Raw genomic sequence first — 57053 nt, 5'->3', positions numbered from 1 at the left:
CCTCGCCGCCGCCGCGGGGGTTCCAGAACTCGCTGACGCGGGCGTATTTCTCGTTGAGGTCCTCGAAGGTCTCCTCGACCTTTTCCAGCATGGCCGCGGTCGCGGTGAACTGGCGGTCGAAGTTCGGGGACCAGGCGCGGCGGTCGGCGTTCTTGAAGCGGATGTCGTGCTCGATCTCGCTCCAGGCGTGCGCGAACACCGTGCGGATCTGCACCTCGAAGAAGTAGGCGCCGTTCGGGTTCGGGTCGGCATCCGGGAGCTGGGACTGGTACTCGCGGACCACGTCGTTGTGCTGGGTGCGCAGAACCAAGTGGCGGCTTGAGTAGCCGTACTCGCCGGATTCGATGGAGCCCGTGTCCTTCTCCCGGTCCCCACGGCAGTCGAAGAGCGAGCGAGCCTTCTTGATGAGGTTGGCGGCCTCGCGGATCTCGTGCGGCAGAGTCACGATGACGCGGACGGCCACGAGGTCGTTGAGGTTGCGGATCGGGTCGGGGAAGACGAGCGTCTCCGGCTCGTCCTCCCCGGTGGCCGAGAGCACCCGGGACGCCTTCTCCTCGAAGCTCTCCACAGACTTGGTACGGGAGGTGACGAACAGGGGCTTGAGCTCGGAGTCCGCGAAGACGCCGCGGATCTGCTCCGTCACGTTCGCGGTCACGGCCTCCAGCCACGGGCGCAGCCGGACGTACTCCTCGACCGAGGCCTCGACCGCCCGCTTCAGCTCGGGCGACGACGTGTGCTCGTGCGAGGTGCGGCTGGGCGACGGTCGGGCGGGCATGACACTCCTAGGCATGGCTGAGACTCGGACACCACGGTACCGGCCGCGCCTGTCGCGTTCCTGAACGGGCCTCTGCGTCCTCTTACAGTGTCCACCCCTCGTTGTTAGGTTAGAGCCAAGAGAAACCCAGCGTGAGGAGCTGTCATGTTCGATCCGTATGAGCGCCTTCCCCAGGTCCCGTCCTTCACCCTGACCAGCGAGTCCTTCCAGGACGGCCAGGAGCTCAAGAGCCCGCAGGTCTCGGGGATCATGGGGCTGGACGGCCAGGATCGCTCCCCGCAGCTCTCCTGGGATGACGTGCCGGAGGGCACCAAGAGCTTCGCCGTGACGGTCCTGGACCCGGATGCGCCCACGGCCTCCGGCTTTTGGCATTGGGCCGCGTGCAACCTTCCGGCGGACCTCCGCTCCCTCGAGGAGGGCGCGGAGCTCCCGTCCTCTGCCACGGTCCTCAAGAACGACGGCGGAACGCGGGGCTACATCGGCGCCGCGCCGCCCGCTGGCCACGGCCCGCACAACTACTTCGTGGTGGTCCACGCCCTGGACGTGGAGAAGCTGGACGTGCCGGAGGACGCCTCGCCGGCGTTCATGGCCTTCAACATGTTCGGCCACACGCTCGGCCGCGCCCGCCTCATCGGGACGTACACCGTCCCGGCCGAGAGCGAGTGACCGGCCTGGGGCCGGAGGCCACGGGCATCCGGCTCATCGCCTCGGACCTGGACGGCACCATCCTCAGCCACCGGTTCGAGATGAGCGAGCGGACCGTCGAGGCCTTCGGGGCTGCGCGGGCCGCGGGGTACGAGGTCGTGTTCGTGACCGGCCGGCCGCCGTGGTTCTTCGGGCCGTTGCGCACCTACATGGGGTCGGCGGGGCACACCATCGGCCGCGTCATCGGCGCCAACGGCGCCGTGGTCTATGACCTGGAGGCGGAGGAGGTCCTCGCCTCGGAGCTGCTCCCGGTGGCAGACGCGCTGGAGACGGTCGAGGGCATTCGCCGGCTGGTGCCCCATGCGGCCTTCGGTGTGGACACGCTCGCGGGACCCGTCGCGGAGCCCGCCTTCACCGTGTCCAGTCCCGTGCAGTTCGAGCACGTGGAGGACATCGCCGAGATGCTGCGCTCCCGGGGCGAGGAGATCGGCGGGGGAGTCCTCAAGCTGTACGCGCGGGACCCGGAGAGCACGGATGCGGACGCCTTCCTGGACGCGGCGCAGGCCGGCGTCTCCCCGGCGGCGTACGCCACCCACTCGGTGGCGGGGGTCGCGCTGTTCGAGGTGAGCCGTGCCGGCGTGACCAAGGCGCACACCCTGGAGGAGTTCGCCCACGCGCTCGGCATCGCTCCGCAGGAGGTCCTCGCGTTCGGGGACATGCCGAACGACCTGGAGATGCTCGCCTGGGCCGGCCACGGCTATGCCATGGCCTCCGGGCACCCGCGCGTCCGGGAGCAGGCCGAGCGGATCGCGCCTCCGTTCGAGGAGGACGGGGTGGCCCAGGTCATCGAGTCCCTCCTGGAGACGGGCCGCCTTCCGGAGGGGCGGCCGTGAGCCGGAAGCGCGGGCCGCGGACGCGCTGGGCCCGGGAGCAGCAGTCGCAGAGGCCCACGCCGCGCGGGGCGTCTCCGGCCGGGCAGCCAGGCGGTCGGTCCGGAGCGCGGCCCGGCAGCGCCCCGTATCTGGCCAACCGCGCTGGCGGAGAGCTCGCGGGATGGCCGCTCGCCTTCTCCCACCGCGGGGATGCGGCCCACGGGGATGAGAACACGCTGCCCGCCTTCCAGCGGGCCGTCGAGGCGGGGTACGCCTACTTGGAGTTGGACATCCGGACGAGCCGGGACGGCCACGCCGTGGTGTTCCATGACGAGACTCTGGACGCCCTCACGGACGGCAGCGGCCCCGTCTCAGACCACACGCTGGAGGAGCTGAGGGCCGTGAGCATCGGCGGCGAGCCCATGGCCGCGCTCGATGACCTCTTCCACACGGCTGTGCTCCACTGGCCGCACGCCCGCTTCAACATCGACGTCAAGGACGCCGCCGGCGCCGTGCCGCTGGCCCGGGCCGTCCACCGGTACGGGCTCGCCTCGCGCGTCCTCGTGGCCTCCTTCGAGGACGCCCACCGCATCGCCTGCGTGGACGAGCTCGAACGGCTGACGAGCCGGAGGGACATCGCCCAGTCGCCGGGCATGAGGCTCATGGCGGAGTTCCGGGTGCTGAGCGCCCTCGGGCTCGGACGCCTTATGGCCAGGCGGCTTCGCGGGATCACGGCCTTCCAGGTGCCCGTGCGCTATCGCGGCGTTCCGGTGGTCACGCGGGGGTTCGTGAGGCAGGCGCACGCGCTCGGCATCCAGGTTCACGTCTGGACCATCGACGAGCCGGCGGAGATGCGCCGCCTGCTGGCCCTCGGGGTGGACGGGCTCATGACGGATCGTCCTGACGTCCTCGCCGAGGTCATGCGGGAGAACGAGACGTGGCCGCAAGGTCGCGGAGCCGGCTGACCTCAGAGCAGCGCGCGGATCCGCTCCCACCGGGAGGGCACGGTCCCGACGGCACGCAGGCAGTCCAGCGCGCGAGCCCCCGCCTGGCGGACGTCCGGGTCCTCCGGGTCAGCCTGAGGAGAGGCGGAGAGGCGGAGCAGGGCCGAGTATTCGGCGAGCGGGGCCACGCGCAGGGCGGCCTCGACGGTCGGGAGGGAGCCGCGCACGTCTCCCGTGCGGGAGACGCGGGAGATCCAGTCGGAGAGGGCGGCGGCCAGCGGCTCGTCCGCCTCGTCCGGCAGCCAGGCGCAGGCCTCCAGCACGGTCCGGACCAGGGAGAAGGGATGGGTCAGGGAGGCGTCGGCCAAGCGGGTCACCACCACGTCCCGCTCACCGTTCCGCTCGCCGCCTCGCTTGCCGTTCCGCTCACCGTTCCGCTCGCCTTCCCGAGCTCCATCCCGCCAGGCGAGGTCCCCGGCGGCCGGGCCCTGCGTCGCCAGGACTACAGGGTCCAGCATGAGCGGCAGGTCGGAGGCCATGAGGGTCCGGGCCGAGTCGCCCACCACGGGCCGCAGCCGCTGGGACAGCTCCTCCGCCTCCTCCTCAGACAGGTGGAGCGGGTGGCCCTCCGGGCGCTCCGCATGCGAGGCCAGCTGGTTCTCCGTGAATGCCGGGAACCAGGCCGGGTCCATCGCCGGCGTCCCGGACATCTGCAGGTCCGTCCGGTGTGCGGCGAGACCGCGCTGCGCCTCGGCCCACGCCGGCAGGAAGGCCGTCACGGCCTGGAGCAGGTCCTTCACCGCCGGCTCGTCCGCCCGGACCGCGGCCCGGCGTCCCCGGCGCTGCGGCGGGGAGGCGAGGGGAACGGCGTCGTCGTGCACCATGAAGCGGCCGGCCGCCCGGTCCACTGCGAGAGCGCGCAGCGCCACCGGGCCCGCGTGGCGGGTGAGGGTCGCGAGGAGGGCGCCCTCGAACTGGTGAGAGGGCACGGTCTCCACGACCCGGACGCGCCCGAGCCCCGTGTCCACGGCGGCCTCGATGCGCCAGGGGGTGCGCCGCAGCACCGAGAACTCGCCCGTGATGCGGGACCCGGCGGCCTCGAGAGCCTCGGAGGTCCAGGCGGAGAGGCGCTCCCACCAGAGGTCGGACTCCCGCTCGATGGGGGAGCTGCTGGCCGTGCGGCCGAGGGGGTCCATGGCCATCAGCCCAGCTCCGAGTGCTCGACCGGCCGCTCCTCGGTCTCGAAGACGTCGATGGTGCCGCGGAGCCGGGCGATCGCCGTGAGGCCGTGGTAGCCCACGAGCACCGCGGCGGTGCCGAGCGCAATGCCCTCGAACGTCACGGACCCGAGCGTCCACGTGAGGTTTCCGATGCCCACGATGAGGGCCACGGCCGCGACCATGAGGTTGATCGGGTTGGCGAAGGAGACGCGGTTGGCCACCCAGATGCGCACGCCGAGCAGGCCGATCATCCCGTACAGCACCGTGCCCGCGCCGCCGAGGACGCCTGGCGGAACCGTGGCGATCGCCGCGCCGAACTTCGGGAAGAGGCTGAGCAGGACGGCCACGATGCCGGCCACCCAGTACGCGGCCGTCGAGTAGACCTTCGAAGCGGCCATGACGCCGATGTTCTCCGCGTACGTGGTGGTGCCGGAGCCGCCGGAGAAGCCCGCGAGGACCGTGGCGAGGCCGTCCGCCATGAGCGCTCGGCCGGCGTAGGGATCGAGGTCCTGCTGGGCCATCGCGGCCACCGACTTCACGTGGCCCACGTTCTCCGCGATGAGGACGAACACCACCGGGAGGAACGCCACGATGAGCGAGGGGACGAACACGGGCGAGTGGAACTGCGGGAGGCCGAACCAGCCGGCCTTCTCGATGGCGGTGAAGTCCACCTCGCCGCGGAGGACGGCGGCGATGTAGCCGACGATGACGCCGAGGAGGATCGAGAGCCGCCCGAGCAGCCCCTTGAAGAGCACGATCGAGAGAAGGATGGCCGCCACGGTCACGAGCGCCGTGACGTGGGACTTCTGGAAGTTCGCGGTGGCGGCGGGGGCGAGGTTGAGGCCGATGAGCGCGACGATCGCGCCGGTCACCACCGGCGGCATGAGCCGGGAGATCCATGCCGAGCCCGCGAACTGCACGACGACGCCCACGAGCCCCAGCACCAGGCCCGCCGTGACGACGCCGCCGAGCGCCGCGCCCATCCCGCCGTGCGGCGAGGCCATCGCGGCCGTGATCGGGGCGATGAACGCGAAGCTCGAGCCCAGGTAGCTCGGCACGCGGTTGCGCGTGACGAGGAGGAAGAGGAGGGTGCCGAGCCCCGAGAACATGAGGGTGGTCGAGGGCGGGAACCCGGTGAGGGCGGGGACGAGGAAGGTCGAGCCGAACATCGCGATGACGTGCTGCGCGCCGATGCCGGCGGTGCGGCCCCAGGAGAGCCTCTCGAGCGGGGCGACGAATCGGCCGGGAAGCGGTGCGCCGCCGTCGCCGTGGACGGTCCAGGGAAGAGCCATGCTCCCCATCTTAGGAGCCGGGGCGCGCCGCCCGTAGGCTGGCGGAGTGGCAGATCGGAAGACATCAGTGCGGGCCTCGGCCCTGGCGCGGCTGCTGGTCAGCGCGGCGGCGGGCGTCGTCGTCGGCTTCGGCGTGGGGCTGACCGGGCTCGGAGAGTCCGTGTTCGGGGACGGCTCGGCCGTCGTCGCGCTCTCGGCCGGATGGGCGGCGGGGGCGTTCGCCTACGTGGGGCAGTGCATCGCGCACCTCTGGCCCATGGACGGACGGCAGACGCGGGAGTGGTCCACGCGGGAGGACCCCTCGTCCGGGTCGGCGCACCTCATCGTGACCGCGGCCGCCCTCGTAGCGCTCGTGGCGGTGGCGGCGCTCCTGGGGCACTCGGGCGGCGCGCACGGCCCGGGAGTGCTGCGGCTCGGCTTCCTCGCGGTGGCCGCGGTCGTGGGCTCGTGGTTCGTCATCCACACCGTCTACACGCTGCGGTACGCGGAGGAGTACTACCGGGAGAAGGCCGCGGCCGCGGCGGACGCTCCCGCGCCCATCGACTTCGAGGGCTCAGCGCTGCCGCAGTACACGGACTTCGCGTACTTCTCCTTCAACCTGGGCCTGACGTTCCAGGTCTCGGACACGACGGTCGGCTCGCCGGCGCTGCGGAAGATGATCCTGGTCCACTGCCTGCTCTCCTACCTCTACGCGACGGCGATCACCGCCACCGTCATCAACCTCGTGGTGGGGCTGGCCTCCTAGCCGCCGCGGAGGAGAGCGCCGCGTCCCAGTCCCGGCGCAGCGCCGCGCTCGCGGCGCCCGGGTCCTCGGCCGCGCAGATCGCGGAGACCACCGCCATGCCCTGGGCTCCGGCCTCGAGGACGGCCGCGGCGTCTCCCGCTGCGAGCCCTCCGATGGCGACGGCGTCCAGGCCCAGCCCGGCCGCCCGGGCCGCCGCACGGGCGAGGCCCTCGAAGCCGATGGGGGCAGGGGCGTCCGCCTTGCTCGTCGTCGCCCTCACCGCCCCGATGCCCACCGCGTCCACGGTGCCCTTCGGCAGCCGCGCGATCGCCTCGAAGTGCTCGGGCGCCTCGGCGCTCAGGCCGATGACCGCGTCCGGCCCGAGGAGCTCGCGGACCTCGAGCGGGGAGCCGTCGGTCTGGCCGATGTGCACCCCGTCCAGCGGGACTCCGGCGCGGCGGAGGCGGCGGGCGGCTGCCGTGAAGTCGTTGAGAAGCAGGAGCGCGCGGCCCTCGGTGGCCGGGGCGAGGGCCCGGACGAGCTCCTCGGCCTCGTCTTCCGGAAGCCCCTTGGCCCGCAGCTGGACCGTCCGGACGCCGTGGGAGACCGCGGCGTCCGCGATCTCGGGGAGGGAGAGGCGGTGCACGCCGCGCTCGCGGGCGGATCGGGCGACGGCGACGTCGGCCACCAGGTACACAGACGGATCGTTGTCCACAGACGGTGCGCTCACACGCCAGACAGTAGTGTCCGGCCGATAGGATGACAACGGGGTGTCGCGGCACCCGCAGGGGGTCTGCTCGAGCATCACCGGCCTCCGGGGACCAGTGAAGGAGTGCGCATGGGCGTGAGCACCGGGCAGAGAGCGGACGCGGTGCGCCTGCGCCGAACTCCCGGAGCGCCGCACTCCGGTGCGTGGGTCTGGGTCCTGAGCGCCGTGCTCGTGGCCGGGGCGCTCACGGCGAGCCGCCTCCACGGCCAGGACCTCATGGTCTACCGGGCGGGGGCCCGCGCGTTCGTGGAGAACCCCTCCGGCCTCTACGCTCCCGTCCTCCCGCTCGACGACGGGCACTTCCTCCCCTTCACCTACCCGCCGTTCGCGGCGCTCGTCATGCTGCCGCTGGCGTTCCTGCCGCAGTGGGCCGCAACCGTGGTCAACGTGGGCGCGAGCCTGGGGCTGCTGTGGCTCGTGTGCCGGGACTTCGCTCCGCGCCTGGCCGCGGTCCTGCCCGAGCCTGTGCGGCCGTGGTGCACGGCGCCGCTGCTCCTCGGGGTGCTCTGCTGGATGTCCCCGTTCCGGGACTCGTTCGGCTTCGGCCAGATCAACATCATCGTGTTCGGGCTCGTCTATCTGGCCTGCACCCGGCTGGGCCTCGGGTTTCTTGCGGGCGTGGTCCTGGGGCTGCTCGGCGGAGTGAAGCTGACGCCGCTGGCCCTCGGGCTGGTGCCGCTCGCGTGGGGGCGCTGGAAGACGGTCCTGGGCATGTTCACCGGGTTCGCCGGCTCTCTGTTCCTCTCGGCGGCCGTGGCGCCGGGGCTCTCGAAGCAGTACTGGTTTGAGGTGATCCGGGACCCCTCCCGTGTGGGCGGGATCGGGTACTTCGACAACGTCTCGTTCGAGGGCGTGATCGCCCGGCTCGGGACGGACATGAAGGGCGTGTGGTTCCTCGGCGTCCTCGTCGTCGTGGCCCTGACCCTCATGGCGCTCATGGGCCTGCGCGGGAGGATCGACCTCCCGGCCCAGCTGGGGCTCGGCGCCACGGCGATGCTCCTCATCTCGCCCATCTCGTGGACGCACCACGCCACCTGGCTGCCGGTCATGGTCTACGGGTGGCTGTGCGTGGGAAAGGTGACCGGCCGGCTGAGGTGGGCTTTTGCGGCGGTTTCCGGAATCATTGTCATTGTGATGGGCGTCGGATTCCGGGGCATCGGATGGGACACTGTCCCGTACGACCTGTTCTCCGTACACCCCTGGGCCAGGATCGTGGCCTGCATTCCGGCGGCGCTGATGCTGCTCGGCACCTGCTGCGCCTTCGCGGCCGTGCTCACGATGAGGGGCCGGCCCGGGCTGTTCGAGGTGCCGCGCACGCTCCTCCGCCGCTCCCGCAGGCCTGACCCCGTTCCCAGTTCCGAGATTTCAGAGTAGAAGAGGACTCACCATGAGCGAGAACAACACGTCCGGCTCCGAGCCCGACCACTCGTCCCCGGACTTCGGATGGTCCGCAGCTGACGAGGCCCGCTCCTCTGCGGCCGGGTCCTCTGCAGCGGGGTCCTCGAACGCCGGGTCTTCTGCGGCAGGGTCCTCTGCAGCGGGGAACACTGCAGCCGGGAACACTGCCTTCGGGGCGTCCTCCGGCCAGGGCCAGTCCTCCTTCGGTGGGCACTCCTCCGATCACGGCCAGTACGGGGACCACCGCTCCGGACAGCCCGGTTACGGCCAGCCCGGGTACGGACAGAGCAGCTACGGCCAGTCGCCTTACGGCCAGGGACAGTACAGCCAGTCCTCGTACGGCCAGGGGCAGCCGTCCTACGGCCAGACGCAGCCGGGTCAGCCAGGAGCCCAGCCGGGCACCCAGCCGGGCCGAACGCAGTACACCCCGTACGGAACCAGCGGCGTCAATCAGAGCGGGATGCACTACGCGCCGTCGCCCTACGTGGTCGCCGAGCAGCCGCGGCGCGGCCTCAGCATCGCCTCGCTCGTCATCGGCATCGCCTCGTTCGTCGGCTTCATGGTCCTGTTCCTGCCGCAGATCATCGGCGTCGTGCTGGGCCACATCGCCCTCAGCCGAGAGCCGGAGGGGCGTGGCATGGCCATCGCGGGCCTCGTCCTCAACTACCTGAGCCTGCTGATCATGATCCTGTTCATCGTCTTCGTGGTGGTTGTGGGCGCGACCATGGATCCGAGCGAGTTCTCCTCGCCGTCGCCGTCGTTCTCCACGAACGCGTAAGCGGCGCAGACGCGAAAGCGGCGGCGGTCCGACTCTAGAGTCGGACCGCCGCCGCTTTTCTGCCTCTTCCCCCTCTTTCCGCTTCCCCGGGCCTTCTCCCCTCATCGTCTGTTGCGAGTTGGAGGAATGGCCGCCCTCATTCCTCCAACTCGCAACAAACGAGCTGGGGGGGGTGGGGGGTAGGCCGCGCCGCGGAGGGCGAGCGTCAGAGGACGCCCTTCATGCGCTTCGAGACGGCCTTGGAGCCGACGAAGAGCAGGACGCCGCCGAGGATGCTCGTGAGGCCCACGGTGATGAAGTAGGGGGCCTCGTTGTGCTGGTCGTAGTACTTGGAGACCGTGCCCGCGAGCGTGGTGCCGATCGAGGACGCGAGGAAGTTCAGCGCGACCATCTGCGTGGGGTACTTGAGCGGCGCCAGCTTCGTGGCCAGGGAGAGGCCGATCGGCGAGAGCATGAGCTCCGCCATGGTGAAGAGGAACAGCACGAGCACCAGCACGAGCACCGGCGTCAGCGAGGCGCCGTTGGCGAACGGCAGGAACACGAGGTACGCGGCGCCCACGATGACGAGGGAGAGGGAGAACTTCTTCGGCGTGCCCGGCGCGCGGTTGCCGAGCTTGGTCCAGATGACCGAGAGGACGCCGGCGAAGATGATGACGAACACCGAGTTGATGGACTGCACCCACGAGGCCGGGAACTCCCACGAGCCGATGTGCCGGTCCAGCCGCTGATCCGAGTACACCGCGATGAACGTGAACTGCTGCTGGAAGAGGGACCAGAACAGGGTGGCCGCGAGGAAGAGCGGGATGAACGCCTTGACGCGGGACCGCTCGGTGTCCGAGAGGTCCCGGTCGCGGAGCATGACGGCGAAGTACGCGACTGCGGCGACGACGGCGATGGTGAAGACCACCCAGTCGATGCTGTCCGTGGCGAGGCCGAACCACAGGGCGAGCCCCATGACCGCGAACCCGCCGAGGATCACCGGCGCGATCAGCTTCCGCTGCGAGCCCACGAGGGGGTTCGAGGGGATGTACGCGTGCTCCGGGAACTTGCGGCGGCCCATCGCGTAGACCACCAGGCCGATGGCCATGCCGACCGCTGCAGCGCCGAAGCCCCAGTGGAAGCCCTTGGTGTCCTTGAGCAGGCCGGTCACGAGCGGGCCGATGAGCGCGCCCGTGTTGACGCCCATGTAGAAGATCGAGAATCCGGCGTCCCGGCGCGGATCCTCGCGCTCGTAGAGGGTGCCGACGACGGCCGTGGCGTTCGCCTTGAGGCCGCCCGATCCGACGGCCACGAGGACGAGGCCCACGAGGAGGCCCGCCGCGCCCGGGATGAGGGCCAGCGAGAGGTGGCCGAGCATGATGAGGATGCCGGAGATGAAGAGGGTCTTCTCCCGGCCGAGGACGCGGTCCGCCACCCACGCGCCCATGATGGTCATGAGGAACACCGTGCCGCCGTAGGCGCCGACAATGCCGAGGGCCGTGCCCTGGTCGATGCCGAGGCCGCCCTTCTCCGCCGAGTAGTAGATGTAGTAGGCGAGGATGCCCTGGAGACCGTAGAACGAGAACCGCTCCCACATCTCCAGCATGAAGAGGACGCCGAGCTGGCGTGGGTGGCCGAAGAAGCCGCGGATCGGCGTTCCGGGGTGGCTTGCGGAGCCGAACGCGCCGGCGGCTCGCTCGGAGGCTGCGCTGCGGCGAGCGGCGCTCGTCTCGTCCGAGGCGGCGTTGGCTCGGGCCTCGGTGAAGCCGTTGTCTGGGGGTTGAATGGGTGTGCTCACAATCAACCAGGTTCTCAGAATGTGGACTGTTTCACAACGTGAGACGATTCTGCCGCCCAGTTCCGCGGCCGCCCGCTCGCCCTGCGCCCCGCGTCCTGCCCGTGCGCTCAGCCCTCGGGCGCGCCCCGGAGCGCTACGCTGGAGAGCGTCAGCCGACCGCCGAGAGAAAGGCACAGGCCATGCACGATGTCGAGAGCGTCGACGTCACCGACGTCCGCCCCGGAGCCGCCGTCCTGGACGTCCGCGAGCAGGACGAGTGGGATGCCGGCCATATCGAGGGCGCCGTCCACATCCCGCTCGGGGAGCTCCCGCTGCGCGTCGAGGAGCTGGACCCGGACACGGACTACAACGTGATCTGCCTGCGCGGCGGCCGCTCGGCCCAGGCCGTGCAGTGGCTCACCAACCAGGGGTACTCCGTGGTCAACGTCCGCGGCGGCATGGACCAGTGGGCCGAGAACGGCCTGCCCATCACGTCCGAGTCCGGCGAGGCCTTCGTCAAGGGCCACGCGTGAGATACGCCTACCTGGGCCCCTCCGGCACGTTCACGGAGGCGGCCCTGCTCCAGGTGGAGGGCGCGCGGGAGGCCGAGCGCATTCCCGCCGCCTCCGTCCCCGCGGCGCTCGACGCCGTCCGCTCCGGCGAGGCCGACGCCGCCATGGTCCCCATCGAGAACTCGGTGGAGGGCGGAGTCTCCGCCACGCTGGACGCCATCGCCCGTGGCCGCGGCCTGCGGATCGTGGCCGAGCACCTCGTCCCCATCACCTTCGTCCTCGCCGTCCGCCCCGGCACGGCGCTCGCGGACGTCCGCGGCCTCGCCACCCACGGCCATGCCTGGGCGCAGGTCACCGAGTGGGTCGCCGCCAGCCTGCCGGACGCCTCCTATTTCCCCGCGGGGTCGACGGCGGCCGCCGCCGTCGAGCTCTCCGCCGGGGAGGCGCCGTTCGAGGCGGCCGTGTGCTCGCCGCTCGTGGCAGAGCAGCTCGGCCTCGAGGTCCTCGCCGAGAACATCGGCAACGTCACGGACGCGGTGACCCGTTTCATCCTCGTGGCCCGGGAGGGCGAGGTGCCGGAGCCGACGGGCGCGGACAAGACCACGCTCGTCATCCCGCTGCCGGAGGACCACCCCGGCGCGCTCATGGACATCCTGGACCAGTTCGCCACGCGCGGCGTGAACCTCAACCGGATCGAGTCCCGGCCCACGGGCCAGGGGATCGGGTCCTACTTCTTCTCCATCGACGTGGACGGGCACGTCTCCGAAGCCCGGATCGGCGCGGCCGTCCGCGGGCTGCGGCGCATCACGCCCGTGACGTTCCTCGGCTCCTACCCGCGGGCGGACCGGGTCTCGGTGGCGCCGGCCGCCCACACCTCGGACGCCGCGTACCGCGAGGCGGACGAGTGGTTCGAGTCGCTCTTCAGCGCCGGAGAGCCGGGGGAGGACTAGCGCCGAGCGGCGGCCCGGCGCGTGATCCGCAGGCCGCCCCGGCGCGTGGTGCGCACGCCGCCCTGCGCCTGAGGCTCAGGCCTCCGAGGCCTCGGTGTCCTGCTCCGCCTCCTGCTGGGCGTCCCGCCCCGAGCTCGGCTCGAACGCGCGCTGCAGCAGGCTCGGGGCCTTCTTGGGCACGTGCACGGTGAGCGATCGCGGCCGGATGCAGGCCTCGAGGCGGACGGCCTCGCCGGAGAGGTCGCCGTCGAGCTGGGTGCCCATCGGCTCGTGCGCGCGGATGGCGATCTTGTGCGCGTGCTGGAAGCCCATGACGGGGATGTCCGCCTTCGAGCGGCTGATGGTCTTGGCCGCGATCCACATCCAGCCGACGACTCCGCGCGGGGACATGGTCACGATGGACAGCAGGCCGTCGTCGACCGCGGCGCCCGGGACGAAGTCCACGCCCGTGGGGAGCTTGCCGAGGTTGGCGAAGAGCACGCTGCGGACCTTCTGGCGCTGGTAGGCCTCGCCGTTGATGCTGATCTCCACGGACTTCCGGTCCCCCGGCAGGAGGCGGATGCCCGCGTCCGTGTATGCGAGCCAGCCGAAGCGTTTCTTGAGGTCGTCGTTCGTGGCGGCGATGACCTCCGCGTCGAGGCCGATCCCGCCCATGACGAGGAACGTGTCCTGGGAGACCTTCCCGTCCGCGGACTCGATCTCGATGGCGGCCGTGTCGATCCGCCGCGCCTTGCCCTCGAGGGCCGCGTCCACCGCGACCTCGAGCGCCTTCGAGTCCAGCTTGGAGACGTCGATGCCCAGGTTGCGGGCGAGCAGGTTGCCCGTGCCGAGCGGCACGATCCCGAGGGGGACCCGGTCCGGGTTCTCGTCCTCGTCCGCGAGGACGCCGGCGATCTCGCGGACCGTGCCGTCACCGCCGGCGGAGAGGATGAGCGTGGCGCCCTGGCGCAGGGCCTCGCGGGCCTGCCCCTCGCCCGGGTCCTCCGCCGTGGTCTCGATGAGCAGCGGAGAGGCCCAGCCGCGCATCGCGCACCCGAGGCGGACGAGCTTGAGCGCCCGCTCCGCGTCGTTCTTCGAAGGGTTGAGGATGAGGGCCACCCGGGGCGACTCCCCGTGGGCGGCCTGTCGGTGCGTCTGCCAGCGCCAGGCTGCGGGGCCCTCGTCGTCGTCGGCCTCCGCGTCCGCGCCCTCGCGGGAGGACGACGACGGAAGCTCCGGCATGACCGTCCTCTGAATGGCCTCGCGCTCCCGGCGGCGGCCCGCGCTGACGCCCACGCGGTAGAAGGCCCAGCCGACGATCACGAGCGCGGCAAGAACGGCGATGGAGATCCAGAGAGCTGAGGGGGACATGCGACAAGCCTAAGTCAGACGGCCCGATCCCGGGTGTATACGGGCCGGTATGATCAGACGCGTGATTGACGTCAAGGATCTCTGCGAAAACCCGGCTGCGTACAAGGAGTCTCTGCGCGCGCGAGGCGCGGACGAGTCCGTGGTGGACAAGGTCATCGAGGCGGACACCGCCCGGCGCACCGCCATCTCCCGCTTCGAGACCCTGCGGGCGGAGCAGAAGGAGTTCGGCAAGAAGGTGGCCCAGGCCAAGGGCGAGGAGAAGCAGACGCTCCTCGGCGAGGTCAAGGAGCTCTCCGCCAACGTCAAGGCCGCGGATGCGGACGCGGACGCCGCGCAGGAGCAGCTGGACCGTCTGGCGCGGTTCATCCCGAACCGGATCGTGGAGGGCATCCCCGCCGGCGGCGAGGACGACTTCGTCACCCTCAAGACCGTGGGCGAGCCCGCGCAGTTCGACTTCGAGCCGCGGGACCACCTCGAGATCGGCGAGCTCATCGGCGCGATCGACATGGAGCGCGGCGCCAAGGTCTCCGGCGCGCGGTTCTACTTCCTCAAGGGCGTGGGCGCCCGCCTCGAGCTGGCCCTCATGCAGATGGCGCTGGACCAGGCCCTCGAGAACGGGTTCGTCCCGATGATGACCCCCACGCTCGTCCGCCCCGAGACCATGCAGGGCACGGGCTTCGACGTGGCGCACGACGACGAGATCTACCGCCTCGCCGAGGACGACCTCTACCTCGTGGGCACGTCCGAGGTGGCGCTCGCGGGATACCACGCGGACGAGATCATCGACTTCAAGCAGGGCCCCAAGCGCTACGCCGGCTGGAGCACGTGCTACCGCCGCGAGGCCGGCTCGCACGGCAAGGACACCCGCGGCATCATCCGCGTGCACCAGTTCAACAAACTGGAGATGTTCATCTACTGCCCGGTGGAGGACGCCGAGGCTGAGCACGAGCGGATGCTCGCCTGGGAAGAGGAGATGCTGGCCAAGTGCGAGCTCTCCTACCGGGTCATCGACACGGCGGCCGGCGACCTCGGCATGAGCGCCGCCCGCAAGTTCGACTGCGAGGCCTGGGTTCCCACGCAGGGCACCTACCGCGAGCTCACGTCCACCTCGAACTGCACCACGTTCCAGGCGCGGCGGCTCAACATCCGCGAGCGGGCGGAGAAGGGCACGCGCTCCGTGGCCACGCTCAACGGCACGCTCGCGACGACGCGCTGGATCGTCGCCCTCCTCGAGACCCACCAGCAGGCCGACGGCTCCGTCCGGGTGCCGAAGGCCCTCCAGAAGTACATGGGCGGCCTCGAGGTGCTGCCGCTCCTGGGGAAGTAGGGGGACTCCCTCCCCCCCCCCGCTCATCCCGCCCCTCCCCCGATTTGTGGCGCGTTTCGTGCATTTTCAGGCCCTCTAGCGCACGAAAAGCGCCACAAATGCTGAAGGGGGAGAGGCGGCCGGACTCTTCAGAGCCCCGTGCTCCGGGACTCCAGCAGCCACTCCAGCGGCAGGACCGTGAAGAACAGGCCCTGCCACTCGCGCTCCCACAGGATGCCGAGGCTCCCGTCCGGCAGCTGCGCCATGCACTGGTAGACGTAGTGCCGCGGCACGAGCACCCGGCTGCGCCAGATCCGGCCCTCGTCCTCGGTGATGCGGAGGACTCCTCGGCCCCGGAAGGGCAGCAGCTGCGAGGCATTCGCGACGACGACGGCCTCCGCGGGCTCGCCGCCGCCCGTCAGGCTCACTCGGATGGCGTTCGGCTGGGAGAAGATCTCCGGCACGTCCTCGAGGAACTCGAGCGGACCCCAGGTCTCGCCGCCGTCGCGGCTGATCGCATGGGCCACCCTCCCGGACGGGTGCTGGTTCCGGGCGAAGACATGGACCGATCCGCCCTCGCCCTCCACGAGCGCCGACTCGTAGAGGGAGGTGTGCCCCGCTGCGCCTCCCTGCTCGGAAGCGGCGGTGGACACAGAAGCAGGGCGCCCGGTGGACGGGATTGCAGGCCGAGCGGCGGGGTCAGCCGCAGGCGGGGCGGCGTGGGCGGCCGTCGTCGTCGTGCTTTCGGGGGAGAGCGGATTGGCGGGGGAGCCGAGGCGCCAGGAGGCGCCGGCGTCGTCGGTGAGGAGGGCCGCGGCGAAGAAGGTGCTCGGCGTGACGCCCGCGGGAGCCCCGGCGGCCGGTTCCCCGTTGAAGTAGGCCGGGACGAGGATGCGGCCGGCGTGGGGTCCGCGGCGCACCTGGATGCCGTTGCCGGGCGAGATGCCGAGGAAGCGCATCCAGGGGGCTTTGACCTGGGCGGTGATGTCGCGGGGGCGGGACCAGGTGGCGCCGTCGTCGTCCGAGGTGAGGAGCTGCAGGAACGAGGTGCGGGCCGTGAGGAGGCCTTCGGGCGGCGCGTCGGCGGCGGCGAGGTGGATGCTGCCGGCGGGGCGGCCGTTGAGGGTGACGGTGCCGTCGGGGCTGACGCGGTGACCGGTCTCGGAGCCGTCTTCTCGGAGCACGCGGCCGTCCGGCTCGAGGGCGCAGGGGTCGCAGGGCTTGCCGGCAGGGGCGGTCTGGCTGTCGGCAGGGGCGGTTTGGCTGTCGGTGAAGGCGGCCTGGCTGCTGGTGAGGGCGGCGGGGGTGTGGAGGAGGAGGCGGCCGCGCTCGTTGTGGCCGGTGCCGGGTTCGGCGTTCGGCTGGCCGATGCCTCCGGGGAACGCGTCCACGAGCGCGAGGAGCCGGCCGGACTCGCGGTCCTGCACGAGGGCCGAGTCCGTGATCGCCGCGCCGAGTCGGCCGCGGCCGGGGGTTGCGGCGGCGGGATGCGGGGTGGCGGGCGCTTCGGCGGCGGGGCGCGGGGTGCCGGGGGAGCTTGCGGGGGCCTCGCTGGGGCGCGGGGCGGGGCGCGGCGTGCCGGGCCGTTCCAGCAGCACGCGCGCGGGCTCCCAGGTCCGCCCGGCGTCGAGGCTGCGGCGGAGGACGAGGGAGATCTCGTTCGGGGCGTCGTTCGGGATGCTGACCCGACGGTCCGCCGCGGCGAGCAGGACGCCCGAGTCCAGCGCGAGCAGAGCCGGGATGCGGTGGCTGCGGGCGCCGTCCTGGCCGGTGTCGAAGAGGGCCTGCGTGGGCAGCGGCCGCACGCCGGCCAGCCGCTTGAGCTGGTGGTCCGAGAGCGGCTCCGGGTGCAGAAACGCCGTCCTCACCTCGCCCCAGAGGCGCGCGCCGTCCAGGTCCTGGCCCGCCACGACCCGGCCCACCGGCCCGATGTCCCCGAAGAACGCCTCGCCGGGCGCGTGGAGGACCTGGTGGCCGTCGGCGTGGATCTGCAGCGCGCCCCGGCCGGAGGTCACGGCGATCTCGTGCCACTCGCCGTCGTCCCAGCCGCCGGGCGCGAGGTGGTCCGCGACCGTCTCGCCGTCCCGCGTGACGCGCCAGCGCAGGCCGCCGTCCTCCACGGCGAGGCTCAGGACGCCGCGTTCGCCCCGCGCCGCGAGCGCCGTTCCGCCCTGGCCGAGCCCCCGCGTGCGCAGGACCGCGCGGAGAGTCCCCCGGGCCAGCGCCCCGGCCCGGCGCGCGTCCCGCGGAGACAGCTCCGCAGCGGCGAACTCGATGAGCGGCTCCGGTCTCACCGCCTGCGCGACGACGGCGTCCAGCCCCAGCGGCCCGCCCCAGGCGGCGAAGCGAAGGGGCGTCATGAGGCGATGCGGGTCCACGCTGATCCCGGTCAGGCCGATGTCCCCGAGCCAGGCGGACTGGGTGGTGGAGAAGGCCTCGTACCCGTCCGTGAAGACGTGCGTCCCGGCGGAGTTCACGGTGAGGGCGACGCTGTGGGGGCGGGAGTCGTCGAGGCCGAGGGCGTCTTCCGCGTCGAGGCGGCGGACGTCCTCGCGCGGAGTCTGCTGGTGCCGGACCCAGCCGTCCAGGCGGCCGCCGCGGATCTCGAGCGTGATGCTGCCGCGGGTGCCCGTCAGCTCTAGGAGCGGCCCGTCCGTTCCGCCCGTGAAGTCCAGCTGCAGGGTGCCCGAGAGGGACTCCGCGAGAAGGGCTGCGCTGGACTGGGCGGCGGTGCGGATCTCCTCGGGCGTGCCGCGCAGGTCGAGGAGGAGGTCTGGAGCGGGTGTGGGAGCAGAATCGGGCACGGGGGCAGGGGAGGGCGCGGGCAAAGCAGTCCTGACTGGAATCACGAACGGATGTATGTCTCGTGATCTTATCGCGGCCGCCGTCGTGCACTTTGGGGGACCGGGCTGTCGTATGGACAGACAGCCGCGCTGCCCCGTTCGCAGGGCGCTCCTTCCCTTGTGCACCCTCTGGTGTCAGGAATCGGCCTGAAAACTGACACTAGAGGGTGCTTAAGCGGACGAAGTGGGTGCGTAAGCGGCAGGACCGGGTGCACAAGCGGGGCGGTTAGGCTCGTGGCACCCCGGCGTCCCTGAGAAGCCGCGGCAAGAGGGGCTGTTCTCCTCGCAGCGCGCTCCACGTCCACCGGAGGACTCGGAAGCCGAGGTCGTGGAGGGCCGATTCGCGTTGACGTTCCTCCATCGCCACCTCAGCAGGCGAGCGTTGACCGGAGAGGCCAGGCTGATACTTGATGAGGCCGTCGAACTCGCCGATGATCCCGGCTTCGCGCCAGAAGAAGTCGCAGCGAGCAGTCTCTCCGCTGTTCAGACAAAATCGCACTTGGAGTTCGGGCGCGCGAAACCCGGATTCGATGATGAGGACTCGGGACATGCTTTCGCCGGGCGACTCGCTCTGTGGCCGCGCGAACTCCAGGGCTCTACGGGCGTTCGTGCGCCCTCCGCGCCAGGTTGCTGCCTCGAGTGCGACCATCAGATCCGGGCCGCTGGGGGCCCAGCTGGCTTCATCGACGTAGTGTCTCCGAAGCGCAGCGTCACAGAGAGCCACGGCCTCGCCGATGGGCAAGGAGCCAGCCGCGCGCAGGATGGACTCGCTGGGAGGAGTGATGAGGAGGTCCCCGAACTCCATCGGCGGCGAGAGGGACCGGATGCGCTTCATGCCGAAGGGGAACCGACCCGGTGGTGTGCGGCCCACATGCCCCCGGCCCGTCACGGCGATGTCGATCTCCTGGGGAATGCTGACCAGTGGCAACCCCAAGACCGCTGCGGCTGACCGACTGGTGAGGACGTGGGCTCGTCCTACGGCTGTGGCCGCGGTCAGAAAGCGGTCCGACGGATAGGCCTGGGCCCATTCCTCCGCATCCACATAGCATCCTGGGGCAATGCGCTTCAGCCGTCCGCGGGGGAGGTGATAGCGGTTCACGCTCTTTTCGCCGAAGGTCTCCATAGGCCGAGAATCCCGAATTCAGCAGCCTCGCGTGGCGGTTCGTCGACGTATGTGGACAACTTTCTAGTCACAGCGCGTCTGGCCACAGGGCGCGGTGTCTGGGCCATGGCCGTCAAGTACGGGGCGGCCGCGGGGGTGGCAGGCCGGGCCAGGGGGTAGTGCACCCTCAAATGCTTGTGCACCCTCTGGTGTCAGGATCCGGCCCGAATCCTGACACCAGAGGGTGCACAAGCCAGAGAACCGGGTGCGTAAGCCAGAGAACCGGGTGCACAAGCGGGAGGGGCCGGAATCCAGGTGCGGTCGAGGCGCCCAGTGGGAGAATGAGGGCATGAGCGCCGAGACCCGCAACGCCGAGACCCACGCCCAGCCCAGCAACGCCCAGCCCAGCACCGCCCCCGAGTCCGCCCCCACCGGCATCGCCGTCCCGCACGGCGACGACCCCCGCGAGCCCCGCCTCTTCGCGCTCGACGTGGACGGCACCCTCGTCAACCACCACGGCGACATGTCCCACGGCGTCAGCCAGGCCGGCACGGCGCTCGCGGCAGGCGGGGACCACGTCGTCGTCGCCACGGGGCGGGGGCTGTACGCGGCGCTGCCGATCGCGCAGGAGTTCGGGATCGAGCGCGGCTACATCGTGGCCTCGAACGGCGGCGTGACGGCGCGGCTGGACCCGGAGCTGGACGGCGGCCTCGAGGTGCTGGAGCGCGTGACGTTCCGCCCGGGCAGGGTGATCCTGGCGCTGCGGGAGCAGCTGCCGAGCGCGCACTTCGCCGTCGAGGACGAGCACGGCGAGTACTGGTCCACCCTCGAGTTCCAGGACAGGAGCTTCGGCGTGCAGGCCAAGACCCTGCCCATCGAGCAGCTCGCCGAGAAGACCGCGGTGCGCGTGGTGGTGTTCAGCACGGACGCGTCGGCGGAGGAGTTCGGCCAGGCGGTCGAGTCCATCGGCCTGCACGGCGTCACCTACTCGGTGGGCTGGACGGCGTGGCTGGACATCGCCGCGTCCGGCACCACCAAGGCGAGTGCGCTGGAGAACCTGCGGCGCAAGCTCCAGGTGGAGCCGGAGAACACGGTGTCGATCGGCGACGGCCGCAATGACATCGAGATGCTCGAGTGGGCCGCCCGCGGGGTCGCGATGGGCCAGGCTCCCGAGGAGGTCAAGGCGGCCGCGGACGAGGTCACCGAGGAGGTCGACGACGACGGCGCCGCCCGCATCCTCCGCGAGTACATCCGGTAGGCGCTGCCTGGGGTCATCTCGGGAAGCGGACCCTTGCCTCACTGAGCCGAGCCTGCCCTAGATTGCGGCGATTCCTCCGTCCCCGCATCCTTGAAGGCAGAGGCGCTGAGGTCGCCTTCCTATCTCTCCCGGAGGACGTCCCCATGGCATCCGAGCTCGACCCCCAGAGCCGTCAGTCGGCTTCACGTGAAACGGCGGACGGCCCCGCCCGTGAAACAGCCTGTGAAACGTCGCGTGAAACGCCGCGGAAATCCCAGACGCAGCCCCACGAGGGCGAGGCCCACACCGCCGGACACGGCTCCAGGCTGAACTGGCTGCGGGCGGGCGTGCTCGGCGCCAATGACGGCATCGTCTCCGTGGCCGGCCTGGTCATGGGCGTGGCGGGCGCCACCACCGCCGTCGGGCCGATCTTCGTCTCCGGCATCGCGGGCCTCGTCTCCGGCGCGCTGTCCATGGCCGTGGGCGAATACGTCTCCGTGTCCACGCAGCGCGACTCCGAGCGAGCCCTTCTCGAGAAGGAGCGCTGGGAGCTGGCCGAGATGCCGGAGGAAGAGCTCGACGAGCTGACCGAGCTCTACGTGGAGCGCGGCCTCGAGCCGGACCTCGCCCGCCAGGTGGCCGTCCAGCTCACGGAGAAGGACCCGCTCAAGGCCCACGCGGACGCGGAGCTCGGGATCGACCCGGACGAGCTCACCTCGCCCGTCCAGGCCGCCCTGTCCTCGTTCCTCGCGTTCGCGGTGGGCGCGCTCATTCCGCTGCTCGCCATCCTGCTGCCCGGTCCGGACTGGCGCGTGCCGGTCTGCCTCGGCGCCGTCGGCCTGGCGCTGCTGCTCACCGGCTTCGTCTCGGCCCGCATCGGCCAGGCGCCGACGACGAGGGCCGTGATCCGCAACGTCGTCGGCGGCGCGCTCGCGATGCTCATCACGTACGGGGTCGGCACGCTCATCGGCGGCCACGTGGCGTAGGGGTGGATTTCCCTGTGCCTGGACCTGATGCTGGGTTTATGGGGAAGAAACTGAATGATCTCGACGCTTCGTCAGCTGAATTGCAACGAAGGGCTGAGCTGAAGAGGAAGCTTCAGGCGAGAAATCCTGAAGTGCGGACCGTACTGCGTGTCCGCCATGAGGCGCGGCTGAAGACGATCGAGCACTGGAGAGCTGTTTTCGTCAGTTTTCTCGCGCTTTTACTCGGTGCGTATATCGGGTTTGCTGATCGCTCGGGGGGCTGGCGGAGACTCGGGTTGATGCTCCTATTCATCTTGATGACGCTGTTGAGCCTTGGCAGTGCAATCGTGGCCCAGAAGAGAATCGAGTACTCCGTTCGTGTTCTGGATGTCATCAAGGAGGTGGACGAGGTTCAGCAGCGGACAACCTGACCTGAGCTGGCGGGCCAAGCACCCTTGCGCCTCGGAATTGGCCGCCCTGGGCGGCTTCGCTGGGACGTGAAACTCGAATGTGAGCTCCGCTACGATCGGTCCGAGTCGACACAAAGGAGTCTTGCCATGAAGCGCAGCAAATGGGCAACGGTGCTCATCGTCCCCGCTCTTATTGCTCCCCTCGCAGCCTGTGGAGGGGGAGACGGCGGGTCGGGTTCAGCTCCGCAGGAGAAGAAGGCCGAGCAGCCTGCAGATCTCAAAGGCACGTGGAAGTCCTCAGAGAATGAGGGAAACTACTTCCAGGCCAAGATCGAGTCCAAGACGATGACTGTCTCGATCGTCGACTCCAAGCAGAAGAGCTCCTCTCTCTACTGGGCCGGAACGTATACAGCACCGAGCAAGCCCGGCACTCACACCTGGGTTTCGAAGAATGACACCTCGAAGACCGGCCCTTCCATCCTCGGCTCTCCGGATCCGACCAAGGAATTCACATACAAGGACGGGAAGATCTCCTATTCGATGACCATCGCCGGAACGACCAAGACGGTGGAGCTCACCAAGGAGTAGTCGCCCCGTCTACACCAGGCTCCGCACCCCCGTGTAGACGGCCACCGCGAGCAGGAAGGCCGCGAACCCCAGCCGCAGCGCCTTCTTGGGCACGCGCGCCATGAGCTGGCCGCCCGCGAGCGAGCCCGCCACCGTGGCCAGGAGGAAGGGCAGCACCACGGCCCAGTCGAGGGACACGCCCCCGCCGGCGCGGAACAGCAGCGAGGCAGCGCTGTTGACCGCGATGACGAGGAGCGAGGTCCCCACGGCCTGCCGCATCGTGTAGCCGAGCACCAGGGTGAGCGCGGGGACGATCGCAAAGCCGCCTCCCACCCCGAAGAAGCCGGTGAGGAAGCCGACGCCGGTCGCCGTCGTCGTCGCGCGCGCCAGCGTCCGGCCGTCCATCCCGAGGAACCGGCCGCTCACCGAGGCTCCTGCGCCCTCCGCCCGCCCGCGGAACGCGGTGCGGGCCATGAGGACGGCGACGACGACGAGCAGCGCCGCGAACATCCCCAGCAGCAGCCTCTCGTCCACGCCTGCGGAGAGCCGGGTGCCGAGGAACGAGCCGAGGAGGCCCAGGACGCCGTACAGCGCGCCCTGCCTCCACATCACGTGCCCGCCCCGGTGGTGCGGGATGAGGCCCACGAGCGCCCCGACGCCGACGATGACCAGGGAACTGGCCGTGGCCTCGTGCGCGGTCATGCCGAAGCCGTACGCGAGGACGGGAACCGTGAGGATCGCGCCGCCGCCGCCGAGCCCGCCCATGATGAGCCCCACGAGCAGACCGGCGAGGACGGCGAGCATCACGGGGATCAAGGCCATACCGCCATGCTAGGCGGGGCGGCGTCCGGCATACTGAGAAGCATGTTTGTCGTCACGATCAATCAGCGCGATTCCCGCGAGGTCGGGGATCTCGTGGACGACCTCATCGAGGACCTCGCCGACGTCGAGGCGCTCGTCCCCTTCCAGCGCGGCCGCGGCGACGAGACCCAGGGCGTCCTCACGAGCGCTGACGCCGTGGTCGAGGCGGCCCTCCTCGCGATGCGCCTGCGCCGCTGGCACGTGGGCATCGGGATCGGGCCGGTGGAGCTGCCGGAGGGTGAGGAGCGGATCGACCTGGCCACGTGCGAGGGCCCCGGGCTCGTGGCCTCCCGCCAGGCCGTGAACCGCGCGCAGAAGCCCGGCGAACGGGTGCCGCTCGCCGTGACGGGTCCCGTGACGGCGCTCGCGGACGAGGCCGAGGCCGTGCTCCGCCTGACCGGCATGATCGTGGCCACGCGCACGGAGGCCGAGTGGCGGGTCCTGGACCTGCTCGTGCCCGGCGTGCGCGGGCAGCAGAAGTTCGTGGCCGAGGCCCTGCACATCTCCACCCAGGCCGTCTCCAAGGCCATCCAGCGCTCCCACTGGACCGAGGAGCAGGCCATCCGCCCGGCCGCCGCCCGGCTCCTGTCCCTCGCGGACGGGTCCGGCGGGCCCCGGCTGGGGGAGTAGGGGGACTTCGGGGCTAGTCCGGGCTGGTGCCTCGTCTGCGCCCCTCGCCCTCGCCCCCTCGCCCTCGCCCCTCGTTTGTTGCGAGTTGGAGGAAAAAGGCCGCTCATTCCTCCAACTCGCAACAGATGAGGGCTTTTTGGGCCGGAGGGAGGGGGCGCAGGCCCGAGCCGGCGAAGGCAGGCCTCCTACCGCCCCACCGTCGGCACCTCGAGCTGCCGCATCCAGATCCCGCTCGGCGGCAGCCCGGAGAAGGCCGGGAAGCACCAGTTGCTGCCGTGGTCGCCGAACTGCAGCACGCGCCCCGGGGCCACCTCCACGATCGAGGTGTAGCCGGATGTGGTCCCCGGGGAGAACTGGTCCAGCGCGGTCCACTCGACGGGTGCCGGCCCGGTGGAGCGGGGCAGGTTCCCGGCAGCCGGGCGGAGCAGCGCCGTCCCCGGACGCCCCACGGACATGAGCAGGCCGCGGGAGGTCTGCGCCAGATGCGGGGCGGCCGTCCGGTACTGCACCCCGTTGCCGGCGTCCGTGATCTGGTCGGGGTTGGTCCAGGTGCGGCCGTCGTCGTCGCTCTCGAGGGTGACGATCTCGAGGCCCCTGCCCTGACCTCGGCAGACCGCCGGGTCGATGGGCGCGGAGCGGCGGACCACCGCGAGGAGGCGGCCGTCGGCGAGGCGGGCGAGGCTGGGCTCGTCGAAGCCCTCGGTCTGCGGGCCGGGGCCGGAGTCCCAGCCGAGGGAGGAGTCGCTGGCCACGGTGGAGGCGATCCGCCAGGACGCCCCGCGGTCCTGCGACTCCGCGGTCCACACCTCGTATCGCGGCGAGCCGGGCCGCTTCCCGTAGACCGCCGCGATGAGCCGCTTGCCGTCCCGCGAGGGCACGATGTCCCGGTGGAAGTACGCGCTCGCCATGGCGAACGGCGCGGTGAGGGTGGCGCGATGGCGGGTCCAGGTGGCGCCGAGGTCGGAGCTGGTCCACGTGGTGAGGTGGCGCTCGCGGACGGTGCTGCCCGCGGAGGAGCGCATGTTGACGGAGAGGACGCCGCCGTGGCCGTCCTGGTAGGCGCTGCTCATGGGCACGGAGGCCTTGAGGAGCTGCCAGGTGCGGCCGGCGTCGGTGGAGCGCAGCGTGGCGAACGACTCCGCCGAGGCGAGCGTGTCCCGGTTCCGGTTCACGCCGACGAGGACGGCGCTCGTGCGACCGTCCGTCGCGCGCATGGCGTAGGGGAACTGCAGGTTCGGCGCGGCTTCGGCGGAGGCCGTGCCGAACGCGGCCGTGATGTCCGGACGGCGCAGGACCTCCGTCCACTCCTTGGACCCCGGGCGGGAGAGCGGGGCCGGCGCGGGGCGGAGCGTCCGGGCGGTGCCCGCGGGCTCGCGGACGTCCGTGGCGGGCGTGGGAGTGGTGGTCGGGGCGCTCTGCGAGCTGGAGCTGTTGTCTGTGCCGGGCTTGGAATCGCGGTGCGAGTCCGAGCATCCGGCGGCCAGGAGGGAGAGCACGACGGCGGCCGCGCAGCCCGCCGTCCTGGCGAACGTCGGACGGCGGTCAGGGTGGATCTGGGGTGTCACAGCAAAAGCCTAGGGGCCGGAGGCCGGCCCGGTGGACTGGAATGTGGGATTCCGGCGTCACGAGTGTGCAACGGTTTTCCCGTGTGCGGGAGGTGGCGCCGTCCGTCAGGCCCGAGGGCCCGCGAACTCCGGCCTACGCTGTTTGCATGAGCTCCGACGCCGTTGCCGCCTACTCCGCACGCGCCTCCGAATACGCCGAGCAGCTCGGCCATCGTGACGCCCTCGATGAGCGCGATGTTGAGTTCGTGCTCTCAGCCTTCACGGACGTGGAGGGCCCGATTCTCGACCTCGGCTGCGGCCCCGGTCAGTGGACCGAGCTGCTGAGGGAGATGGGCAAGGACGTGACCGGCATGGAGCCGTCCGAGGCGTTTCTGGAGAGCGCGCGGCGTGTGTATCCCGAGTGCCGGTTCGTGCGGGGCTCCGTGGAGGAACTGCCCGACGACGGCCGGTACAGCGGAATCCTCGCCTGGTTCAGCCTCATCCACCATGAGCCGGAGGCGGCGCGACTGGCGCTGCAGAAGATCGCGGGTGCTCTTCAGCCGGGAGGGCGACTGGTGCTCGGGTTCTTCGACGGCGCGAAGCGCGTGCCGTTCGACCACGCGATTGCCCAGGCTTGGTACTGGCCCGTCGCGGAGGTGTGCCTGGACCTTGAGTCCGCGGGATTCGAGGTGGTGCGGACGGACGCGCGCCATGAGCAGGGGAAGAAGTGGGGAGTGGGGGCGGTGGAGTGCGACAAGAGTTGTCAAAAATCAATCTCCCTTCCATTCCCGCGAAAGAAGGCCAGGAATGCCAGCGTCGCTTTTTCATTCGAGTCCATTTGATCCGGGAGTTGGCCGGCAGACTGAACCACCGCAAAATAAACTCTGCAAACCCACGATAGATCTAAATGGGATGAAATTTGTCCAGATTCCCGGCACTCCATAAGCAGAGAAGTGAGATATTCTTCCAGGATCCGTGAATCTCGCGACTCAAAGGGCGAGCCGCCACGGCCATCGATAGAAACGGCAGAAAACAAGTGCCCATTATCAATCAAGTTGAACGTCAGTCGATATAGCTTCGAAAGGGAGCAAGTCGCGATTCGTTGTGCGTCACGTATGGATTCAATTGCCCGAAAATACTCATATTCTCTCAGTGAAGTAACGAGTCCATCGAGACCCCCAAAATATCGATAAATTGTTGCGCGTGAGACGCCAGCCGCCGATGCGACATTAGTTAGCGAAGCATGGGGCATCGAGCTGAATACCGTTTTCGCGGCGTTGAGGATGAGCGCTCGAGTGTACTGAGCGTCGCAGCGGAGTGAACGAGAGGGCGACGCGGAGACATTTGTTCGCACGATATTCATAATAGCCCATCCTGAACTGCAAGGATGAACCTGAGGCAGCGGCGGGCAAGCCAACCTGTCGGGCGCGCCAGGGGTGCCTTGCCGAGCCTCGACTCGAGGAGGGCTGAACCTGTGCAGGGCTGTTAGTCGCCTCACGAAGTTGCAGGGACGGGCACAGTGGGTCACCCCGTCTATGCAAAGCGACCCACACGTACTATCATGCGAGCATGAGCAATGAACCAGTCACCGAAATTCCGGATGAACTCAGTGATCACCAAGACGTGGCGCTACGCATTATCAAAGAGTACCAGGAGCGTCGAATTGGTTTCTATGAGAAACTGCGTCTTAAAGAGCTGTTGGAAAAGGATATCGCGATGTTCGCGGCCCGAGGATGCACTACTGCCTTGGAGTATCTGACTGAAGCATTCCATGCGAAGGAGTCTTCATCCGAGGAAACTGTCATGGGAACGCACTGGCAGCGAATCCTCTCAGCTATTTCAGCGGACACCCTTGATACGGGTGATTTGACCACTCAGAGGGACGGGGCTCTGTGGGTTCTCGAGCTCAAGAGTCAGACAAATACGACAAATTCAAGCAGCTTCGTTCAGGAGCTGCGTGGGTTGCGTACCCGGATGGAAGAGCTTAAGGGTCGCCGGCGGGCGTCGGGCCAGGCGGTGAAGGCTGCAATGTGTATCGTGCGCGATGGCAAGGTTGGTAAGGACGAGACTCGAGTATACAAATCCCCTGATCTTCAGAGGGAGAACCGTGACTTGGACGGATTCGAGTATAGGTACATCACGGGTGCAAAGTTTTGGCAGTGGCTCGCCGGATTCAACTCTTCAATTGGTCTATTGATGCCACTTTCCAATGTCGATGGCTCTAGAGTTCAAGCAGCCAGGGAGAAATCCCTGGCACGCCTGTCTAACGAATTGACGGATCAGCTGTCGAGTCACGATCTTGGCGGAAGTCTGGATGATTTGGTAGTCCTTAGGGATCGTATTCTCTGATCCTCCTCGTTCAATTCGGGGTTCCAGGTGTGCGGGTTGCTGGAACCTCCGGAAAATGTTCAATTTCCAAATTGAGTCACCAGACTTCTTGACAACTGATCCTATTTTCTTGTGTCCAAATTTATCCCGGATATTTCCAAGATCTGGAGCTGGTGAGGCGATATCGAGAATAGGGGAAGCTGTCCCATTTTGAGGATTCGAAATCGTTGCCCGTCATGTCATTGATTAGTGTTCTGCCGATAGCTTCCGCGAGCTTGACCGGTACAGCGTTACCGATCTGGCGGTACTTTTCACGCGTAGATCCCGCGATCCACCAAGTCTCCGGGAATCCCTGAACGGCCTTGTATTCTTGGGCGCTCAGGGGGCGAAGCTCGCGAGGGTGACACAAGTCCGTAGCAGGCATAATCGGACTGGTGACGAGCGTCGGTGATGGTCGGTTTCCTGCGATTCTGCGGTAGAAGCCGGTTCTTCCTCCGGTTAGCCCGTACGCTTTCCCCATTGCCGCGGCTTGAACGTCGCTTGGGAGTGATGTCCAGTATTGGCCTTCCTTCAGCATGCGAAAGTACTGAAGTCGTCTTTCAGGAAACTGTAGATGATCGTGCTCAGTTCCCTCCAGATGAGCGGTTGCTTCATCAAAAGTGACCCAAGGCTTAAGGCCCCACTTTTCCTCATCACTATGCGTCGGGGTTAGGAAGGGGGCGGCCGCACCCTCACGCTTCGCAATTATAATGACTCTTTCTCGAATCTGTGCCGCCCCGAAGTTTGCGGAATTGTACAGATTGAATGAGGTCGAATAGTTCATCTGATCTAGCTCGTCCAGAACCTTCTTAAGGGCGCCCCCCTTGATGGGCTTGCCCCCAGGTGCGAGTGGGAATGGTGTTGACAATAGACCTCTGACGTTTTCGATAACGAGGTATCGCGGCCGTAGCTCCTTCGCAATCTTCAGGAACTGAAGGAAAATGTTCCCGCGGGCATCATCAAAAGCGCGGCGGGCTCCGGCGGTGCTAAATGCCTGGCATGGCGGCCCACCATGCATGATGTCGACCTCTTCGTCGTCATCCAGTCTCGCATATTCACGTATCTTTTTTCCGTCGAATTTTGATATATCACCGATGAGTGCGGCATTTGGTCGATTCTTTGCGAGGGTCATGCGGCACTCTTTATTCATCTCGCAATAGAGGATTGACTCAATTCCCGCGTTTTCCAGTCCGACATCCAAGCCGCCCGCGCCACTGAAGAATGAAATCGCTTTCAACTTGGGGTTGAATGACTCTTTGCGGTAGTGATCCTGGGGGTTTTGGATAAGATTGTCTCTGTTGAGGAGTTCGAATAAATCTGATTTTCGAAATACTTTTCGTGCCCCGACTTGCTCAAAGCGAAGGCGTCCTTGGTTTGAGAGTCTTGTTACTACTCCCACGGAAACGCCAAGGATCTTTGCGGCTTCGGTTGCGGTCAACAGGTCAGTGGTCGTCACGATGACTAGTATAGCACTGGTCTTGAGTCTGAGAGAAGTATTGCGAATTGCAGTCCCTGGTCGGTCGACTAGGTGGTCTCCGTGTGTGAGCTAGAAGAAGGGGATGGGCTGTTCGGCTGATGGCTCCGCATCGGGCCTTGCGCGAGAAAGCCCCTCCCACCCGTTGAGAGGTGGGAGAGGCGCTTCTTGCTTTGGGTCGGTAAGTTCAGTTGCTCAACAGTTACCTGCTTCTTCGCCTAGACGTCGCGGCCCTGCGGCTCGTCCTCCTCGGATGGCTGCGGCTGGCTCTTGAAGCGCTCGATGGACCGCTCGAGCTCGGCCTCGGCCTCGGCACGGCCCTGCCAGCCCTCGATCTTGACCCACTTGCCCGGCTCGAGGTCCTTGTAGCGCTCGAAGAAGTGCTCGGTCTCCTTCTTGAACCACTCGTCGAGGTCCTCGAGCTCCTTGATGTGGTCAAAGCGCTTGTCCGCCGGGACGCAGACGAGCTTGGCGTCTCCGCCGCCGTCGTCGGTCATGTTGAGCACGGCGATGGGGCGGGACTCCACGAGCACGCCCGGGTGCAGCTCGACGCCCGGCAGGTACACGAGAGCGTCCAGCGGATCCCCGTCCTCGCCGAGGGTGTCCTCGAAGTACCCGTAGTTCGCCGGGTACTGCATGGAGGTGAAGAGGACGCGGTCGAGGCGCAGGCGGTGCGTCTCGTGGTCGATCTCGTACTTGACCCGCGATCCCGCCGGGATCTCGATCGTGACGTCGTGGCTCATGGAAAAGCTCCTCGAATCGGGTGTGGCCCTCTGAAACCGCGGCAGCCGGAGAATTGGGCCAGAACTGGCTGCCGCCCAATAGAATCAAGCCTATAGCTTCCGTTGCCGTCCTGAAGGGTTGCTGTGCGCGCCAGAGTCCTGCCGGTGGCAGTCATCGCCGCCCTCGTGGGCGTCCCCGCTGGGTGGGGCCTCGCCCAGCTGACCTCCCCTCCGCAAGACCCGCCCGCGGCCTCCAGCGAGTCCCGCGCCTGGGCCGCGCCGTCCGCGCGGCCGGCGGGGGAGGGGAAGGCGGCTGCGTCGTCGTCGCCCTCTGCCGCCAGCGCCCCCGCGAGCCCCTCGGCGAAGTCCGCTGCGGCGCTGACCAAGGCCGTGGCGGACGCCCCGCGGGTGGCGGGCCAGCCGATCCGCGCCGCGGTGATCGACGCCGGCTCCGGAGACCCCATCGCCCAGAATCAGGGGGACAAGCCGCTGCCGCCGGCGTCCTCGCTCAAGGTGCTCACGGGCGCCGCGATCCTGAGCACCCTGGACGCGGACGCCACGCTGGGCACCTCGGTCACGGCGGGGGAGAAGCCGGGGCAGGTGAACCTCGTGGGCTCGGGGGACGCGCTTCTCGGCTCCGGCGCGAGCGACCCGTCCGCCGTCCGCGGCCGCGCCGGCCTCGGAACCCTCGCCGAGAAGACGGCCGCGGCCATGGCCCCCGACGCGGCCTCCGGCGCCAAGGTCCCCGCGCGCGTCACGGTCACGCTGGACGACTCCCTCTTCCCCGAGGCCCTCAACCCCGCCTGGCCGCAGGGCGACCTCGACACCGGCCAGATGACCCGACTTGCCCCGCTCGCCGTCAACTCGGCGTTCACGGACGAGTCCGCCACCGAGGGCCCGCGCGTCTCCGATCCGGGGATGACGGCGGCGGACTCCTTCGCGCGGTCCCTTGAGAAGCGGCTGAGCGAGCGCGCCGGGCACCCGGTCAGCGTGGCCGCCGTGCGCGGGAAGGGCTCGGGCTCGGGCGGCCGGACGCTCGCCTCGGTGCAGTCCGCGACCATCGCCGAGCAGACCGAGCAGGGCCTCCTCGACTCCGACAACTACGTCCTCGAGACCCTCGCCCGCCTCGCGGCCGCGAAGTCCGGCCACCCGGCCACGTCCAAGGGCGTGCAGGACTTCCTCGCGCAGAAGCTCCCGGACATCACCCGGTACCCCGGCGACGTCCGCGCCGTCGACGCCAGCGGCCTCTCCATCCGCAACCACGTCACGCCGCGCGCCCTCGCCTCCGCCGTGCGCACCCTCATGACCAGCTCCAACCCGCACCTCCGCGCCGAGGCCGAGCAGTTCCCCGTCTCCGGCCTCAACGGCACACTCGCCTCGCGCTTCCAGGCCCCGGGCGCGCAGGGCGCCCGCGGCTACATCCACGCCAAGACCGGAACCCTCAACGCCACCGCGGTCCTCACGGGCTATACGACGACGGCGGACGGCCGGCTCGTCGCCTTCGCGCTCGCGTACACCGGGGTCGAGGGGGCGCTGCCGGACGCGAAGGCGGCCCTGGACCAGGTCGCGGCCCGGATTGTGGCGGCGGGGGCGTGAGCGGGGCGGCTCTGGAACGGTTCTCGGGGCGGCTCACGGGTGTGCAGCCGGTCTGGGCCGCGTGCGCACCCGCTCCCGCAGCCGCTTCCGCCCCCGCTCAGCCTTAAGCACCCTCTGGTGTCAGGATTCGGCCTGAAAACTGACACGAGAGGGTGCGTAAGCCGGCGAACCGGGTGCGTAAGCCGGGGAGCCGGGTGCGTAAGCCGCGGAGCCGGGGCATCAGGCCGAGGCACTGGCTGGGAAAGCCGGGGGCCGGGGCTCCCTGCTCGGCCTGTGCCTGTTGTGAGGCCCTCCCGCTCGCTTGTGCACCCGGATCGTTCGGATTTCGGCCCTGAAACCGAACGAACCGGGTGCAGAAGACCGACTGAGGCTGAAGGCGTTCCTGTTCCACCCCGCTGCACATCCGCCCAGCCCGTACACCCGCCGGGCCTTGTGCTCCCGCCCAGCCTGGGGTGCTGCCAGCCCTGTCCTCCCGCCCAGCCCGGTGCTCCCCAGCCTTGTGCACCCTCTGGTGTCAGGATTCGGCCTGAAAACTGACACCAGAGGGTGCACAAGCAGAAGAAGCGGGTGCATAAGCAGGGGAAGCGGGTGCGCAAGCCTGCGGGACAGGCTCCGTGAGCCCGGGAGGCGGGGAGAAGCAGGAGAGGCGGGCCGCCCGAGACCAGGCCGGGGATAGATGCGGCTTGTACACCCGGTTCGTTCGGATTCCGGCCCTGAAACCGAACGAACCGGGTGCACAAGCCTGGCCCGGATCGCGCCGGCCCGGATCGCGGTGGCGCAGCGGCGGGCCGGCGGGGCCCGAGGGCGGCTGAGGCTGGCAGCGCTCCTCTTGACCGCGCTCCCAGGGGCCGCGCCCATACTGGGGGCATGACTGAGTCCAACTCGTCCCCATCCACCTCGGCCACGGGTGGCCCCGCTGCAGAGGGCACGCCCACCGAGCAGACTCGCACCAGCACCAGCACCAGCACCAGCACCAGCACCAGCACCAGCACCAGCACCAGCACGAAGACTGCCGCATCCCTCGCCCGCCTTCCCCTGCGCGTCTCGGGCGCAGTGTCCCGGGCGCTCGCCGGCTCGGGTCCGCGCGTCTCCCTGGAGGAGGCGCATGACGTGGTCCGGCAGCTGCGCGTCCTGGCCCGCGTCTCCGCGGACGAGGTCCACGCCATCACGGGCCTCGAGGCCGCCCAGCGCCTCACAAGCCAGGTCCGCGTGGTGGACCGCAAAGCGTGGCTGACGGCCGCCGTCGACTCCTTCAGCCGCCTGACCGGCCCCACTCTGGAGCGGGCGCTCGCGAAGTCCTCCCCGGCGGCGAGCGCCGTCGGCGGCACGGCGTCCGGCGTCCAGATGGGCGCGGTCCTGGCGCTCATCTCCACGCGGATCCTCGGCCAGTTCGACGCGTTCGCTCCTGAGAACCCAGACGGCGTGCTCATGCTCGTGGCGCCGAACATCGCGCAGATCGCCCGCGAGCTCAACGTGGACCAGCACGATTTCAGCCTCTGGGTCTGCCTCCACGAGCAGACCCACCGCGTCCAGTTCGCCGCCGCGCCGTGGCTCCGCGATCACATGGAATCCAAGATCCGCGAGCTGACGGACCTCGTCACCTCCGAGGCGGAGGACCTCAGCGAGGAGTTCACGCAGCTCGTCGCCGCCGTCCAGCGCGCCCGCCGCAATCGCCGCGCCGGCGTCCCGGTCAGCGAGATGTTCCTCTCCGACGAGGCCCGCGCCCTCATGTCCGAGCTGACCGGCGTCATGAGCCTCCTCGAAGGCCACGCGAACCTGGTCATGGACGCCGTGGACTCCTCCCTCATCCCGAGCGTCAAGACGATCCGCCGCCGGTTCACCCGCCGGGCGGAGGAGCGCTCGCGGATCGAGAAGGCGGTGTTCCGGTTCATCGGCATGGAGAAGAAGGCGGCCCAGTACCGCGACGGCCAGAAGTTCTGCGCCGCCGTCCTCGAGGCGCGCGGCATGGAGGCGCTCAACCGCGTGTTCGAGCGCGCCGAGCACCTCCCCTCCGAGCACGAGATCCACCACCCCGAGGCCTGGATCCACCGCGTCCTCGACGGCGGCTCGCCCAGCACCGCCCCCGCCTCGGCCGGCCGCCGGGGCGCCCGGGGCAGCGGCTCGAACGGCGACATCCCCGGCATCGCGCCCGAGTCCGCGCCCGACTCCGCCCGCTGACCGTGTCCCGCCCCGACCCCGTCTTCCTCCGCGCCCTCTCCTGCGTCCACCGCGTCCTCGCGGAGCTGCGCAGGGGGCAGGGCGCGGGGCTGTGCCCGGACCTGGGCGCGGAGCCCGGCGCGGCAGAGACACGGCAGGACGCGCGAGGCGGGCGGCCCCGGGACGCGGCCGAGCCTCCCCGCGTCCTCGCGGCCGTGAGCGGGGGAGCCGACTCGCTCGCGCTGGCGTCCGCCCTCGCCTTCGCGCAGCGCAAGGGCGCGGTCCGGGCCCGCGCGGGCATCGTGGACCACGGCCTCCAGCCCGGCTCCGCGGAGGCGGCGGAGCGAGCGCGCGCGTCCTGCGAGCGGCTCGGCCTCCCGGCCTCCGTGCTCCGCGTTCGCGTCCCCTCCGACGACGACGGCGGTGCCCGCCCGGGCCTCGAAGCCGCCGCCCGCACGGCCCGGTACACGGCGCTCGCGGAGCTGGCGGGCACGGATCCCGTCCTCACGGCGCACACGCTGAGCGACCAGTCGGAGCAGGTGCTGCTCGGCCTGGCCCGCGGCTCGGGGACGCGCTCGCTCGCGGGCATCCCGCGGTGGGGAGCGTGGGGCGCGGTGCGGATCGCGCGCCCGTTCCTGGACCCGGAGGACGGCCTCTGGAGGGAGGACACCGAGCGGCTCTGCGAGGCCCAGGAGCTGCCGTTCTGGCAGGACCCGAGCAATCTGGTCCCGGACCGCCCCCGTACGGCCGTGAGGATCGAGGCCCTCCCGGCGCTCGAGCTGGCCTTCCCGGGCGTCCGGAAGAACCTGGCCCGCACGGCGGCGCTCGCGGCGGAGGACGCAGACTTCCTGGACCGCGCCGCTGAGGAGGCGGCGGAGAGGGCTCTGATCGAGGGGGAGTCGGGCGGCCCCGGCGTCGTCGTCCTCAGCGTGCCGGCGCTGCGGGAGATGCACCCCGCGATGAGGAGCCGCGTGCTCCTGGCCGCCGCACGCCGGGCGGCGGGACCGGACGCCCCCGAGGCGATCACCCGGGAGAGGGTGGCCGCCGCGGCCCGGCTGGCGCTGCCGCGGGAGGAGGGCGGCACGGACTCGGCGGGGCCCGTCCAGCTGCCCGGAGTCCGGGTCTGGAGGAAGCGAATCCCGGACCTGAGTGGCAAGATGGGTCTAGCCGTGGTCTTCGAGCGGGCCTAGCCGCCGGAGGCCGTTGAGACCGAGGCCGCGCCCCGAGCGTCCTCGGCCCCGCCGAAAGCCCCACCGAACCGAGACGCAGGAGCCACTGTGGAAGCCAGCCACGTTGAGTCCGACCTGAAGAACATCCTCTACACGAAGGAGCAGATTCAGGAGCGGGTGGCAGAACTCGCGGCCCAGATCGAGGAGGACTACAAGGACAGGGACGTCCTCGTGGTCGGCGTCCTCAAGGGCGCGGTCATGATCATGGCGGACCTCGTCCGCGCCATGAACAAGCACGTGACCATGGACTGGATGGCGGTCTCCTCGTACGGCTCGGGCACCAAGTCCTCCGGCGTGGTCCGGATCCTCAAGGACCTGGACACGGACTTGATGGGCAAGCACGTGCTCATCGTGGAGGACATCATCGACTCGGGGCTGACGCTCTCCTGGCTCAAGACCAACCTCGAGTCCCGCGGGCCGGCCTCGGTGGAGATCTGCACGCTGCTCCGCAAGCCGGACGCGGCCAAGGTGGAGATCGACGTGAAGTACGTGGGCTACGAGATCCCCACGGAGTTCGTGGTGGGGTACGGCCTGGACTTCGACGAGAAGTACCGGAACCTCGACTTCATCGGCACGCTCGCCCCGCACGTCTACTCCTGACCGGAGACCGGGACGGCAGCCCCGGCCGCGGTCCCGATTTTCGCCGAGAGGCGAGCCGCACCCGTATCCCAGATTCCTGGCAGATACGGGTGCTTGACTAGGCAGTCAACGCCAGAACGTCCAGCGAAGCAGGAGGACCAGGACCCCTCGCGGGGGCCTGACATGCATGAAAAAGCAGCTACGCGACTACGTCAACACCCCGTTCCCGTGGATCATCGGGGCGCTGGTGCTGCTCGCGCTCGCCTTCCCCTTCATCAACTCCTCGGGGACGCAGAGCGTGGACACGAACGTCGGCATGAGCCTTCTCAAGGACAAGAAGGTGGACCAGGCGGCGATCGTGGACCAGGACCACCGGGTCGACCTCACGCTGAAGGACAGCTACAAGGAGGGCGGCAACGACAAGGGCAAGAAGGTCTCCTTCTACTACAGCGACTTCCGCGGCCCTGACGTCATCAAGGCGGTGAACTCGGCCGGCGTGAAGTCCTACACGGACAAGCCGCCGCGGAACGGGTTCTTCTCCACGCTGATCGGCTACCTCATCCCGGTGGTGCTGTTCGGCCTGCTCTTCTACTTCTTCCTCATCCGCCCCCAGCGCGGCCAGAACTCGCCCTTCTCCTTCGGCAAGTCCCGCGCCAAGAAGTTCACGGCCGAGATGCCGCAGGTCAAGTTCCCGGACGTGGCCGGCGCGGACGAGGCCGTGGAAGAGGTCGCGGAGATCAAGGACTTCCTCCAGAACCCCAAGCGCTACGAGCACTTCGGCGCCCGCATTCCGCGCGGCGTGCTGCTCTACGGCCCTCCCGGCACGGGCAAGACGCTCCTGGCCCGCGCCGTGGCCGGCGAGGCCGAGGTGCCGTTCTACTCCATCTCCGGCTCGGACTTCGTGGAGATGTTCGTGGGCGTGGGCGCCTCCCGTGTCCGCGACCTCTTCGAGACGGCCAAGAAGGACGCGGCCGCCATCATCTTCATCGACGAGATCGACGCGGTGGGGCGCTCCCGCGGTGTGGGCATCGGCGGCGGCAACGACGAGCGCGAGCAGACGCTCAACCAGCTCCTCGTGGAGATGGACGGCTTCTCGGGGGACTCGAACGTCATCCTCATCGCGGCAACCAACCGCCCGGACGTCCTGGACCCGGCGCTGCTGCGCCCGGGCCGCTTCGACCGGCAGATCCGCGTGGACGCCCCGAGCCTCGAGGGCCGCACGGCCATCCTGAAGGTGCACGCCAAGGACAAGCCGCTGGCCCCCGGCGTGGACCTGGTCTCCGTGGCCAAGAAGACCCCGGGCTTCACCGGCGCGGACCTTGCGAACGTGCTCAACGAGGCCGCGCTCATGGCGGCCCGCGAGAACCTCCCGGCCATCACGGACCCGGTCCTGGACGAGTCGATCGACCGCGTCATGGCCGGTCCGCAGAAGAAGTCCACGGTCATGCGGGAGCTCGAGCGCAAGATCACGGCGTACCACGAGGGCGGCCACGCGCTCGTGGCGGCCTCGCTCAACAACACCGCGCCGGTCACCAAAATCACCATCCTGCCGCGCGGCCGCGCGCTCGGCTACACGATGGTGGTGCCGGACGACAACAAGAACTCGATGACCCGCAACGAGCTCCTCGACCAGCTCGCGTACGCCATGGGCGGCCGCGTGGCGGAGGAGATCGTGTTCCGGGATCCGACGACGGGCGCGAGCAACGACATCCAGAAGGCCACCCAGACGGCCCGCAGCATGGTGACGCAGTACGGCATGAGCTCGCTCGTGGGCATGGTGCAGCTCGGCGGCGAGAGCTCCGACCCGTTCCTCGCCCAGCAGGGCGGCGGCCAGCGGGACTACTCGGACCACGTGGCGCAGCAGATCGACGACGAGGTCCGCCGCCTCATCGACACCGCCCACGCCGAGGCCTACGAGATCCTCATGCGCAACCGCGCGGTGCTGGACGAGCTGTCCCTGGCGCTCCTCGAGCGGGAGACCCTCAACGCGCGCGAGCTCGAGCCGATCTTCGCCAAGCTCGTCAAGCAGCCCGAGCGCGAGCTCTGGCTGACCAACGAGACCCGCTCGCCGAGCCCGGTCCCGCCCGTGGTCACCGCCAAGGAGCGCGCCGAGGCCGAGGCCGCCGGCCGTCCGGACCCGAGCAGCGTGGCCCCGCAGGACCAGATCGCAGGCGCCCACCTGCCCCGCGAGTTCGACCAGGGCGACGGCGACCTCCCCAACCCGACCCACGACCCGGGGGACCAGCACCTGCCGGGCGACGAGGGCGGCATCCCGGGCGACGGCGGCCAGGGAGGCCACGGCGGACCCTCGGGCCCGGTTCAGGGCGGCCCGGTCCAGGGCGGTCCCGGCCAGGGAGGCTATCCGCAGTGACCGTGGACCTTCCCCGGATCGAGTCCGCCGTCCGGGAGATCCTCGCCGCGATCGGCGAGGACCCGGACCGGGACGGCCTCCAGGAGACGCCCGCTCGGGTGGCCCGCGCGTACGAGGAGATGTTCAAGGGCCTGCACCAGCAGCCCTCGGACATCCTCTCGACGACGTTCGACCTGGACCACGAGGAGCTCGTCCTCGTCAAGGACATCCCGTTCTACTCGACCTGCGAGCACCACCTCGTCCCGTTCCACGGCTCCGCCGCCGTCGCCTACCTGCCCGGCGCCGCCGGGAAGGTGACGGGGCTCAGCAAGCTGGCGCGCGTCGTCGACATGTTCGCCCGGCGCCCCCAGGTGCAGGAGCGCCTCACCGCGCAGGTGGCGGACGCCCTCATGGAGAACCTGGACGCGCGCGGGGCTATGGTGGTGATCGAGTGCGAGCACATGTGCATGTCCATGCGAGGCATCCAGAAGCCCGGCGCCAAGACGGTCACCTCGGCCGTGCGCGGGCAGATGAGACAGCCGACCACCCGTGCGGAGGTGCTCTCGCTCATCAACGCCTCCTGACCGCCCACCGCTGACCCTGAGCACGCCGCCGTGCGCCCCCGGCACGCCGATCCCCGCCGTCCCCGCCCGCCACACGTTCCGACACGAGAGACGAGGACCCGATGGACTCCCTTGCCGCAGCCCCCGGGACCGGTCCGAACACCGGCCCGATGATGCGTCTTCGCGCACCGCAGACGCCCAAGAAGCTGAACGAGCTGCCCCGGCGGACGCTCGTCATGGGCATCCTCAACGTCACGGAGGACTCCTTCTCCGACGGCGGCCGGCATGCGGACGCGGACGCCGCCGTGCGCCACGGACTGGCCATGCACTACGGCGGCGCGGACATCGTGGACGTGGGCGGGGAGTCCACCCGCCCGGACGCCGAGCCCGTGGACCCCGAGACCGAGGCCGAGCGCATCCTGCCCGTCATCCGGGCCCTCGCGAAGGCCGGTGCGAGCGTCACCGTGGACACCAAGAACGCCTCCACCGCCCGGGCCGCGCTCGAGGCCGGCGCGGTGGCCGTCAACGACGTCTCCGGGAACCTCCTCACGGACGAGATGGCCGCCCTCATCGCCGAGACCGGCGCGGGTTACATCCTCATGCACTCCCGCGGGCCCGTGAAGTCCCAGGACCCGTCCGCGCAGTACGGAAGCGCGCCGGCCGAGGTGGCCGCGGAGCTCGCCGAGTGCGTGCGCCGGCTCGAGGCCGCGGGCGTCGCGCGGGAGCAGATCGTCCTGGACCCGGGCCTCGGCTTCAACAAGGAGGCCGAGGACAACTGGGACATCCTCCGCGGCCTCGGCGAGCTCGAGGCGATCGGCCTCCCGCTGCTCATCGGCGCGAGCCGCAAGCGCTTCCTCGGCCGCCTGCTCGCCTCGGGCGGCAAGGACCGCCCGGTGGGGGAGCGGGACGCGGCCACGCTCGCGCTCACCGCGCTCCTCGCGCAGCGGGGCGTCTGGGGCGTGCGGGTGCACGACGTCGAGGGCAGCGCCGATGCCGTCGCGGTGGCGGAGGCCTTGAGCGGGCGTGACCGGGACGGCCGCGGCCGAGACGGGCAGCGGCCATGAGCGATCTCATCACGCTGACCGGGATCGAGGGCCGCGGGTTCCACGGCGTCCTCGAGCATGAGAAGCGGGTCGGGCAGCGGTTCAGCGCGGACGTCGTCGTCGCCGCGGACCACGGGGTGGCCGGGCTGACGGACGACCTCGCGGACACGGTGGACTACGGGTTCCTCGCCGAGGAGGTGCACGCGCTCATCACGGGCGAGCCGTTCGAGCTCATCGAGGCGCTCGCCGAGGCTATCGCGGCGCGCAGCCTCGAGATCGCCGGCGCCCACGCGCAGACCGTCACCGTGACCGTCCACAAGCCGCAGGCGCCCATCTCGGTGCCGTTCCGCAACGCGAGCGTGACCGTGACGAGGGCCCGGAGGCCGTTCGTCCTGGCCCTCGGCAGCAACCTCGGAGACTCGGGCGAGACCCTGAGGGACGCGGTCCGCCTTCTCCGCGAGGCCAGGCGCGTGGACGTGCAGGCGGTCTCGGACGCGGCGCGGACTGCTCCCGTGGGCGGGCCGGAGGGCCAGCCGGACTACCTCAACCTCGTGGTGACGGGGGAGACCACCCTCTCCCCGCGGGCCCTCCTGGCGCTCGCCCAGCGTGTGGAGCAGGCCCACGGCCGCACGCGCGAGGTGCGGTGGGGCGCGCGGACGCTGGACGTGGACGTCATCCGGCTCGGGGACCTCCGCAGCGACGATCCCGTGCTCACCCTTCCCCATCCGCGCGCGGCGCAGAGGGCGTTCGTCCTGGCGCCGTGGTCCTGGGCGGACCCGGGCGCGGTGCTGGACGGCCGGCTCGTCTCAGAGCTCGCGGCCGAGGCGCCGGACGCGGACGGCGTGGAGCGGCTCGGGCCGCTGGACTCTCTGGACTCGACCGCCGGGCGGGACGGGGGCGGCCCCGCGGGCGGCCCCGCTGCCGGCGCGGGAGCCGAGCCGGGAGTCGACGGCGGAGCCGGTCCCTGCGGGGCGGTGTCGCCGTGAAGGCCATCCGCCCGTGGCCCCTCGTGGCGTTCGCGTTCGTGGCCGGGATCCTCGGCTGGATCGCCAACGCCCTCGCGGCCAATGCGGGCTTCCCCTCCGTGCGCTTCCCGTGGAGCGCCCTCGTCACCATGGGCGTCATGTGCGCGGTCAGCCTCGGCTTCGGGTTCGCCGTGTGGCGCTCCCGGACGGGGCGGGCCCGGCAGCCCATCGACCCCCTTGTGGCCGCCCGCACCCTCGTGCTCGGGCAGGCCTGCGCCCATGCGGGCGCGCTCATCGCCGGCTGGCACACGGGCGTGCTCGCCGGCCTCGGCCGCTCCCTCGGGGAGGGCGGCTCGGACAGTGTCAACGCGTGTGTCTCCGTGATCGTCGGGGGCCTCATCATGATCGGCGTCGGGATCGCCGTGGAGTTCTTCTGCCGAATCCCGCCGGAGGAAGGTGATCCCAGTGAGCCCCAGGCCCAGTGAAGCAGAGCCGAGCGAGATGGAGCCCGGCGAGTCCGGGCCGAGTGAGCCCAGGCCGGGTGAGCCCAGATCCGGCGGCCCGCGGACTGGCGCCCGTTCGATCGTCCCGGAGGGCGTGGAGCTCCAGCGGCCCCACCCCAAGCTGGCCACGGCCAAGTACATCGGCTCGCTGGGGTGGCTCGTCATCGCGGCGATCGGCGCAGCGGTGCTGCTCGTCATCCCGATGGTCTTCAAGGGCGCCCAGATCCCGCTGTGGGTGTGGCTGCTCGTCATCCTGCCGTGGATCCTGTTCTGGGGGATCGCCGTGTTCCGCGTGCGGGTGTTCATGCGCAACCACGGGTTCGCGCTGCTCGAGGACGACTACATGGTGGCCTCCGGCGCCTGGTTCCGCGAGGTGGTGGCCGTGCCGTACGGCCGCATCCAGTACGCCAAGGTGAGCCAGGGCCCGCTCCTGCGCCGGTACGGGCTCGCGAGCGTCGAGCTCCACTCCGCCGCGTCCAGCATGAGCGCCACCGTGCAGGGGCTGCCCCTCGAGGACGCCGAGGCGCTCAAGGAGCGTCTCGTCTCGCGCGGCAGCGCCCAGCTCGCGGGGCTGTGATGCGGCAGCCCCACGAGGAGTTCGAGCCCGGCGGAGCACGGCCCGACGACGGCGCACCAGCCGCCCTCCCTCCCGCCGAGGACCGCCCCGAATCCGCTCCCGAGGACATCTCGCAGTGGCGCCACGTCCACTGGTCCTCGCCGCTCGTGCACGCCTGGATCATCGTGGCGGTGGTCCTCTTCAACCTCGTGCAGAACTTCGGGGAGGACGTCCTCACGGGCAAGGGGGTCACCCAGCCGGACGGCCCGCTCGAGATCAACCCCTGGTTTGCGGCGGTCGTCTTCGGCGTGCCTGCGCTCCTGCTCGTCTTCGGGTACCTGTCCTGGCTCAAGCACCGCTTCTTCATCACGCGCTCGCACGTGTATCTGCGCAAGGGCGTGCTGTTCCAGTCGAGGCACCAGGTGCGGCTGGACCGCCTCCAGTCGGTCGACATGAACCAGCCGCTGGCCGCCCGCATCCTCGGCCTGACGGAGCTCAAGCTCGTCACCGCGGACGGCGAGGCCGGCTCGGACTTCACCCTCGCCTTCCTCAAGACCTCCGAGGCGAAGCGTCTGCGCACCGAGCTCCTCATCGAGGCCCAGGAGATCCAGACGCAGGAGATCCGGGCGCAGGAGGGCACGACGGCGCACGGCGCCGTTCCCTCCCTCGAGACGGCGTCCCCGCTCGGCGGGGGAGCTGCTCTGCCGGGCGCAGCGGGCGAGGCGGAGGCCTCACCTGAGAACGCGGCCGTGCCCACGGCTCCGGCCCCGGTGAGCGAGCCCGTGGTGCTGGACGGCACCGAGCGCCGTCTCTTCCGGCAGCCGACGTCTCGCGTGGTCGGGTCCCTTCTGCTCAGCCCCAGCGTGATCATCGCGGCGCTGGCCGTCGCGGCCGCCGTCGTCATCTCCTTCCTGCCCGTGGGGTGGCGGGACGATGCGCTGCTGGTGATCCGCGCGGGCATCGGGCCCACTCTCATCGCCCTGCTGTTCAACACGGTGACGAAGCTGCCCAAGCGCATGAACTTCGTGCTCGCAGCGCGCGGAGGCCGGCTCGTGGTCTCCCAGGGGGCGGCGTCCACGGCGGCCCGGGCCGTGCGCCCGGAGCGCATCCACGGCGTGTTCATCCGGCAGCCGCTCCTGTGGCGGCCGTTCGGCTGGTACGGCGTCGAGTACCTCAGCCCCGGCGGAGCGGGGGACCTGGCGGACGAGAACGTGGGCAGCGAGCTCCTGCCCGTGGCGCGGTTCGAGGAGATCGAGCCCGTCCTCGCCGAGGCCCTGCCGGAGTTCGCCGGGCGCCTGGACGAGTTCGCCGTGCGGCCGGACGACGGCTTCACCCGCATGGCGCGCGCCGCCGAGTGGATGTCCCCGTTCGCCCGCAAGCGCGTGGGCTTCCTGGTCCGAGACGGCGTCCTGTCCTCGAGGTCCGGGTGGCTCACCCGGCAGCTCGCGTTCATCCCGCTGCGGCGCATCCAGTCCGTGGAGATCGAGCAGGGGCCTGTGAGCCGTGCGTGCGGCCTGGCCCGGCCCCGCGTCCACCTCGTCTCCGGCGGGCTCTCCTGGCTCGCGGCCAGCCACCTGCCCAAGCTCAAGACCCGTGAGGCCGCCGAGACGTTCGACGCCCTGCGCACGCGGGCCGTCGAGGCCGCGCACTCCGCCCGGATCGTGAGGCGGCCTTCCGGTCCCGGCCCCGTTCCGCGCCCGAATCCCCACCCCGAGGAGCACCCGTGAAACCAGGCCGCCTCAAGGTCTCCGTCATCGGCGCCGGCAGAGTGGGCGCCGTCCTCGGGGCTGCGCTGAGGGCCGCGGAGCACGACGTCGTCGCCGTCACCGCCGTCTCCGAGGCGAGCCGGGAGCGCGCGGAGACCCTCCTGCCCGGCGTTCCCGTGCTGCCGCTCGACGAGGCGGTGCGCGCCGGGGACCTGGTCCTCTTCGCCGTCCCGGACGACGCCCTCGAGGAGCTCGTGGCCGGCCTCGCGGGGGCCGGGCACCTGCGGACCGGGCAGATCGTCCTCCACACGTCCGGGATGCACGGGCTCGAGGTGTTCGCGCCGGCGCGGGAGCTCGGCGCCGTGCCCATCGCGGTCCACCCGGCGATGGCCTTCACGGGCATGAGCCTCGACCTCACGCGCCTGCAGGACTGCGCGTTCGGCGTGACGGCGGACCCGGTGTTCCTGCCGATCGCCCAGGCGCTCGCGGTGGAGATGGGCGGCGAGCCGGTGGTGGTCGACGACGCCGACCGCGTGGCCTACCACGCCGCGCTCGCGCACTCCTCGAACCATCTGGTGACGCTCGTGGCCCAGAGCTCGCAGCTGCTCGGCTCGATCGGCGTGGAGGACCCGGCGCGCGTGCTCGGGCCGCTGCTGCGCGCGAGCCTGGAGAACGCGCTCGCCTCCGGGGAGTCCGCGCTGACGGGGCCGGTCTCACGCGGGGACGCCCAGACCGTCGCGGCGCACGCGGACGCGCTGGAGCGCCGCGCCGCGGACAGCCCTGACGAAGCCGACCTCCTCACCGCCTACCGGGAGATGGCCGTGGCCACGGCGAGGCGGGCCCTGGCCTCGGGGCGCATCTCGGCCGAGGCAGCGAGCCGGATCATCGAGCGGCTGACGCTCGGCGGGGAGTGACGGGCGCCAGCCGCAGGGACCCCCTCGAGGCAGCCCGAGCCTCTCCGAGTCCTCTCGAGCTGCTCTGAGCCTCCCCGAGCCGCTCTGAGCCGATAGGGTGGCCGACATGAAGCCCCGCCTCGTCACCACGATCGCCGAGCTGCGCAGCGCCTCGGCTGAGCTGCTCGACCTCGCGGGGGACAGCGCCCGCTCCGGCGCCGGCGCGAGCGTCCGTCCCACGCTCGCCCTCGTCCCCACGATGGGCGCCCTCCACGCCGGTCACGCACGCCTCGTGCGGCGGGCCCGGGAGGTGGCGGACGTCGTCGTCGTCTCGGTGTTCGTCAACCCGCTCCAGTTCGGGGATCCCGCGGACCTCGAGCGCTATCCGCGGACGCTGGACGCGGACCGCGAGGTCCTGGCGGAGGCGGGCGCGGACCTCGTCTTCGCGCCGACCGCCGCGGAGATGTACCCCGAGGGCGAGCCGCTCGTGCGCCTCTCCGCGGGCCCCATGGCCGAGCGGTTCGAGGGCGCCAGCCGCCCCGGGCACTTCGACGGGATGCTTACCGTGGTCGCCAAGCTCCTCCACGCCGCCCAGCCGAGCGCGGCCGCCGAGTTCACGGCGCTGTTCGGGGAGAAGGACGCGCAGCAGCTCGCGATCATCCGCCGCATGGTCGCGGACCTCAACATGCCGGTGCGGATCGAGGGCGTGCCGATCGTCCGCGATGCCGACGGCGTCGCCCTCTCCTCCCGCAACCGCTTCCTCAGCGCCGAGGAGCGCGAGCAGGCCCTCGAGATCTCGCGCACCCTTGCGGACCTGCGCCGCCAGCACGACGACGGCGGCCCGCTCCGCCTCGCCGCCGCGCGCGAACGCCTGGGCGCCGCTGAGGGGATCGGGCTGGACTACCTCGAGCTCGTCGACGGACGGACGTTCGAGCCGGTGCGGGGCGAGGGGAACGCGCCTGGCGCGGGCTCTGCGGAGGGCGCGGTCTCCACTGACTTCGCCGGCGATGGGGGCGACACGGTCGTTGCGGAGGACGCAGTGCGGGCGAGGCCGGGGGACGTCGTCATCGCGGCCGCGAAGGTCGGCTCGGTGCGGCTGCTCGACAACCTGCACCTCTGAGGTCGGGAGGCCGGCGCACGGGGTGACTGCTGGCCGGAACGGGCGGCCGGAGGCCAGTTCTACCGGCGCGCGGCCCAGTCCTCGCGGGTGAGGACGCTGACCCAGCCGTCCATGCGGAGGCCGCGCTCGCTGAGGAGCCCGGGAACCTCGATGAAGTCGGGGAAGCCGGCGGACTGGACCGAACGGAACGAGGCGCGGTTCCCGGCGGCCGCCTGCCAGAGCACGCGGTCCACGAGGCCCTGGCGGAAGACCTCGTCCACGGCGAGGCGGACGGCGCGTCCCATGAGCCCGCGGCCTCGGAAGGCGGGGTGCATGACGAAGCCGAGGACCGCCGTCGTCGTCGGCTCGGGCCGGCCGTGGCGGGCGGCCGCGTCGCGAGCGCGGACGATCTCCGGCTTCATGTCCTCGCCGAGGCCGGAGAAGCGGAGGTCGAGGGTGCCCGCGTACTCGCCGTTGACGTCGAGCGCCCAGAACCACGTGGTCTCCCGGCCTGAGAGCATCCGCTCGATGTACTCGACGGCCATCTGGCGGGTGTAGTCGCGCGGGATGGTGGTCCAGGCGAGGGAGACGGGATCCACGGAGCGCTCGTGGACGGCCTCGGCGTCGGAGAGACGGTGGGCGCGGAGCAGCAGGTCACCGTCGCGGAGACGGGGCGGGGTGCGGAAATCGACGGACATATCCACAATCTACGCTTCTCTCTGACGAACGCCAGGGTGAGTGGCTAGTCTGAACGCATGACTTCTCATGACACTCGCGAACAGGCCTCGGACGGCGTCCTCTTCCCGTACACGGATGAGGGGACCCGGGTCCAGGACGACCTCTTCCGGCACACCAACGGGCAGTGGCTGGACACGCATGAGATCCCGGGAGACCGCGGCATGGACGGCGCGTTCTACGAGCTGCGGGACCGCTCGGAGGCGGACGTGCGGGCCATCATCGAGCGGGCCGCGGTGCAGGGCAACGTTGCGGCCGGCGGTGCGGATGGCGGCAAGGACGCCGCACGGGCCCGGCGGATCGGCGGCCTGTACGCGCAGTTCATGGACGAGGACGCCATTGAGGCGCGCGGCGTCGAGCCGCTCAAGCCGCTGCTCGCGCAGATCGAGGCGGCGCAGACCGTGGAGGAGTTCGTGGCCGTGGCCTCGGACCTGCACGCCGCGGGAGTGGGCTCGCTGGCCAACCTGTTCGTGAGCATCGACCCGAACAACCCGGAGCTCAACCGCGTCTTCGCGGTCCAGGGCGGCATCTTCCTGCCGGACGAGGCCTACTACCGGGAGGACGAGTACGCGGAGATCCGGGAGAAGTACCTGGAGCACCTGCGCGCCTTCTTCGAGCTCACGGGGATCGAGGGGGATCCGGCGGACGCCATGGCGCTGGAGACCAAGATCGCCGCGGCGCACTGGGACAAGGTGCGCACGCGGGACGCGGTGGCCCGCAACAACCCCTACACGGACCGCGAGTTCGCCGAGCGCTGGCCGCTTCTGCACGCGTGGATCGCCCGGGCGGTCCCGGAGGCCTCGCGCCGGGAGACGCTCAACGTCTGGCAGCCCGAGGCGCTCGACGGCGTCAGCGAGCTCCTCCAGAACGTCCCGCTGGACACGTGGAAGCTGTGGCTCAAGAACTTCGCGGCCCACTTCGCGGCGCCCTACCTGTCCAAGGACGTGGTGCGCTGCAACTGGGAGTTCGTCTCCAAGGCCCTGACCGGCGCCACCGAGCAGCGCGAGCGGTGGAAGCGCGGCGTGGCCTTCGTGGAGAACGCCGTGGGGGAGGACCTCGGCGCGCTCTTCGTGGCGGAGCACTTCCCGCCGGAGTACAAGGCGCGGATGCTCGAGCTCGTGGACTACCTCGTCCGCGCGTACCGCGAGTCCATCTCGGAGATCTCGTGGATGTCGGAGGAGACGCGCAAGAAGGCGCTCGTCAAGCTCGAGAAGTTCGTGACCAAGATCGGCTACCCGGAGGAGTGGAAGGACTACTCGGACGTCTCCGTCCAGGCGGACCTCGTGGCCACGGCCATGCGGGCCAACGAGTCCGAGACCCGCCGGGAGCTGGAGAAGCTGGACCGGCCGGTGGACGGCAAGGAATGGCTCATGACCCCGCAGACTGTCAACGCCTACTACATGCCGCCGGCCAACGAGATCGTCTTCCCTGCCGCCATCCTGCGGCCGCCGTTCTTCGACGCCGAGGGGGACGCGGGCATGAACTTCGCGGGCATCGGCGCCGTGATCGGCCACGAGATCGGCCACGGGTTCGACGACCAGGGCTCCCGCTACGACGGCGACGGCCGCCTCGAGAACTGGTGGACCGAGGCGGACCGGGAGGCGTTCACCGAGCGGACCTCCCGCCTGGTCAGCCAGTATGACGGCCTGCACCCGGCGGCAGCGCCCGAGGCGTCCGTGAACGGCGAGCTCACCCTCGGCGAGAACATCGGAGACCTCGGCGGCCTCGGGATCGGACTCAAGGCGTACAAGCTGTACCTGGCCGACCACGGCCTCACCCTGGAGACCGCCCCGGTGGTCAACGGGCTCACGGCGGCCCAGCGCTTCTTCCTCGCCTGGGCCACGATCTGGAAGGCGAAGGCCCGTAAGGAGGCCGTGGAGCTGCAGGTCTCCTCTGACCCGCACTCGCCTGCCGAGTTCCGGGCGAACGAGCCGGCCAAGAACCTCGACGCCTTCCACGAGGCCTTCGGCACCAAGCCGGGCGACGGCATGTACCTCGAGCCCGAGAAGCGAGTCACCATCTGGTGATGTGACGGCCCCGAGCCGCCGGTCCCACGGACACCCCGTGGGGCCGGCGGCTTTTCTGCGTCTCTGGGCCGGGTCCCCTCTTCCCCGTTCCTCCCTCCCTGTACTCCCCGCTCGTCCCCGTCTCCTGCTGCTGCCCTCCCTTCTGCAGCTCGTCCCCCTCTCCTGCTGCGGCCCGTCTCTCCGCCGTCGTCGTTCTGACGGATCGCATCACCGGCGCCTCCCTCGCTTCGTCGGCTCACGCCACCCGGCGCCCGCCGTCGTCGTCCCCTCTCCGCCGTCACCACACCGACTTTCGCCATCGCACCCGGTTTCTGGCGAATACACCCGGAATCGAGCGTGATTTTGAGCGGAAACGGGTGTGGATGGCGCGGGGTGAGCGGAAACGGGTGTGGTTCGTGTTGCTGCTTGGGCGGCTTCGTGATGGCAAGCGGAAATGGGTGTCGAACTCGCGACTCAGGGCCCATAACGTGTGCCTCGCAGCAGACGGGGCTCATTTCGATTCGAGTGGCCCCACGGAGCGGCCTCCTCCTCGCGTCCACACCCCTTTTCGCCATCGCACCCGGTTTTAGGCGAATACACCCGGAATCGAGCGCGATTTTGAGCAGAAACGGGTGTGGATGCCTGGGCTGAGCGGAAACGGGTGTGGCGCGGGTGGTAGGGAGGCGACGGCGGGCCGGGACGGGCGGAAACGGGTGTCAACCGTGGCCCGGGCCGAGGCGGAGAGGGCGCAACCCCCGGAACGCGTCTGCTCCGCCCGAAACCCGAACGCCCCCGAGACCGCCTACGCCGGGCGGTAGGCGCGTGAGGTCCGGCGCTGGTGGCGCAGGAAGCGCGCCACCTCGCGGACCACGGGGAAGGGGCCGCGGTTGCCGCCGTCGTGGTGGAGGTTGGCCAGGACGGTGACGGTGGCGTTGGTCTGCTCGGCGATGGACTCGGACGCCAGCCGGAAGAAGGCCGGCGAGCGCGAGCCGACCAGCAGCAGCGTGGGGACCTCGTTGGCGTAGTCCTCGGCGGAGCGGTCGCTCTGGCGGAGCTGGTCCAGCTCGCGGAGGGTCGGCGCGGCGAGGTACTCGAGCTGGGCACCGGCCGAGGTGCGGGCGGCGGTCCGGACCACGCGGGTCAGCAGGGGCAGCGGCAGCCGCGGAAGGAAGGGGACGGTGCCGAGGTTCTTGCCGGCGATCGCCGTGGCCCGGGCGAGCCGGCCGTCCTCCAGGGCCTTGTGGGCCTGGGGGAGGTAGTGGGTCGGGAAGCTGCCGGCCACGTTGGCTGCGGCGTCGTACGTGATGACGGCGTCGAGGGCATCGGGGCCCAGGGCCCGCGCGGTGTGCAGCGCGATGGCGCCGCCGTAGCTGTGGCCGAACAGGGTCCGGGAGCCGGTGGCCCGCAGGACCTCCTGGGCGTCGTGGACCTCGGTTCGCAGCGAGTAGTTCTCCGGCTGGTTCGAGGACGAGCCGCGCCCCCGCCGGTTGTAGAAGTGCACCGGCAGCCGCGTCACCGCGTGGAGCCGGTGGATGACCCCCAGGTACTGGTGGATGGTCACCATGGCTCCGTGCACGACGACGATCCCGGGCCCCTCGCCGAGGGAGAAGAGCTCGAGCCGCCCGCGGTCTGGAAGGGTGAGGACGCGCTGGGTGAGCCGGTGCTTCACGGGCTGGACACGCTCCTTCGCTTCGATCGCTACGAGTGGCTGCGGGCTGCCGATGCCGTCCAGGGCCGGCGGCGCGGTTCCTCCGTCTCATCGTGCTCCCCGTACCTCAATGGCCCCTGTGAGGGCCGGAAAGCGGGCCTAGAATAGAGGACTGTGACTTCTCAAGACCCCGCCGCACCCCAGTCCGAGCCGAAGACGCAGTCCGCAGAGGCGGCCGAGGCCTCCGAGCAGATGCGCGTGCGCTACGCGAAGCGCCAGCAGCTCCTCGAGTCGGGCCACGAGCCCTACCCGGTGGCGCTGCCCATCACGCACACCGTCACGGAGCTGCGGGAGAAGTTCGGCCACCTCGAGGCGGACCAGACCACGGGCGAGACCGTGGGCGTCGCCGGCCGCGTGGTGTTCGTGCGCAACACGGGCAAGCTCTGCTTCGCCACGCTGCAGCAGGGCAACGGCACCCGGATCCAGGCGATGGTGTCCCTGGCCAACGTCGGGGAGGAGGCGCTCGCCTCCTGGAAGCAGATGGTGGACCTCGGGGACCACGTGTTCGTGAAGGGCGAGGTCATCTCCTCCCGCCGCGGAGAGCTCTCCGTCATGGCGGACGAGTGGCGCATGGCCTCCAAGGCGCTGCGCCCCATGCCGATGATCCACGCGGAGCTCGGCGAGGAGACGCGGGTCCGCCAGCGCTACGCGGACCTCATGGTCCGTGACGCGGCCCGGGACATGGTCTACAAGCGCGCGGCCATCACGCGCTCAGTCCGGGACACGCTCCACGGGCACGGCTACGTGGAGGTGGAGACCCCGATGCTCAACCTCATCCACGGCGGCGCGGCGGCCCGCCCGTTCGAGACACACCTCAACGCGTTCGACCAGCCCATGACTCTCCGCATCGCCACCGAGCTCTACCTCAAGCGGGCCGTGGTGGGCGGCATCGAGCGCGTGTTCGAGCTCGGCCGCGTCTTCCGCAACGAGGGCGTGGACTCCACGCACAGCCCCGAGTTCACCACGCTCGAGTCCTATGAGGCCTGGGCGGACCAGTTCACCATGGCCGAGCGCCTCAAGGAGATCATCCTCAACGCGGCGGACGCCGTCGGCGCCCCGCACCAGATCGAGACGGAGCAGGGGACCATCGACCTCGACGCCGAGTGGCGCTGGCTTCCCGTCTACCCGGGCCTGTCCGAGGCCGTGGGCCGCGAGATCACGCCGGACACGGGCCTCGACGTGCTCAAGGAGGTCGCCGAGCAGCACGAGGTCTCCCTGGATCCCGCGTGGGACGCCGAGAAGGCCGTCGTGGAGCTCTTCGGCGAGATCGTGGAGCCGACCCTCCTCAACCCGACCTTCGTCTACGACTACCCGCCCTCCGCCCAGCCGCTCGCCCGCCAGCACCGCGAGGACCCCCGCCTCATCGAGGCGTGGGACCTCATCATCGGCGGCATGGAGCGCGGTACGGCGTTCTCCGAGCTCATCGATCCGGTCATCCAGCGCGAGCGCCTCACCGAGCAGTCCCGCAAGGCGGCCGACGGCGACGACGAGGCCATGCAGCTCGACGACGACTTCCTCCGCGCCCTCGAATACGGCGCGCCGCCCATGGGAGGAATCGGGCTCGGAATCGACCGCCTGGTCATGCTGTTCACTCAGGCGGGCATTCGCGAGACCATTCTCTTCCCGCTGCTGAAGCCGGAGGCGTGACGGACATGGGCGCGATCGGACCGTATGTGGACGTTCTTCTCCCGTCCGTCGGCATCTTTCTCATCTTCCTGTTCGTGTACCGGGCCGTGATCCGCTCGGACAAGAGCGAGCGGGACGCCTATTCCACTGCCGTCCGTGAATACCGGGAGAAGCACGGCGTGCAGGAGGGCGAGCGGCGTGCGCCGTCGGCCGCTGAGGCCCCGGCGCCCTCGTCCGTCCCGCGCCGCGGCGGCGCCGCCGCAGAGCCCGGCGCGCTGGGGGAGGGAAGGCCGGACGCAGGGGGCGCCCCGGCTCGCGAGGGCGCGGCCGAGGATCTCCGAGGGGAATCCGAAGACCGCCGCCTCTAGGGATTTCCGAGCTTTTTCTCTAGGTAACCTGACAGTTTCCCGCTGAACATTACGATCAGAGCGAAATAGATGCGCGGAGCGCGCTGTTCTCTGTAGAGTGTTCGGGTAACAGCATTCTGATTTCGGGATGTCAACGTCGATAAGAGGGGAAACCCACAGTGGCTCAGAAGGTGCAGATCATCCTGGAAGACGACTTGTCGGGCGGTCCGGCGGACCAGACCATGCGTTTCGGGCTCGAGGGCGTCGATTACCAGATCGACCTCAGCAATGAGAACGCGGAGAAGCTCCGCGAGGCTCTCAAGCCGTTCATCGAGGTGGCCATGAAGACCAACGGCCGCGGCCGCCGCAGCCCGGGCCGCTCGGGCGGACAGCGCTCCAGCCAGACGGCCAAGGTGCGCGCATGGGCCAAGGAGCAGGGATTCAACGTCTCTGACCGCGGCCGCATCCACCAGGACATCTTCGACAAGTACGAGGCCGCCCACTAAGGCGAGCCCTTTTTCCAACACCCCCACCGGCCGGCGCCGTCTCGCAGTCCCGCGAGGCGGCGCCGTCCGCGCGTCCGGGCCGATTCCACCGCTTGCGAACAGTCGGCGGCCTCACCAGGGTGTTGCGTAGAGTCGAGTCCAAAGTCATCTGCAAGGAGTGTGCCGAGTGTTTGAACGGTTTACTGACAGGGCCCGTCGAGTGGTGGTGCTCGCGCAGGAAGAGGCGCGCACGCTGAACCACAACTACATCGGGACGGAGCACATCCTCCTGGGGCTCATCCACGAGGGGGACAGCATCGCGGCCAAGGCCCTCGCCTCCCTGGACATCACCCTCGAGGCCGTGCGGGAGCAGGTCCAGGACATGATCGGCCCGGGCCAGCAGGGCCCCGGAGGCCACATCCCGTTCACGCCCCGCGCCAAGAAGGTGCTCGAGCTCTCCCTGCGCGAGGCGCTGCAGCTCAGCCACAACTACATCGGCACGGAGCACATCCTGCTCGGCCTGCTCCGCGAGGGCGAGGGCGTGGCCGCTCAGGTCATCGTCAAGCTCGGCCACGAGCTCGGCCAGGTCCGTCAGACCGTGGTCCAGATGATCCAGGGCTACCCCGGCGGCAAGGAGGCGGCCAACGCGGGCGTCGGCGCCGGCGGAGGCCGCGCCGAGGGACAGCCGGCGGGCTCCACCGTGCTGGACAAGTTCGGCCGGAACCTGACGCAGGCCGCGCGGGACGGGAAGCTGGACCCCGTCGTCGGCCGCGAGCAGGAGATGGAGCGCGTCATGCAGGTCCTCTCCCGCCGCACCAAGAACAACCCGGTGCTCATCGGCGAGCCGGGCGTCGGCAAGACCGCCGTCGTCGAGGGCCTCGCGCAGGCGATCGTCCGCGGAGACGTGCCGGAGACCATCAAGGACAAGCACCTCTACACGCTGGACCTCGGCTCGCTCGTGGCGGGCTCGCGCTACCGCGGCGACTTCGAGGAGCGCCTCAAGGGCGTCCTCAAGGAGGTCCGGACGCGGGGCGACATCATCCTGTTCATCGACGAGATCCACACGCTCGTCGGCGCGGGTGCCGCGGAGGGCGCCATCGACGCGGCCAACATCCTCAAGCCGATGCTGGCCCGCGGCGAGCTCCAGACGATCGGCGCCACCACGCTGGACGAGTACCGCAAGCACATCGAGAAGGACGCCGCGCTCGAGCGCCGCTTCCAGCCGATCCAGGTGGCCGAGCCGAGCGTGGACCTCACCTACCAGATCCTCCAGGGCGTCCGGGACCAGTACGAGTCCCACCACAAGGTGACCATCACGGACGAGGCCCTCGAGGCCGCCGCCCAGATGTCCCACCGCTACATCTCGGACCGCTTCCTCCCGGACAAGGCGATCGACCTCATCGACGAGGCCGGCGCGCGCCTGCGCATCCAGCGCCTCACGCCGCCGCCGGAGCTCAAGGAGATGGACAAGGAGATCGAGGGCGTCCGGAAGCAGAAGGAAGAGGCCATCGACGCCCAGGACTTCGAGGGCGCCGCGAGCCTCCGGGACAAGGAGTCCCAGCTGACGCAGAAGCGCCAGGAGAAGGAGGAAGCCTGGAAGAACGGCGGGATGGACCAGGCGGCCATCGTGGACGCCGATCTCATCGCCGAGATCCTCTCCAAGTCCACGGGCATCCCGGTGGTCAAGCTCTCGGAGGAGGAGTCCTCGCGGCTGCTCAAGATGGAGGACGAGCTGCACAAGCGCGTCATCGGCCAGGACGAGGCCATCCGCTCCATCTCCCGGGCCATCCGCCGCACGCGCGCCGGCCTCAAGGACCCGAACCGCCCCGGCGGATCGTTCATCTTCGCCGGCCCCACGGGCGTGGGCAAGACCGAGCTCGCCAAGGCGCTCGCGGAGTTCCTCTTCGGGGACCAGGACGCGCTCATCACCCTGGACATGTCCGAGTACGCCGAGAAGCACACCGTCTCCAAGCTGTTCGGCGCGCCTCCCGGATACGTGGGCTACGAGGAGGGCGGCCAGCTCACCGAGAAGGTCCGCCGTCGCCCGTTCTCCGTGGTGCTGTTCGACGAGGTGGAGAAGGCCCACCAGGACCTCTTCAACTCGCTCCTGCAGATCCTCGAGGACGGACGCCTCACGGACGCGCAGGGCCGCGTGGTGGACTTCAAGAACACGGTGATCATCATGACCACCAACCTCGGAACCCGGGACGCGTCCAAGCCGGTGCAGACGGGCTTCCAGTCCAGCACGGACAGCACCACGAACTACGAGCGGATGAAGGCTCGCGTCAACGACGAGCTCAAGCAGCACTTCCGCCCCGAGTTCCTCAACCGCGTGGACGACGTTGTGGTGTTCCCGCAGCTCACCGAGGAGGAGATCGTCAAGATCGTGGACCTCTTCATCTCCCGCCTGGCCCGCCGCCTCGGCGACAAGGAGATGACCATCGAGCTGACGAACGCCGCCAAGATCCGCCTGGCCAACCTCGGCTACGACCCGGCGATGGGCGCCCGCCCGCTGCGCCGGACCATCCAGACCGAGATCGAGGACCAGCTCTCGGAGAAGATCCTCTTCGGCGACATCGTCCAGGGCCACCACATCCTCGTGGACGTCGAGGGCGAGGGGGACGAGGCGAAGTTCACCTTCTCCTCCGAGCCCCGGACCTCGGAGAACGAGGCCCACTCGGCGGACGAGCCAGAGAAGGTCCGCCCGCTCGGCGACTTCGAGAAGGACACCACGCGGGTGCCCCGCTCCGGCGGCTCCTCGGCGTTCGACGGCGAGGGCGGCCTCTCCGCCCGGGCCGTGGAGAACGACCGCCCGGCCGGCACGGCGTAAGCCCGGCCGGGGCGGCGCGACCGGCAGGTTCGCGCCGCCCGCTGCGGACGCCCCGAGCGGCTCCGCCTCCTCAGAACAGCGCAGCGCCCAGTCCCCATGCGGGGCTGGGCGCTGCGCTGTGTCGTGTGACTCCCGGTCTGGGCTTCGAGCTTCGGGTTACGGGCTCTGGGCTCCTCGGGGGCCGCTGGCCTGGGCGCCGCTGTCTCAGGGAGCGGAGCGGGCTCCCCAGGCTTCGATCTCACGTGTCATGATTATCCTTAACTCGGGGAGGAGCGGTCATGGTGCGGAAGCCGGGCAGGGCGCTGAGCATGACGACGGCGGCCGCCGTCGTCGTCCTGGCGCTGAGCGGATGCGGGGTGTTCGAGCGGCCGCTTGAGGAGCCGCTGCGGACGAAGACGGCGCGGCTGCTCGCGCCGCGCGCGGAGATCGACGCGGCCATGGAGAGGGCAGTCTCGGCATGTGCCAAGAAGCACGGGTGGACGGAAAGGGTGGAGTTCTCGCTCCCGCACCCGGGGCTCATCTCGGGGATCCCGGAGGTCTTCGCGTCCGCTGAGTCCGCGGAGAAGCGCGGCTATGCGTCCACCCTGCGCCAGAGCTCGGGTGTGAACGCCGGCCTGACACCTGAGCAGGAGGAGGCGATCCTCGGGCGTGCGCCGCAGGGGAAGCCGCGCGGCTCGGCGCACTCGGAGTCCGGAGCGCCCAGGTCCGTGCCAGCCACGGGATGTGTGGCGGAGTCCGCGGCGGCGGTGTTCGGGAGTGTTGAGAATGCGAACACCGTGTCCGAGCTCTCGGAGGAGATGAAAGAGCTGCCCCGGGAGACCTCACGGCATACGGCCCGAGTGAGTCAGGACGTCTCTGACGCGTACCGCGGGTGTATGCGCCAGGGCGGCTATGACCTGCATCTCGGCGCTGCCTCGGGCCACGCGAATCAGATGTGGGGCGCGTACCGGAGCCCCGGCGAGCCGCCGCACGAGCAGGAGCTGCAGATGCTGAGGGTGGACATCGGCTGTCAGGCGGAGCTCGATATTGCCCGTCGGCTCGATGATGCCATTCTCCTCGGCGCCGCCGGCTGGGCCCGAAAGAACGAGGCTCGGATCATGAAGGCTGCCGAGCTGATCGAGGCCGCCACGGAGCGGTCTAAGCGGATCCTGGGCGAATGAAAGACGAGCGGGGGATGCGCTCGCTTCCGCGGCGGAAGTGGTCCTGGAGGCTGAGGATGACGACGGCGGCCGCCGTCGTCGTCCTGGCGCTGAGCGGATGCGGGGTGTTCGAGCGGCCGCTTGATGAGCCGCTTCGTTCTCAGGTGAGGAGTCTTCTCCTGCCTTCGGCGGAAATCGAAGCGGCCATGGAGAAGGAGATTTCGATCTGTGCGCGCAAATTCGGTTGGACGAAGCGTGTCCCGTATTCAATTGGCGGGCTCCAGACCCTAGCGGGTGTGTCGGGTGTCTTCTCAAGCGTGGCTTCCGCTGAACGGATCGGCTATGCCGCGACCCTGCGAGAGACAGAGGACTCGGGTGCGGAGATGACGGCGGAGCAGGTTGACGGCATCATAGGAAGCTTTGAACCGGAGAACCTGTTTCGCTACACGTCCCCGAAAACGGGGGCAGGGACGGCCGTCCCCAAGACCGGTTGCGTCTCGGATGCACGGATCAAGGTGTACGGAAGCCTTGAAGCCTCAATCAAGGTGAGTGGGTTCGCAAATGAGCTTCGGGGTGCGCCGTTAGGTTACCAGTCGCGTATCAGGGACCTTATGTCCTCAATGGGAGCGTCTTATCGCTCTTGTCTTCAAGAGCATGGACGTGATTTTACGATCGGCGAGGCTTCTGAAATGGCCGGACGCACATGGGGTCAGTATCGTGCGCACGGTTCTCCTCCCCATGCGGAAGAGCTGGAGCTGCTCAGAATCGATGCTGGATGCCAGGAGAAGATCGGCCTGGCTGCAAAACTGGATGACGCTGTTCTGGAGGGAGCCTCTTCCTGGGCCAAGAGACATCAGAACGAGATCGCCGCGCTGGCAGTTCTCAATGAAGAAGCTCAAAAGCGAGCTGAGCGGATCCTTGCCGA

The 57053-nt window shown here is 69.9% G+C and carries 51 protein-coding genes (2 of these 51 cut by a window edge); 36 read left to right on the top strand and 15 right to left on the bottom strand.

Going from position 1 to position 57053, the window contains the following annotated elements; genetic code table 11:
- Window positions 1-775: the 5' portion of a GTP pyrophosphokinase family protein gene (locus H9I38_RS09155; protein ID WP_226338512.1), read on the bottom strand. Its footprint begins 410 nt before the window's first position; the window shows 775 of its 1185 coding nt (coding positions 1-775); its start codon is at window positions 773-775; its stop codon lies off the left edge, out of view.
- A gap of 144 nt (window positions 776-919) precedes the next feature.
- On the opposite strand from H9I38_RS09155, the gene H9I38_RS09150 reads away from it, so the two are divergent.
- Genes H9I38_RS09150 through H9I38_RS09140 form a run of 3 tightly spaced genes read left to right on the top strand, consistent with a single transcriptional unit; the run spans window position 920 to window position 3257 of the window.
- On the top strand, window positions 920-1441 hold the full coding sequence (locus H9I38_RS09150; protein WP_226338511.1) for a YbhB/YbcL family Raf kinase inhibitor-like protein: 522 nt from the start codon (window positions 920-922) through the stop codon (window positions 1439-1441).
- Window positions 1438-2313, top strand: coding sequence for an HAD family hydrolase (locus tag H9I38_RS09145; protein WP_226338510.1), 876 nt, complete (start codon window positions 1438-1440; stop codon window positions 2311-2313). The genes H9I38_RS09150 and H9I38_RS09145 overlap by 4 nt, the downstream gene beginning before the upstream one ends.
- Window positions 2310-3257 (top strand): glycerophosphodiester phosphodiesterase, encoded by a 948-nt coding sequence (locus H9I38_RS09140; protein WP_226338509.1) that lies wholly within the window; start codon window positions 2310-2312, stop codon window positions 3255-3257. The genes H9I38_RS09145 and H9I38_RS09140 overlap by 4 nt, the downstream gene beginning before the upstream one ends.
- Before the next feature lie 2 nt (window positions 3258-3259).
- Here H9I38_RS09140 and H9I38_RS09135 read toward each other — a convergent pair whose 3' ends face one another.
- On the bottom strand, window positions 3260-4438 hold the full coding sequence (locus tag H9I38_RS09135) for a hypothetical protein (RefSeq protein WP_226338508.1): 1179 nt from the start codon (window positions 4436-4438) through the stop codon (window positions 3260-3262).
- The gene (locus H9I38_RS09130; protein ID WP_226338507.1) at window positions 4438-5757 is read right to left on the bottom strand and encodes a uracil-xanthine permease family protein; all 1320 of its coding nucleotides are present in this window, start codon (window positions 5755-5757) and stop codon (window positions 4438-4440) included. Before H9I38_RS09130 ends, H9I38_RS09135 begins: the two co-directional genes overlap by 1 nt.
- A gap of 37 nt (window positions 5758-5794) precedes the next feature.
- Between H9I38_RS09130 and H9I38_RS09125 the strand changes: the two genes are divergently transcribed.
- The gene (locus tag H9I38_RS09125) at window positions 5795-6493 is read left to right on the top strand and encodes a DUF1345 domain-containing protein (RefSeq protein WP_226338506.1); all 699 of its coding nucleotides are present in this window, start codon (window positions 5795-5797) and stop codon (window positions 6491-6493) included.
- Here H9I38_RS09125 and H9I38_RS09120 read toward each other — a convergent pair.
- Entirely contained in the window at window positions 6465-7202 is a 738-nt protein-coding gene (locus H9I38_RS09120; protein ID WP_226338505.1) for a thiamine phosphate synthase, read from the bottom strand. The two genes, H9I38_RS09125 and H9I38_RS09120, sit on opposite strands and share 29 nt — an antisense overlap.
- A gap of 108 nt (window positions 7203-7310) precedes the next feature.
- Between H9I38_RS09120 and H9I38_RS09115 the strand changes: the two genes are divergently transcribed.
- Together H9I38_RS09115 and H9I38_RS09110 are read left to right on the top strand one after the other, a co-directional pair.
- The gene (locus H9I38_RS09115) at window positions 7311-8615 is read left to right on the top strand and encodes a glycosyltransferase 87 family protein (RefSeq protein ID WP_226338504.1); all 1305 of its coding nucleotides are present in this window, start codon (window positions 7311-7313) and stop codon (window positions 8613-8615) included.
- A gap of 13 nt (window positions 8616-8628) precedes the next feature.
- A complete protein-coding gene (locus tag H9I38_RS09110) occupies window positions 8629-9417 on the top strand; it encodes a DUF4190 domain-containing protein (protein WP_226338503.1) in 789 nt (262 codons plus the stop codon).
- A gap of 205 nt (window positions 9418-9622) precedes the next feature.
- On the opposite strand, the gene H9I38_RS09105 is transcribed toward H9I38_RS09110, so the two are convergent.
- Complete coding sequence (locus tag H9I38_RS09105; RefSeq protein ID WP_226338502.1) at window positions 9623-11194, bottom strand: peptide MFS transporter; 1572 nt, start codon at window positions 11192-11194, stop codon at window positions 9623-9625.
- A gap of 179 nt (window positions 11195-11373) precedes the next feature.
- Between H9I38_RS09105 and H9I38_RS09100 the strand changes: the two genes are divergently transcribed.
- Together H9I38_RS09100 and pheA are read left to right on the top strand one after the other, a co-directional pair.
- Window positions 11374-11706 (top strand): rhodanese-like domain-containing protein, encoded by a 333-nt coding sequence (locus H9I38_RS09100; RefSeq protein ID WP_226338501.1) that lies wholly within the window; start codon window positions 11374-11376, stop codon window positions 11704-11706.
- Window positions 11703-12635, top strand: coding sequence for a prephenate dehydratase (gene pheA / locus H9I38_RS09095; protein WP_226338500.1), 933 nt, complete (start codon window positions 11703-11705; stop codon window positions 12633-12635). The genes H9I38_RS09100 and pheA overlap by 4 nt, the downstream gene beginning before the upstream one ends.
- A 75-nt stretch (window positions 12636-12710) precedes the next feature.
- On the opposite strand, the gene H9I38_RS09090 is transcribed toward pheA, so the two are convergent.
- On the bottom strand, window positions 12711-13985 hold the full coding sequence (locus H9I38_RS09090; protein WP_226338499.1) for a diacylglycerol/lipid kinase family protein: 1275 nt from the start codon (window positions 13983-13985) through the stop codon (window positions 12711-12713).
- Window positions 13986-14046: 61 nt separating this feature from the next.
- Here H9I38_RS09090 and serS point away from each other — a divergent pair, with 61 nt between their 5' ends.
- Window positions 14047-15312 (top strand): serine--tRNA ligase, encoded by a 1266-nt coding sequence (gene serS / locus H9I38_RS09085; RefSeq protein WP_226338498.1) that lies wholly within the window; start codon window positions 14047-14049, stop codon window positions 15310-15312.
- Between the two features lie 128 nt (window positions 15313-15440).
- Here serS and H9I38_RS09080 read toward each other — a convergent pair whose 3' ends face one another.
- Window positions 15441-18095, bottom strand: coding sequence for an exo-alpha-sialidase (locus H9I38_RS09080; RefSeq protein ID WP_226338497.1), 2655 nt, complete (start codon window positions 18093-18095; stop codon window positions 15441-15443).
- A gap of 265 nt (window positions 18096-18360) precedes the next feature.
- Window positions 18361-19257 (bottom strand): endonuclease domain-containing protein, encoded by an 897-nt coding sequence (locus tag H9I38_RS09075; protein WP_226338496.1) that lies wholly within the window; start codon window positions 19255-19257, stop codon window positions 18361-18363.
- Between the two features lie 328 nt (window positions 19258-19585).
- Here H9I38_RS09075 and H9I38_RS09070 point away from each other — a divergent pair, with 328 nt between their 5' ends.
- The 4 genes from H9I38_RS09070 (at window position 19586) to H9I38_RS09055 (ending at window position 22436) form a co-directional block, all read left to right on the top strand.
- On the top strand, window positions 19586-20494 hold the full coding sequence (locus H9I38_RS09070) for an HAD family hydrolase (protein WP_226338495.1): 909 nt from the start codon (window positions 19586-19588) through the stop codon (window positions 20492-20494).
- A gap of 143 nt (window positions 20495-20637) precedes the next feature.
- Complete coding sequence (locus H9I38_RS09065) at window positions 20638-21459, top strand: VIT family protein (protein WP_226338494.1); 822 nt, start codon at window positions 20638-20640, stop codon at window positions 21457-21459.
- A 38-nt stretch (window positions 21460-21497) separates the two neighbouring features.
- Window positions 21498-21869 carry a hypothetical protein gene (locus H9I38_RS09060; protein WP_226338493.1) on the top strand — a complete coding sequence of 124 codons (372 nt, stop codon included), beginning with the start codon at window positions 21498-21500 and terminating at the stop codon, window positions 21867-21869.
- A gap of 126 nt (window positions 21870-21995) precedes the next feature.
- Window positions 21996-22436, top strand: a complete 441-nt coding sequence (locus tag H9I38_RS09055; RefSeq protein ID WP_226338492.1) for a hypothetical protein — start codon at window positions 21996-21998, stop codon at window positions 22434-22436.
- 9 nt (window positions 22437-22445) lie between these two features.
- On the opposite strand, the gene H9I38_RS09050 is transcribed toward H9I38_RS09055, so the two are convergent.
- Entirely contained in the window at window positions 22446-23237 is a 792-nt protein-coding gene (locus H9I38_RS09050; protein ID WP_226338491.1) for a sulfite exporter TauE/SafE family protein, read from the bottom strand.
- 42 nt (window positions 23238-23279) lie between these two features.
- On the opposite strand from H9I38_RS09050, the gene H9I38_RS09045 reads away from it, so the two are divergent.
- Window positions 23280-23906, top strand: coding sequence for a hypothetical protein (locus tag H9I38_RS09045; protein WP_226338490.1), 627 nt, complete (start codon window positions 23280-23282; stop codon window positions 23904-23906).
- A 185-nt stretch (window positions 23907-24091) separates the two neighbouring features.
- Here H9I38_RS09045 and H9I38_RS10995 read toward each other — a convergent pair whose 3' ends face one another.
- Window positions 24092-25471 (bottom strand): sialidase family protein, encoded by a 1380-nt coding sequence (locus H9I38_RS10995; RefSeq protein ID WP_226338489.1) that lies wholly within the window; start codon window positions 25469-25471, stop codon window positions 24092-24094.
- A 146-nt stretch (window positions 25472-25617) separates the two neighbouring features.
- Here H9I38_RS10995 and H9I38_RS09035 point away from each other — a divergent pair, with 146 nt between their 5' ends.
- Window positions 25618-26292 (top strand): class I SAM-dependent methyltransferase, encoded by a 675-nt coding sequence (locus H9I38_RS09035; RefSeq protein ID WP_226338488.1) that lies wholly within the window; start codon window positions 25618-25620, stop codon window positions 26290-26292.
- Here H9I38_RS09035 and H9I38_RS11075 read toward each other — a convergent pair.
- The gene (locus H9I38_RS11075) at window positions 26214-26813 is read right to left on the bottom strand and encodes a TetR/AcrR family transcriptional regulator (RefSeq protein ID WP_226338487.1); all 600 of its coding nucleotides are present in this window, start codon (window positions 26811-26813) and stop codon (window positions 26214-26216) included. The two genes, H9I38_RS09035 and H9I38_RS11075, sit on opposite strands and share 79 nt — an antisense overlap.
- Before the next feature lie 206 nt (window positions 26814-27019).
- On the opposite strand from H9I38_RS11075, the gene H9I38_RS09025 reads away from it, so the two are divergent.
- A complete protein-coding gene (locus H9I38_RS09025) occupies window positions 27020-27799 on the top strand; it encodes a PmeII family type II restriction endonuclease (RefSeq protein ID WP_226338486.1) in 780 nt (259 codons plus the stop codon).
- A gap of 121 nt (window positions 27800-27920) precedes the next feature.
- Here H9I38_RS09025 and H9I38_RS09020 read toward each other — a convergent pair whose 3' ends face one another.
- The gene (locus tag H9I38_RS09020; RefSeq protein WP_226338485.1) at window positions 27921-29273 is read right to left on the bottom strand and encodes a DNA cytosine methyltransferase; all 1353 of its coding nucleotides are present in this window, start codon (window positions 29271-29273) and stop codon (window positions 27921-27923) included.
- 236 nt (window positions 29274-29509) lie between these two features.
- A complete protein-coding gene (locus H9I38_RS09015; RefSeq protein WP_226338484.1) occupies window positions 29510-30034 on the bottom strand; it encodes an inorganic diphosphatase in 525 nt (174 codons plus the stop codon).
- Window positions 30035-30178: 144 nt separating this feature from the next.
- Here H9I38_RS09015 and H9I38_RS09010 point away from each other — a divergent pair, with 144 nt between their 5' ends.
- From H9I38_RS09010 to panC, 13 genes are all read left to right on the top strand, one after another.
- Window positions 30179-31609 (top strand): D-alanyl-D-alanine carboxypeptidase, encoded by a 1431-nt coding sequence (locus H9I38_RS09010; RefSeq protein ID WP_226338483.1) that lies wholly within the window; start codon window positions 30179-30181, stop codon window positions 31607-31609.
- Window positions 31610-32476: 867 nt separating this feature from the next.
- Entirely contained in the window at window positions 32477-33787 is a 1311-nt protein-coding gene (locus H9I38_RS09005) for a zinc-dependent metalloprotease (RefSeq protein ID WP_226338482.1), read from the top strand.
- A gap of 2 nt (window positions 33788-33789) precedes the next feature.
- On the top strand, window positions 33790-34956 hold the full coding sequence (gene tilS / locus H9I38_RS09000) for a tRNA lysidine(34) synthetase TilS (RefSeq protein WP_226338481.1): 1167 nt from the start codon (window positions 33790-33792) through the stop codon (window positions 34954-34956).
- 87 nt (window positions 34957-35043) lie between these two features.
- Window positions 35044-35595 (top strand): hypoxanthine phosphoribosyltransferase, encoded by a 552-nt coding sequence (gene hpt / locus H9I38_RS08995; RefSeq protein ID WP_226338480.1) that lies wholly within the window; start codon window positions 35044-35046, stop codon window positions 35593-35595.
- Window positions 35596-35761: 166 nt separating this feature from the next.
- Complete coding sequence (gene ftsH, locus H9I38_RS08990; protein WP_226338479.1) at window positions 35762-37945, top strand: ATP-dependent zinc metalloprotease FtsH; 2184 nt, start codon at window positions 35762-35764, stop codon at window positions 37943-37945.
- Window positions 37942-38508, top strand: a complete 567-nt coding sequence (gene folE, locus H9I38_RS08985) for a GTP cyclohydrolase I FolE (protein ID WP_226338478.1) — start codon at window positions 37942-37944, stop codon at window positions 38506-38508. Before ftsH ends, folE begins: the two co-directional genes overlap by 4 nt.
- Before the next feature lie 101 nt (window positions 38509-38609).
- On the top strand, window positions 38610-39551 hold the full coding sequence (folP, locus tag H9I38_RS08980; protein WP_226338477.1) for a dihydropteroate synthase: 942 nt from the start codon (window positions 38610-38612) through the stop codon (window positions 39549-39551).
- Entirely contained in the window at window positions 39548-40516 is a 969-nt protein-coding gene (gene folK / locus H9I38_RS10990; protein WP_319002224.1) for a 2-amino-4-hydroxy-6-hydroxymethyldihydropteridine diphosphokinase, read from the top strand. Before folP ends, folK begins: the two co-directional genes overlap by 4 nt.
- Window positions 40513-40980: a DUF3180 domain-containing protein gene (locus H9I38_RS08965; RefSeq protein WP_226338476.1), complete on the top strand. Its 468-nt coding sequence runs from the start codon at window positions 40513-40515 to the stop codon at window positions 40978-40980. The genes folK and H9I38_RS08965 overlap by 4 nt, the downstream gene beginning before the upstream one ends.
- Window positions 40981-41092: 112 nt before the next feature.
- The gene (locus H9I38_RS10985; protein ID WP_226338475.1) at window positions 41093-41575 is read left to right on the top strand and encodes a PH domain-containing protein; all 483 of its coding nucleotides are present in this window, start codon (window positions 41093-41095) and stop codon (window positions 41573-41575) included.
- A complete protein-coding gene (locus H9I38_RS08955; protein ID WP_226338474.1) occupies window positions 41575-43281 on the top strand; it encodes a PH domain-containing protein in 1707 nt (568 codons plus the stop codon). Before H9I38_RS10985 ends, H9I38_RS08955 begins: the two co-directional genes overlap by 1 nt.
- Complete coding sequence (locus H9I38_RS08950) at window positions 43278-44174, top strand: Rossmann-like and DUF2520 domain-containing protein (RefSeq protein WP_226338473.1); 897 nt, start codon at window positions 43278-43280, stop codon at window positions 44172-44174. Before H9I38_RS08955 ends, H9I38_RS08950 begins: the two co-directional genes overlap by 4 nt.
- 106 nt (window positions 44175-44280) lie before the next feature.
- The gene (gene panC, locus H9I38_RS08945) at window positions 44281-45273 is read left to right on the top strand and encodes a pantoate--beta-alanine ligase (protein WP_226338472.1); all 993 of its coding nucleotides are present in this window, start codon (window positions 44281-44283) and stop codon (window positions 45271-45273) included.
- A gap of 59 nt (window positions 45274-45332) precedes the next feature.
- Here the strand turns inward: panC and H9I38_RS08940 are convergent, their stop codons facing one another.
- Complete coding sequence (locus tag H9I38_RS08940; protein ID WP_226338471.1) at window positions 45333-45950, bottom strand: GNAT family N-acetyltransferase; 618 nt, start codon at window positions 45948-45950, stop codon at window positions 45333-45335.
- A gap of 57 nt (window positions 45951-46007) precedes the next feature.
- On the opposite strand from H9I38_RS08940, the gene H9I38_RS08935 reads away from it, so the two are divergent.
- Entirely contained in the window at window positions 46008-48014 is a 2007-nt protein-coding gene (locus H9I38_RS08935) for a M13 family metallopeptidase (RefSeq protein ID WP_226338470.1), read from the top strand.
- 781 nt (window positions 48015-48795) lie between these two features.
- Here H9I38_RS08935 and H9I38_RS08930 read toward each other — a convergent pair.
- Complete coding sequence (locus H9I38_RS08930; protein ID WP_226338469.1) at window positions 48796-49662, bottom strand: alpha/beta fold hydrolase; 867 nt, start codon at window positions 49660-49662, stop codon at window positions 48796-48798.
- Between the two features lie 231 nt (window positions 49663-49893).
- On the opposite strand from H9I38_RS08930, the gene lysS reads away from it, so the two are divergent.
- The 6 genes from lysS to H9I38_RS08900 all read left to right on the top strand — a co-directional run.
- Window positions 49894-51348 carry a lysine--tRNA ligase gene (lysS, locus tag H9I38_RS08925; protein WP_226338518.1) on the top strand — a complete coding sequence of 485 codons (1455 nt, stop codon included), beginning with the start codon at window positions 49894-49896 and terminating at the stop codon, window positions 51346-51348.
- A gap of 5 nt (window positions 51349-51353) precedes the next feature.
- Window positions 51354-51695 carry a hypothetical protein gene (locus tag H9I38_RS08920; protein WP_226338468.1) on the top strand — a complete coding sequence of 114 codons (342 nt, stop codon included), beginning with the start codon at window positions 51354-51356 and terminating at the stop codon, window positions 51693-51695.
- 158 nt (window positions 51696-51853) lie between these two features.
- Complete coding sequence (locus H9I38_RS08915; protein ID WP_226338467.1) at window positions 51854-52180, top strand: histone-like nucleoid-structuring protein Lsr2; 327 nt, start codon at window positions 51854-51856, stop codon at window positions 52178-52180.
- 166 nt (window positions 52181-52346) lie between these two features.
- A complete protein-coding gene (locus tag H9I38_RS08910) occupies window positions 52347-54989 on the top strand; it encodes an ATP-dependent Clp protease ATP-binding subunit (RefSeq protein ID WP_226338466.1) in 2643 nt (880 codons plus the stop codon).
- Between the two features lie 278 nt (window positions 54990-55267).
- Complete coding sequence (locus H9I38_RS08905) at window positions 55268-56149, top strand: hypothetical protein (protein ID WP_226338465.1); 882 nt, start codon at window positions 55268-55270, stop codon at window positions 56147-56149.
- Between the two features lie 56 nt (window positions 56150-56205).
- On the top strand, window positions 56206-57053 hold the 5' portion of the coding sequence (locus tag H9I38_RS08900) for a hypothetical protein (protein WP_226338464.1). The gene runs 4 nt beyond the window's last position; 848 of the gene's 852 nt are visible here — the first part of the coding sequence; it begins with the start codon at window positions 56206-56208; its stop codon lies off the right edge, out of view.

Source organism: Arthrobacter sp. UM1, assembly GCF_020483305.1.
Taxonomy (GTDB): Bacteria; Actinomycetota; Actinomycetes; order Actinomycetales; family Micrococcaceae; genus Falsarthrobacter.
Note: the sequence above shows the minus strand (reverse complement) of the source record. Positions and strands in the feature narration are given on the sequence as shown.

What these genes read in the sequence shown, in the direction of transcription:
- H9I38_RS09060 (WP_226338493.1), top strand. Translation starts at nt 21,498, where the DNA reads ATGGGGAAGAAACTGAATGATCTCGACGCTTCGTCAGCTGAATTGCAA.
- H9I38_RS09100 (WP_226338501.1), top strand. Translation starts at nt 11,374, where the DNA reads ATGCACGATGTCGAGAGCGTCGACGTCACCGACGTCCGCCCCGGAGCC.
- lysS (WP_226338518.1), top strand. Translation starts at nt 49,894, where the DNA reads ATGCGCGTGCGCTACGCGAAGCGCCAGCAGCTCCTCGAGTCGGGCCAC.
- panC (WP_226338472.1), top strand. Translation starts at nt 44,281, where the DNA reads ATGAAGCCCCGCCTCGTCACCACGATCGCCGAGCTGCGCAGCGCCTCG.
- H9I38_RS09015 (WP_226338484.1), bottom strand. Translation starts at nt 30,034, where the DNA reads ATGAGCCACGACGTCACGATCGAGATCCCGGCGGGATCGCGGGTCAAG.
- H9I38_RS08935 (WP_226338470.1), top strand. Translation starts at nt 46,008, where the DNA reads ATGACTTCTCATGACACTCGCGAACAGGCCTCGGACGGCGTCCTCTTC.
- folK (WP_319002224.1), top strand. Translation starts at nt 39,548, where the DNA reads ATGAGCGATCTCATCACGCTGACCGGGATCGAGGGCCGCGGGTTCCAC.
- H9I38_RS09045 (WP_226338490.1), top strand. Translation starts at nt 23,280, where the DNA reads ATGTTTGTCGTCACGATCAATCAGCGCGATTCCCGCGAGGTCGGGGAT.
- ftsH (WP_226338479.1), top strand. Translation starts at nt 35,762, where the DNA reads ATGAAAAAGCAGCTACGCGACTACGTCAACACCCCGTTCCCGTGGATC.
- H9I38_RS09050 (WP_226338491.1), bottom strand. Translation starts at nt 23,237, where the DNA reads ATGGCCTTGATCCCCGTGATGCTCGCCGTCCTCGCCGGTCTGCTCGTG.
- H9I38_RS09070 (WP_226338495.1), top strand. Translation starts at nt 19,586, where the DNA reads ATGAGCGCCGAGACCCGCAACGCCGAGACCCACGCCCAGCCCAGCAAC.
- H9I38_RS08905 (WP_226338465.1), top strand. Translation starts at nt 55,268, where the DNA reads ATGGTGCGGAAGCCGGGCAGGGCGCTGAGCATGACGACGGCGGCCGCC.
- H9I38_RS11075 (WP_226338487.1), bottom strand. Translation starts at nt 26,813, where the DNA reads ATGAATATCGTGCGAACAAATGTCTCCGCGTCGCCCTCTCGTTCACTC.
- H9I38_RS09090 (WP_226338499.1), bottom strand. Translation starts at nt 13,985, where the DNA reads ATGTCCCCCTCAGCTCTCTGGATCTCCATCGCCGTTCTTGCCGCGCTC.
- H9I38_RS08940 (WP_226338471.1), bottom strand. Translation starts at nt 45,950, where the DNA reads ATGTCCGTCGATTTCCGCACCCCGCCCCGTCTCCGCGACGGTGACCTG.
- H9I38_RS09135 (WP_226338508.1), bottom strand. Translation starts at nt 4,438, where the DNA reads ATGGCCATGGACCCCCTCGGCCGCACGGCCAGCAGCTCCCCCATCGAG.
- H9I38_RS09035 (WP_226338488.1), top strand. Translation starts at nt 25,618, where the DNA reads ATGAGCTCCGACGCCGTTGCCGCCTACTCCGCACGCGCCTCCGAATAC.
- H9I38_RS09130 (WP_226338507.1), bottom strand. Translation starts at nt 5,757, where the DNA reads ATGGGGAGCATGGCTCTTCCCTGGACCGTCCACGGCGACGGCGGCGCA.
- H9I38_RS08955 (WP_226338474.1), top strand. Translation starts at nt 41,575, where the DNA reads ATGCGGCAGCCCCACGAGGAGTTCGAGCCCGGCGGAGCACGGCCCGAC.
- H9I38_RS09055 (WP_226338492.1), top strand. Translation starts at nt 21,996, where the DNA reads ATGAAGCGCAGCAAATGGGCAACGGTGCTCATCGTCCCCGCTCTTATT.
- H9I38_RS09065 (WP_226338494.1), top strand. Translation starts at nt 20,638, where the DNA reads ATGGCATCCGAGCTCGACCCCCAGAGCCGTCAGTCGGCTTCACGTGAA.
- H9I38_RS09115 (WP_226338504.1), top strand. Translation starts at nt 7,311, where the DNA reads ATGGGCGTGAGCACCGGGCAGAGAGCGGACGCGGTGCGCCTGCGCCGA.
- H9I38_RS09110 (WP_226338503.1), top strand. Translation starts at nt 8,629, where the DNA reads ATGAGCGAGAACAACACGTCCGGCTCCGAGCCCGACCACTCGTCCCCG.
- H9I38_RS09005 (WP_226338482.1), top strand. Translation starts at nt 32,477, where the DNA reads ATGACTGAGTCCAACTCGTCCCCATCCACCTCGGCCACGGGTGGCCCC.
- H9I38_RS09150 (WP_226338511.1), top strand. Translation starts at nt 920, where the DNA reads ATGTTCGATCCGTATGAGCGCCTTCCCCAGGTCCCGTCCTTCACCCTG.
- H9I38_RS09075 (WP_226338496.1), bottom strand. Translation starts at nt 19,257, where the DNA reads ATGGAGACCTTCGGCGAAAAGAGCGTGAACCGCTATCACCTCCCCCGC.
- H9I38_RS08920 (WP_226338468.1), top strand. Translation starts at nt 51,354, where the DNA reads ATGGGCGCGATCGGACCGTATGTGGACGTTCTTCTCCCGTCCGTCGGC.
- folP (WP_226338477.1), top strand. Translation starts at nt 38,610, where the DNA reads ATGGACTCCCTTGCCGCAGCCCCCGGGACCGGTCCGAACACCGGCCCG.
- H9I38_RS09025 (WP_226338486.1), top strand. Translation starts at nt 27,020, where the DNA reads ATGAGCAATGAACCAGTCACCGAAATTCCGGATGAACTCAGTGATCAC.